Below are 56321 nucleotides of genomic sequence, written 5' to 3' on the forward strand. Positions count from 1 at the left end.
CCTCAGAAACGCTGACTCTCCCGTTCCGCTGCTTCCCGGCATTTGCCATCGAGCTTTCATATTCCGTTCCACACTCACGCTCTACCGCCAAACTTGACAGTCATTACTGATGGAGTCTAATTGGGCATTCTGAGAATCTAAGAAGCATTATGACCAAGCAGGAGTTCACCTCCAGGAATCAGGCCAGAGCCCGTGCGGTAACAAGGGACATGGTACTAAGCCTTTCCCTGTTCATCATTCCATTTTTTGCCTGCTTAGCTGCGTTCAATTTTGTCGAACGCCACGAAGAATACGCCTGGATGAATCTGGTGCTCGCGGCTATCATGCTGGCTCTATTCCCGGCGCTTCTTTGGCTGGCAACAATGCTTGGAAAACGCCGAAACAAGAGATTTGGACTACATTGTTGTCCCGAATGCAAAAAGCCGCTGACTGGCATCAACGTTCAACTAGCAATTGCTTCAGGCAACTGTGGACATTGCGATAAAAGCATATTCAATAAGTAAAAGCTTTTCTCAAGAGCATATGAACAAAAAGGAATTCATCTCCCAACAACAAGCCATGATTCGCGAAGGGAAGAAACCCGTGATGATATTGCTCATAGGGTCACTTTCCGTTTTTTTTGGCTTATTGTTTGCAGGAACCCTTGTTGATGACCACAAGGAATACGCCTGGCTGGGCGGTATGGTTATTTTCGGTCTCATTATTTTCGTTATTGGAGCGGGCGTGCTGACGATTCGATTTACCAAAGCCCAGCAGAAAAAGTTTGGCATGAACTGCCCAGCATGTAACAAGCCGGTTTCAGGGGTCGGCGTTCAAATAGCCATCGCCACCGGAAGCTGTGGCCATTGCGGTGAAAGCATTTTTGAGGAGTAAGAAGCCTTCGAACCCTGAACACCTTCGCTGCCTTTTAATTTTCACGACCTTCTGTTTCGTCCTTCCACTTTTCTACGTCATTCTGCATGTTCTGCGGGCAAAAATCTTTTTCCTGGTCTTTTCTTCCTCTCATTTTCCGCTTGGCGTTTTGTCGTCCTTAGCCGTTAATCTCCTCCGCATGAAAATTGTTTTAGCTTATTCGGGCGGCCTGGATACCTCCGTGCTGCTCTCGTGGATTAAGGAAAAGTATAACGCCGAAATGATCGCCTTCTGCGCCGACATCGGCCAGGAAGAGGAACTGAAGGGCCTCGATAAAAAGGCCATGAAGACCGGCGCTTCCAAGCTTTACATCGACAATCTCCAGGAAGAATTCGCGCGCGACTTCATCTTCCCCATGATGCAGGCAGGCGCCATTTACGAAAATCAATACTTCCTCGGCACCAGCATCGCCCGCCCGCTCATCGCCAAGCGCATGGTGGAAATTGCCCGCAAGGAAAAGGCGCAGTTCATCGCCCACGGTGCCACCGGCAAAGGCAACGACCAGGTCCGTTTCGAACTGACCGCCGCCGCCCTCGCACCCGACCTCGAAGTCATCGCTCCCTGGCGCGATGCTTCGTTCCGCAGCCAATTCCCCGGCCGTGCGGAAATGATTCAATATTGCGCCGACAAGAAAATCCCCGTCGAAGCCAGCGCCAAGAAGCCCTACTCGATGGACCGCAATCTCCTCCACATCTCCTTCGAAGCCGGCATTCTCGAAGATCCCTGGCTGGATGCCTTCGCCCCGGAAAACAAGGCGATGTTCAAGCTCAGCGTTTCGCCTGAAGATGCTCCGAACAAGCCGGAATACGTCACGCTTGATTTCGTGAAAGGTGACTGCGTCGCCGTGAATGGCCAGAAGCTCAACCCGCTTGGCGTCATGAAGGCGCTGAACAAGCTTGGCGGCAAACACGGCGTCGGACGCGTTGACCTCGTCGAAAACCGTTTCGTCGGCATGAAGTCCCGCGGTGTCTATGAAACTCCCGGCGGCGCGATTCTTCACTTCGCTCATCGCCAGATGGAAAGCATCACCATGGATCGCGAAGTCATGCACATCCGCGATTCCCTGATTCCGAAGTACGCCGAACTCGTTTACTACGGTTTCTGGTTCGCCCCGGAACGCCTCGCCTTGCAAGCCCTCGTCACGGAGAGCCAGAAGGACGTCACCGGCACGATTCGCGTGAAGCTCTACAAAGGCAACATCATGACCGCCGGCCGCAAATCTCCAGTCAGCCTCTACAACCCGCACATCGCGACCATGGAAGCCGACCCGACCAAGGCCTACAACCAGGACGACGCCACCGGCTTCATCCGCCTGAACGGCCTCCGCCTCCGCGTCGCCTCCCAGGTCCACAACGCCGCGAAGAAGAAAAAGAAATAATCGCTGCATGGGTTTCTTCGATAGATTCCGTAAGACACCTCAATCTCGAGAGGTTGGCAAACCATCTTCAGAGGCTGGCGAACAAATCGCCAGCCTCTCTTTTGTTAGTGCGGGAGATTTCGAAATAGCACCCTGCCCCGGAAAGCACGCGCTTCAGCTATGGGAGAAAACTCGCGATGAGGGGCGTAGCGAAGGTTTCAACGCAATTATCCTCGGTGACTCCAAAGACGTTGAGTCGCTGGCGGAGAATCGAGAATTTTCCACCTTGTCTGTGACAGAAATTTTGTCGGTCGCCGCTGATATCGACACCGAAGAGTGGCTAAAGGAGCGTTTGGAGTCGGATCCCGAATGCTATGGCGCCGAAGTTGGGGATTGGCCGTACCAGGTTCCCGATGCGGGCAGCATCAGCGCTCATTTGGAAGTCCTTTCAAAAAAGCCAAAGAGCACTGTTTACATTGCAAAAGTTCCCGCATCTCGGAATTGGGAAGTTCCCGCCTACATCGGTATGGGTAACTGGAACGCATGTCCAGAGCCGGCCGAGCACGTCGCCATGGCGAAACGCTGGCACGAGCGCTACGGAGCAGAAATTGTATCAATCACCCGCGATGTCATTGAGTTCGTGGTTGCAAAGCCTCCCAACACCAAAGAATCCGCAATAGATTTGGCAAAAGAGCAACACCTATATTGTTCCGATATTGTCGATCAGGGCTGCGGTTCTATTTCCAATCTCGCAGCAACTCTGCTCAATTCAAAGTATTGGTATTTTTGGTGGGATTGATTCTTATTGGCTCAGGCATTTCGGCAGTAAGTAATTGAAAGAATTGTCGCGTGCCCGTCATCCAAACATCCCTCCAAATCCACGCTCCCATCGAAAGAATCTTCGATTTGTCCCGCAGCATTGATCTCCACATCGCCTCAACCGCCCACACCGGGGAACGCGCCGTCGCCGGAGTGACCTCAGGTCTGATTTCTTTGGGAGAAGAAGTGACCTGGCGCGCTAGACATTTTGGCATCTGGCAGGAACTGACAAGTCGCATCTCTCAATACAACCGTCCACATCACTTTCGCGATTCCCTCGTCCGCGGCGCCTTCCGACATTTCGACCACGATCACTACTTCGAAACCGATGGCGCCATAACCACCATGAAGGATGTCTTCGATTTCGAAAGCCCTTTCGGAATCTTGGGCCTCGTGGTCAACCACCTCGTGTTGGAAAGATACATGCGTCGCCTTCTTGAGAAGCGAAACGAAGTCATTAAAGAAGTTGCCGAATCGGAGAAGTGGAGAACCTACCTGCTTTAAATCTACGCCCATGAAAGTTTCAACCTTTGTCCAGGAACAAGCTCGCCGAGACCGCCCCCAAGCATGCCTCCCGTAAAAGCGAACGCCCCTCTTCCGAGGGGCGTCGTTGACAATCTTGTTGCAGGCTGGGCAGCTTAAGCTTGCTTCCGAAAAAACTGGCTCGGATCAGCGATGTTGAGCACCGAGAGATCCAGTCCGCCTCCAGGGGTCCGTTCCTGGGCGCGCACCAATTGTTGCGCAATGCGCATGCTGGAGCTCATCGCGTAATACTTCACCGCGCCGACACCAACCGCCGCCCGGAAAATGGTGGTCAGGAGGACATGTTCATCCACGTTCATTACCAGCATGCTAAACTTTTCACCCTGCTGGTACACACTGTCAAAGTTATTTTCATGCACCAGGTTGGCGATGGTTTGATTCGCCAGGTAGGCACCTGAAGCCAGGGCCGCTATCGTGGTCAGGTCGAACTGTTCGCCTTCACCGCGATAGGTGATGAGGAAGCCGCCCTTATCAATGATGAGGGCCGAAGTGGCTTCACTACTAACCAGCAACTCCTGTAAAATCCGATCCAGTTGCTGGACATCTTCTTCGATGAGTTGGGGCAGCGTTGGCATTCCTTAAGCGGGTTGATGTACTCCGACATTCTGCTGCTGACTGATAAACTTGTTAAGCAGCATCCGGGTGATCATATTCAGGGATTCAAATACTCCCTCGCACTTGTGAGCCACTGAAGTAAAGGACGGGACCTGAACTTCGCGATTGTTCAGCAAATATTCCATGTATTCCACTGGCGCCACGTTTGGCAAATCCTGCTTGTTATATTGCAGCACATATGGAATGTCCGTGAGATTCAACTTCAATGACTTGAGATTCTCTTCCAGGTTCTGAAAACTCTCCACGTTCTCCGCCATTTTCTCGTATTGCGAATCCGCGACGAACACAATGCCGTCGACTCCGCGCAACACCAATTGCCTGGTGGTATTATAAATCACCTGCCCCGGGACGGTGTAGAGTTGAAACTTGGTTTTAAAACCTTTGATCGACATCGCCTCGATGGGCAGGAAGTCGAAGAACAGGGTTCGATCCGAACTGGTTGCGAGTGAAACAAGCTTGCCCTTGTTTCCAGCCGCAGTTTGCACATGGTCGTGCACCTGGACCAGATTGGTTGTTTTACCGCCCATGGCCGGACCGTAATATACGATCTTGACCTGCAGTTCTTTTGTTGCCTGGTTTATTATGGCCATAAGTTTTATTGCTTGGGTTTACGATCCAGTTCTGCTGCGAGCCCTGCCAGTTGTGCCGTGGGCATCGGTTGTCCGGCTACGCCGAACGCCGCGAAATAAATGGCGCCGACCCGGAAAATCTTCCACGGAATATTTCCAACTGTGAAATTCAAGTTATTCAGATCGCCCATGCGAAGTTCCTTCGTAGTCTGGCTTACCTTGGTGAAAATTGCCGGGAGGAATCCAGCCATTGTATCTGCGTTGACATCGGCGGAAACTTTGCTGGCGACCAGTAATCCGTCTGGAAGCGCGATCAGCGCGCCACCAATTCCCGGCAGGGAGGCAGCCTTGCCCACGATATCGTTTGGCGTGGCATAGCGTTGCAGGAAACTGGTGCCGATCTTGGCGCCTTTCTTGATCTGCAGTGCGGGATCGTTCGGGTTGTCTGAACCTTCTTTCTGGAAGTAATTCGTTTCCATCGACTTTGATTCCTGCGTGACATCCACCATTGCCGGAACTGTGCTCTGAGCGGGTGGAGTGCTGGTCGGCGTGAGGGCCTGAGGCTTTGATCCATTGGCAAACAGATCCGGAATTTCTTCCGAAATTGAGATCTTTTTGGCCGCCCTTGGTGTTCTGAGTTCCGCGAGGAACAGCGGAGTCACAATTTTCAAAGGCAATTCGAGGAGAACCGCGTCATGCTCTGAAACTCCATTTGCCACCGGTGGCCGAATCCAGGATCGAACGACTGCCCAGGAGAAAGCCAGTTTGCCTGCTTTCATGGCTGCTTCCACGGTTACATATGGCAGGCCGACCAGCGCTCCCGGCTTGTTCATCAAATCTATCTCACGTTTCACCGGATCAGGCCACCCTTGTGACAAGTCCTTCAATGGTGCAGCAATACATTTGGTTTCTTCGGTTATCGCAGGAACCACGGGCGCAGCGAGCGTTGGAGCCGGGGCTGTTGACGTAAAGGTTATGGGTGTGCTTGGCGCAAGTTGCGGTGCAGCCGGGGTCGCCACTCCGATCGGATTAAACCGAATGGGCGCCGGTTGCTCAATTGGTGTAACCGGAGCGGGTTGAGGCTGCGCCACAGCGGGCCGGGAAGGTGCCAGATCCCGTAAAGCGGCAGAAATCGGTATGGCGTCCGGGTCCCCGGAAGGAACGGCGCCTGCCGCGGGCGGTGCCGTTGGCACAATGGGTGAAAATATCGGGCGCGCAGGTTGAACCGGTTGGGCGGGCTGCACGGACTGGGTCGGTGCTGGAGTGGTGCGGCGGAAAATCGGCTGTTCGCCAGCGGGCTCAGTAGCGAGCGGCGGAGCACCGATAGGACGAACGGGCACCGCAGGGGTTACCCGGACCGCTGGAGGTGTGGGCGCGAGCGGAGAGATTGGTGTCACCGGCGCTGCACGCATTGCGGGGATAGGAACAGCTGGAGCGATCGGAGCAGCAGGCGCTGCCGGCCGGGGAGCCTGAGTGGATTCAGGCGAAGTGGAAAAGCCATTCCGTTTGTGCGAAGCATCCTGCGGCACAGCTGCCGGCTTCGCAGACTCGTTCTGTTTGAGCGAAGGAGTTTTGGAAATTGTGACACGGGTTTGACCGCTGAAAGGCCCGGTGACTTCAGGGGGAACTTCGATAACCTTCTGCGAGGGACGCCGTGCGATCAACCCGGGATTGACCCGCGACAGGATTTCGGCAAGCGGAAGGTCCACCATCGTGCGGTCCCGGTCATTTTCAGGAGAAAACGTTCCAGGAGGTGAAGTCTGGCGTAATTCGCCAAACGAAATTCTTACGGCTCCGGTGGCCAATTGAGTATGTACCTTTTGCACCGGCACGAAAAGCTCGGCTTCGCCGACGTCATTTTGTCGCACACGGCCTGCAAGCTCCGGAGGCAATTTGGCAATTACCGCCCGAAGTGAAACAGCGAAGCGTGAACCGGCGACCGGGGGTGGCGTCGGCCGGGAGGCATCCACTGTTGGCGTCGGCCGGGCATGAGCCTCGGGACGCGCACTGGCCGCTCTGGCACCTGGAGCACGGGAGGCAGGCTTGGGTGCAGACGAAGCCGGGCGATAATCCGCAGTCGCCACACTGGCTTCTTCAACACGCTTGCCGAAAAGTTTCTTAAGGGTATTGAACATTTGACCTGGTTATATTTTTGACACTGCTGTCACATTTCATCGACATCGGTAACCCGGCATTACGACGACTGGGATCCACGCTATTCATTATCATCCGCCAGTTTCTGTTTCGTTCGCGACTTGCGCGCAAGGGCTCAAACCCTTCGTTCCGGTCGCTGCTGCCATGGTTACTGTGCGACATTTGTTTACTTGATCCTCTGCCCATTCGTTCGTGATAATTGAACAGGCAAGAAGCGTGCCACCAATACACTCCCCATCGTTATCCCTTATCTGGAAGGCAGGCTTTGAAGAAGTTGGGCTGGCACCCCCCCAACTTTAACCATGCCTCGCCAACGAAGGTGTCCCATGGCTGGACTGGGTGTCTATAATGGATGGAAATGAGAGCAGCATCCAACCCACCTCACTTCTGGACAAAACCAGCAGATAATGCTTTCAAAATGAAAAATGAAAAAGATTCACTTTTTTCGGAACGCGGAATGCTACTTGCTTAAGTGTCATGACAGATGCGGACAACCAGTTAACAAAACCGGCATCATCGGTCCCTAAAGATCTGAACAACATTATGTCTACGCAACCAAAAATCCTGCTCGTGGATGATGACCAGGATTTGCTGGATTTGTATAAGGAGATGCTCTCCGAATTACCAAGCCAGCCGGAAATCTTCACCTCGTCCACAGGTGCGCGCGCGATGACCATGATGGATGCCGAGCCCTTCACACTATTAATCTGCGATTTAAACATGCCGAAGATGGATGGCTTGCAAGTGCTCTCCATTGTGCGTCGCAAATATCCGGACCTCCGAACGGTCGTCCTCACCTCGGTGATGGATGAACAATTTCGCTCCCGCGTTTACAGCCTGGGCGTTGATTTGTTTTGGCAGAAGCCTGGTTCGAGCGAGGAGATCAAACAATTTCTGGAATGTCTGGAATCTCTCCTCGGTCGGGATACGCAAACCGGCTTCCGCGGTGTTCAGAGCAAGAGCCTGGTCGATATCATCCAGTTGGAATGCATATCTCAAAGTTCGACCGTGCTCAAAATCAAGAACGGCTCTCTCTGTGGCAAAATTTGGATCAATAATGGCGAAATTTTTGATGCGACCGTGGACGGCTTGGAAGGGGAAGCGGCGTTCCACAAAGTTCTTTCCTGGAAATCGGGAAACTTCGAGGTCCTGTCGGCCGAACCCAACCACCCGAGAGTAATCACCAACTCCTACCATGCCTTGTTGCTTGAAACAGTTCAGGCTCAAGATGAAGCCCAGGATTCTTCCAAACCTAATGTCAAAAGTGTTTCCATTCTTTCCACGCTCGCAAAAATTCCAGGAGTGGAATTCATTTTGTCATTGAACACGAAGAACGAAAAAGGCATTGAGTCGCGGGGACTGGAAAATCCGGATCAAGTTGCCAAATGGTCAAAGCAGGCGATCAAACAGTCTCGCGGACTTGGTGAATTGCTTGGCGCGGGCCAGTTACAACAGGTTGAAGGACTCGGGCCGCAACGGCACGTCACACTCGCATCCAACGACGATGCAGACATCTGCGTTGGCTGGCAACAGAACCAATCACTGCCACAAATCCGTGAATCGATGAAAACCCTGCTTGCCTTATGGGTCTCTTAAACCTTTTCGCCAAACCGGCTGCCAAGCTCACCCCCCTGCCCTCGGGCAGCTTCACGGTGGATCGGGAAGGGCGTCTTCTCATCTCAACCCTCGGCCAGGCCTTTCCAGAGGAATTGGTGAGTGAAATTGCAAGTGTTGTCCTATCCACCTTTCAAAACGCACAGGCGGCGAGACTGCCCCTCTCCCAGATTATCCTGCGTTACAATAGCTTAAAAATTACCGCTCGTGAGTTGCGTGGCGGCGCCATAGTGTTTTTAGCCCCACAAGTTTTATCCAGCAAGCGAAATTAACCTTAACCTCCAACCGCAACGCTTATGCAAGAAAAGAAAATGGACCAACTCATTCAGCAGTTGGAGACCTATACCGAGTGCTGGAAACAGTTTAATTATTTCGTAAATCTTGCCCGGACCAAAAAGTTCGGCAGCGAGGACGAAGGCCAGTTTCTGGAAACCAAGACCGTGATCGTACAGCAATTGGAATCGATCCTGGCCTCCATCGAAGCCGGCACTCCCGCGAAGGACGAGGTCCTGGGCCTCATCGGCAATGCCCCTTCCCTGCGCTTCCTTGGTGAAATGAATGATTCCGCCTTGCGCAATCTCGAAAGCCAGTGGCACAAGCTGTACATCGGCTGGCACTCTGTGCTTGGCCAGTTAAAGGTTCAGCGACAACATTTGGAATCCAAAACGATCTTTGGTTCCATGTTCGAGAAAAAGAAGTAGATATAATCCTCCGAGTTCAGTCTCAGATACAGGGTTGGGAGACAACCCTGCTCTCCACAGTATCTCAGGAATGCGGAAAACCCGCATTTCCTGCTTGTCAGGCGCGGCATTTTCCCTTCTAACCAACGCATGCCTGATTGGATTAGCATACTCATTCTTGGGATCATCGAAGGAATCACGGAATTCCTACCGGTATCCTCCACCGGCCATCTCCTCATCGCCGAACATTGGCTGCCCAAACAATCCGACCTTTTCAATATCGTCATCCAGTCTGGCGCAGTAATCGCCGTCATTCCCATTTTCTGGGGCCGAATCACCCAGTTTTTCACGCGCTGGACGGAGCCAAAGACACGAGATTACCTCCTAAAGATCATTGTCGCCTTTGTTATCACCGGTGCCGGAGGGTTCATCCTTGAAAAAAAAGGATTCAAACTACCCGAGAAAGCATTCCCCATTGGCCTGGCCCTGCTCATCGGCGGCGTGCTCTTTCTTTTGGTTGAATTTCTGATTCGTGGTAAAAAATTAAGCAACGAAGTCACCTGGTCGGTGGCCTTTGCAGTAGGCATTGGCCAATTGATCGCCGCCGTATTCCCCGGTTCTTCCCGCTCCGGAACCACGATCATTCTCGCATTGCTTTTAGGTCTCAGCCGCCCTGCGGCAACCGAGTTTACCTTCCTCGTGGGTATTCCGACCATGCTCGCGGCTGGTGGACTGAAGATTTTTAAGGCCTGCTTCCATCACGGCGTCAATGCCCCACACGAAAATTGGAGCATGGTCGCCTTGGGAACCATTGTCTCGGCAATTGTCTCATTTATTGCCGTCAAATGGCTCCTGCGCTACGTGCAAACGCACACTTTCAACGCTTTCGGCTGGTACCGAATCGCAGTGGGAATTCTAGTCCTGCTTTTTCTGCGCTAAGGGCTCCTTCGGTTCGCCTGTGTATTCGATCCGGACGATCTGGGAGTCCAGATTGTTTTCCCAGGCAGTCCCATATTCTATCAGATAGAGGCAGCCATCAGGCCCCAATTCCATGTCCATGGGACGTTTGAATGTCATGTGCGGACAGAATTGTTCCATTTTGGCTATGTTATCCTTTTCATCGAGGTGAACCGCCAAGATCCAGTTGCGCGACCACTCGTACAGGAAGAGCGTATGATCAAATTCGCGCGGCAATTTATGTTCCGACTTTAACTTCGGGTCATAATAATAAACCGGCCCGGCCATCGCCGTCCGTCCGCCACTGCCTAAAGCAGGAAATTTGGCTGAAGGCCCGTAGGTATAGGAGATGAAAGCCGGTTGAGCCGGGGGTAATTCCTTGATCCCGGTATTATTGGGTGAGTTGTTAACCGGTTTGGCAACATCGAACCGTTCTCCCGAAGTCTGCTTTTCAAAATCATGCTTCCAGTAGGCTTTATTTTCGCCGAGGAAGTAAGGCCAGCCAAAGAATCCGGCAGAACGGGCCTGGTTAAATTCATCCATTCCAGCCGGTCCACGACCTTCCTTGAAGGTTTGAGCATCCGGACCCACATCACCCCAATAGAGAAAGCCGGTCTTTTGATCAATGGAGATGCGGAAAGGATTGCGGCAGCCCATCGCGAAAATTTCCGGACGAGTGCCCATGGTGCCGGGCTTGAAAAGATTACCTTTGGGAATCTTCACTGAGCCATCTGGCTGAGGGGTTATACGCAGCACCTTGCCTCGCAAATCATTGGCATTGGCCGCTGATTTTTGCGCATCCCAAGGGCTGCGTCCTGGACGCTCGTCGCTCGGAGAGAAGCCATCGGAAGCAAAGGGATTAGTATTGTCGCCGGTGGAGAGATAGAGATTTCCCTTGGAATCGAATGCCAGCGAACCACCCGAATGACAGCATTGCTCACGCTGGGTGGCGACCCGCAGCATCACCTTCTCCGACGCCATATCCAGCTTGTTATCCTTTAAAGTAAACCGCGACAGGATATTTTCGCCTGCCTTCTCTCCATTCTTGTCGGTCTTGGTTTCGGGTGGAGAGTAGTAGAGATAAATCCAGTTATTCTTCAAAAAATTGGGATCCAAAGTCACACCAAGCAATCCGTCTTCCAAGTGGAGTTTGATATAATCCTCCACTTCGAGTTTTCCGATAACAATGGTTGCCTTAGTTTCGGGTTGGTACATTTTAACTGTCCCATCGCGTTGGGCATAGAACACCCGGCCATCACCCGCGACCGCCAGTTCCATCGGATCTTTCACTGAGTCGATGATTTTGCCGTTGCCTTCGACATCCTTATCCGCATCGAGAATCACCTTTTTAAATGCCCCGTCCGATTGTGGACCGGAAGGAAGTGGTGCATCACCGGCCTGCGAACTGGCCAGGAATGCGCTGGTGCAGAAAGTGAGGCTTAATAGCTTAAGAACGGGGTTTTTCATCTGTTTATCAGACTGATTGGTTGCAATTAAAATTCATCCTGGTGATTGATCGCCAGGAGTATAGAACCGAATGCAAAACGGTTCAATGAGGATGTCCCAGCCAGAGCAGGAGCACCGGCACCAGCAGGCCCAAAACGAGTGCCGCACAAACCGGCCAGGGATTGCGGATGGAACGGAAGGCAAGCACAATGCCCAAAAGCACTGTGACGACTAAAGCAATAGCCATGGTGACTACCAAAACCTGAAAGGACGTTCGCGAGGAAGGACGTTTAACCTCGTGTTCGCTGGGATAAATCTGGTCCACGTGAACGGTCCGAAGTTTCTGCAGAAGCGTTTCTGCTTCAGCTGGCGATTTAAGCCGGTCGTGATTTACAGTCTGATACCAACCGGTGAGGACGAAAAATAGCAGCAGCGGCGCAAAAAAGACACCCAGATAGGTATGGACGCGACGCAATGTTCTCATATCATTCCCATCAGCTCACCTGGACAAGCGAGGCTTACTTGCTGGCTTTTGGTTCAGGAATCCAGAGCTTCTGACCGACCCGCAGCTTGCCGGGATTTACTTTGGGATTCGCCTTGGCGATCTGGTCGGGGCTCACTTTCACCCCCTTCTCACGGTAGGCTTGAGCAATGAGGGAAAATGTATCCCCGGACTTAACAACATATTCGTAACCCGTTTCATCACCATGGCCGCCACTGGAGGTGGCCGTATCAGTGGATTCCGGCGGTGGCGTTTTCTGAGGCTTCTCCTTAATATGAGTCGGCGGGAGCGGGGTAGCGGTCAAGGTTTTGCCAAGGTCGGAAATCTTTTTGAGAATGAGCTCCTTATCCGCCTCACGCTTTTTATTGATTTCCTCCACGGCATCGGCAAGGCGCTTTAAATCTTCCTGCGAGGCATAGTTGCCTGTGGGCTTGGAAACCTGTTCGCGGAGGTCTGAGAGTTCCTTCCGCAGGGCGGAGATGGTTTTGGTTTGTGCGTCCTGCGCATCGTGAAGGTCGTCAACCACCGCCTTCAACCGTTTCAAATCCTCTTCAACTTCCGGCGAGGTCGCAGGAGTCTGAGCGCGCATCGTCGCAGTTGCGCACAGCATGCAAATGATGGCCAACCAGGAAATTCTTTTCATGATGCGAAAATAGAAGCCTGCGCCCCAGAGTTCAAGATTCAAAAGTGAATCTCTCTTTAAAATAAGCAACTTTCGACTTTGAACTTTGCGCTTTGCACCTATTTTATGCCGATGACCGTTTTAGAAGTCATTCAGCGCAGCACGGAATTCCTGACCAAAAAGGAGGTGGATTCGCCGCGCCTGCAGGTCGAATTGATGTTGGCCCACGTGCTCAAAATGAAACGCATGGCGCTGTATCTCAACTTTGAAAAACCGCTTGGCTCCAAGGAACTGGATGAAGTGCGGGAAATGGTCCGCCGTCGTGGCGGACGCGAACCATTGCAGCATATTTTGGGCTCCACCTGCTTCTGCGGCCTGGAGTTTGAAGTAAACCCGAAGGTCCTGATCCCTCGTCCGGAAACGGAGCTATTGGCGGAACTGGGCTGGCAATTCCTTAACTCGCTCCCGTCCTCCCCCACCCCGCCGGTTGCCTTGGATTATGGGACGGGCAGTGGTTGCCTGGCGGTCACCGTGGCCGCCAAATCTCCGACCGCCCAGCTCCATGCCCTGGACATCTCGCCGGATGCCCTGGCTACGGCTCAGAAGAACGCCGCCACCCACCAGATGGGTTCCAGAATTCAATTTCATCTGGGCGATGGTTTTGCCGCGGTTCCCCCAGGCTTGCAGTTTAACCTGATTATTAGCAACCCGCCTTATATCGCCAGTGATGAAATTGCCACGCTCCAACCAGAGGTGCGCGACCATGATCCGCGCCTGGCTTTGGACGGCGGAAGGGATGGCCTGGATTTTTATCGGCGACTGGCGAAGGAGGCCGCCCCTCGACTACTTCCAAATGGGAAGATCATGCTCGAATTCGGAGAAGGTCAGGCGGAGGCGATTCAAAAGTTGTTTGAGGATGAAAAGTGGGTTGTAGAAGGCGTAAAAGCTGATTACAGTGGGCGCTTGAGAATCTTGATTGCGCGCCAGACTGGTTAGCCTGGCTCAAGATTCGGAATAATTACAAAAAAACTTCATGGATAGCTTGTTGATCAAAGGTGGAGTGCCATTGCACGGTGATGTCACCGTCAGCGGAGCCAAAAACGCCGTGCTGCCCATCATGGCAGCCACCCTGCTCACTGCGGAACCTTGCGTCATTCGCCGCGTTCCCGACCTGAGTGACGTCAAGTTCATGTGCCAGATCCTGACCTCGCTTGGCGCTGAAGTCAGCCTCAAGGGCGATACGCTCACCGTCCGCGCGGCAAAAATCAAGGGTGTCGGTGATTACGACCTGATTCGCAAGATGCGCGGTTCGATCTGCATCATGGGGCCATTGCTGGGCCGGCTCAGGAAAGCCACGGTTTCGTTGCCCGGCGGTTGCATCATTGGTGCGCGTCCGATCAATCTTCACTTGAAAGGATTTCAAGCGCTCGGAGCCAAAATCACCGTCGAAGGCGGTTACATCCACGCTCAGGCAAAAAAATTAGTCGGCACGGAAATGTTTCTCGGGGGACGCTCCGGGTCCACGGTTTTGGGCACGGCCAATGTCATGATGGCAGCCGCCCTGGCGGACGGCGTTACCATCATTGAAAGCGCGGCTTGCGAGCCTGAAGTGGTGGACCTCGCCAACTTCTTAAACGCCATGGGCGCCAAAATCATTGGCGCCGGCAGCCCCTCAATTACCATTACTGGTGTCAAAGCCTTGCACGGCGCGGAACATGATGTCATCCCGGACCGCATCGAAGCGGCCACATTTGCCCTCGCCGCAGCGGCCACCGATGGCGAAGTCACCATTCACGGCGCCCGCGCTGACCACATGACCGCCATCCTTGATAAGATGCGTGATGCTGGCGTAAAGGTGGAGCGTCGCGGTGCTGCCATTACCGTTAAACGTGGCAATCGATTGAAGCCGGTGGATATCACCACCCTGCCCTATTCTGGTTTTCCCACGGATGCCCAGGCTCAAATGATGGTCCTGATGGCCCTCACTCCGGGAATCAGCATTATTACCGAACGCATTTTTGAATCGCGCTTCATGCATGTCAGCGAACTGGCGCGCCTGGGGGCCGATATTGAAATTGAAGGACCGAGCGCCATCGTCAAAGGCGGCAAGCCATTGAGCGGCGCTCCGGTCATGGCCAGCGATTTGCGCGCCTCGGCGGCACTGGTTATCGCCGGCTTGGCGGCACGCGGAAGCACACAAGTGAACCGTGTGTACCATCTGGATCGTGGTTATGAAAACATTGACGTCAAGCTGCGCAAGCTTGGCGCCCGGATTGAACGTGTGGAGGAAACATGAAATTAGCAATCGCAGCACTTATTGTCATCGCCGTCCTGTTCGGCGGCTACCAAGTCTGGGAATACTGGGACAAGGTCAGTCATGACCGCGACGTCGCAGAAAAGGACGCGGCAGCGCACAAGATAGTTCCGGAACAGTTGGCAGGCATGCCAACCGGCCTTCAGCCAACTTATCAGGCCGCACAAAAAGGCGGTGCTGCGGGCATTCGCAGCTGGTTAAGGATTTATGGCGCCAAGGTGCAGGACCCGCGCAAGGCCTGGATTGAGCTCGACTATGCCGTGGCCATTTCCCGGGAAGATCCCGTGGAAGCCAAAAAGGTCTATGCCGAAGTCAAAAATCGAATTCCCGAGAACTCTGAAGTCTCTGGCCGGGTGAAGGAACTGGAAAAAGCGTTCCAATAAGCTGGCTGCCGCAAAATGTTTTTGCTGGCTTCAGTCCGCAGACCAATTTAAATTCATTTTCACAAACCAGTCACCATACACCATATGGACCTTATTTTTAATTGTCCCAAGTGCGCGCAGGAGTTGGCCGTCGATAGTTCGGGAGCTGGTGAAGAGATTGAATGTCCCAATTGCAATGAGACCATCCGGATTCCGATGCCAGATTCACCGGAGGTCAAGACGAGCACCGGCCCCGTCCCTGCCATTTCGGCTGAAGCTCTGTCGGCCAGTCAGGAGCAGATGTCCAGTACCGTGGCTGCCTCTGCAGCCGCTAAAATTAAAAAGAACCTGCGCGTGCCGGTAACCGCCAAACCGGGCGAGAAGCTCATTGCCAAATCCGCCGTTCCGCTGGAAGTCGCCGCCAAGGCGAGCGACCGCAAACTGCGCATTAAATGCATCCGCCACATTGATTGCGTGGAAGTCGGCCATGATCGTTTTGATGAAGTGGTGACAGACTTTCTGGGAAAGATTGGCGAAGTGAATATCGTGAGCATCCACCCGATCAACTACAGTTATTTGGAACTGGGCAGCCAAAAAGAGCTGACAGATTTTGGGGTCATGATTGTTTTTAAAGCCTGACGTCTGGTAGGGCTCGAAACGGCCTCGCAGTTAAAGTCTTTCCCAGGCTTTTCCCCGATGGCCAAAATTAAACCGGTCGGGATGCAATATTTCGGCCATTATTTCAAGGGACTCCACAATCCTGGGTCCAGGACGGTTGAAGTATTGATTCCCATCCGTCAGAAACACCTGATTTTTGCGAACTGCCGGGAGCTTTGACCATTCTGGCTTTTGCGTGAGAACTGCCATTTCTGCGCGTGTCCGCTGAAGATTGAAACCACAGGGCAGCACCACGATTACGTCCGGGTTTGCATCCGCCAACTCCTGCAGTTGCAGCCAGGGAGAATGTTTCCCGGCCTCGCCGAAAAGATTTTTGCCGCCGGCCAACTCCACCAATTCAGGAACCCAGTTGCCCGCAGCCATGAGCGGTTCAATCCATTCAATGCAGGCGACGCCCGGCGGTTGCTTCATCACACAGGATTTTTCAATGACGCTTACCACCCGGTTTTTTAATCCCCGCAAGATTTCCTTCGCATCCTGAATCTGCAACACATCGGCAACCTCCCGGATGTTCTCCCATACATCCGCGACGCGTTTGGGTGAGAGTGAGACAATCTCTGGACGCGCTCCCGTCCATTCCGCGACCGCTTTTTGGACGTCCGGCAGGCTGATTGCACAAACTTCACACTGGGCCTGCGTCAGAATCACGTCCGGCCTGAGCTGTATCAACCGGTCTCTATCAACGCTATAAATGGAAAGGGCCTGCTGCAACAGATCCTTCACTTGTGTATCAATCTCCTTGCTGGAGGCGTTCGCATCCAACCTTGCCGTTGTGCAAACAGGCAGTGCGCGCACAGACTCCGGATAATCACATTCATGGGAACGTCCCACCAGTTGATCCCCGGCGCCAAGTGCACAGACAATTTCAGTGGCGCCCGGCAGAAGTGAGATGACTCGTTTCTTCATCAGCAACATTATAGGGGAGATTGGAAAAATAAAAAGGCGGAGCAGATTTAAATTTGTCTGCTCCGCCTTTGATTAAAATAAATCTATCTATGCGGAGGGTGAGGCAATATCAGGTGATCTTCCGATCCGGTATTCTCATCCGGAATTCTCATGGAATAGAAGGAACGATAGACGAAGATCAATGCCACCAGGAAGAAGAAGCAGCCGATGCCCAACTTCACATTGTTATTGGTCATGGTCACTGCAATTTCCACCGCCAGAAGACCGAACAAGGTGGTGAATTTAATCACCGGGTTCAACGCGACGGACGAGGTATCCTTGAATGGATCACCGACGGTATCACCCACGACAGTGGCGGCGTGCAATTCAGTCCCCTTCTGCCGCAGGTCCACTTCAACAATCTTTTTGGCATTGTCCCAGGCACCACCAGCGTTCGCCATAAAGATGGCTTGGAACAAACCAAAGAACGCGATGCCGATCAGATATCCAATGAAGAAATAGGCGTTGAAGAATGGCAAGGCCAGAGCAAAGCAAAATACCACAATGAAGATGTTCCACATGCCTTTCTGCGCATACTCGGTGCATATGCGAACGACCTCCTTGCTGTCCTTGTCTGAAGCCGTGGCGGCGTCCAACTTCATATTATCTTTGATATAGACCACGGCACGATACGCACCGGTCACAACCGCCTGCGTGGAAGCACCCGTGAACCAATAAACCACCGAACCGCCCATGATCAGGCCTAGAATTACTTTGGGTTCGACGATGCTCAGCTTGGCAACCGCGCCTCCAAACAGATTCTCCAGCAGGATGATGATGCCGAAAACCATCGTGGTGGCGCCAACAACTGCTGTGCCAATGAGCACTGGTTTGGCGGTGGCTTTAAAGGTGTTGCCCGCACCATCGCCCTTCTCGAGCAGATACTTGGCATTCTCAAAATCCGGGTCGAAACCGAAGTTTACTTGAATGTCCTCCTTGATGCCTTTGCGAGCCTCGATCTGACTCAGCTCATAAACAGACTGTGCATTGTCGGTTACCGGCCCATAGCTATCCACGGCGATAGTCACCGGACCCATGCCGAGAAAGCCGAAAGCCACCAACCCGAACGCAAAGATTGGCGCGGCAAAAAGGAATTTCTGAGGCATTAGTGAAAGCAGCGCTGAGTTTTGAGAGAAATAATAGGAGGTCGCCATCAGAACCATGATGACCAGGCCCATCCAGAAGGCGGAAAAATTGCCGGCCACAAAGCCGGATAGAATATTCAGCGACGCCCCGCCATGCTTGGAGCAGTTGGTCACTTCACGCACATGTCGCGAGTTGGTGCTGACGAATACCTTTGTGAATTCCGGGATCAGTGCGCCGGCAACCGTGCCGCAACTGATGATAACCGACAATACCCACCAGAGCGCGGGCTGGGCGGCACCGGCCGCATCCGTGAAATCACCCAGCAGCAGCTTGCTCGCGAGGAAGGTGACACCAATCGACACCGCCGAAGTGAGCCAGACGAGATGAGTCAGAGGCGCCTCGAAGTCGAAATCTTTCTTGCCCGCAAACATCGCCTTGCTGATGCCTTCATTCACGAAATACGAGACAAGTGAGGTGACAATCATCAACGCGCGCATGGCGAACAGCCAGATAATCAGCGTGGCGCAAATTTTTGGATTGGCGGCCAGGGCAAGCGCAAGAAACGCGATCAAGGCCACGCCGGTTACCCCGTAGGTTTCAAAACCATCAGCGGTCGGCCCGACAGAGTCACCCGCATTGTCACCTGTGCAATCAGCAATGACACCGGGATTTTTCGGATCATCTTCAGGAAGTTTGAAGACAATTTTCATCAGGTCAGAACCGATGTCCGCGATCTTGGTAAAGATACCGCCACAGATACGAAGCACGCTGGCCCCGAGGGATTCCCCCACGGCAAACCCAATGAAGCACGGGCCAACAAGTTCCCTGGGCAGAAACATCAAAATGCAAATCATGAAGAAGAGTTCCACCGCCACGAGCAACAAACCGACACTCATCCCGGATCGGAGCGGGATACCGAGCGTTGCCAGTGGATTGCCTTTCAACGCGGAAAATGCGGTGCGGGAGTTGGACACAGTATTGATGCGGATGCCGAACCATGCCACGCCATAGGAACCAAGCACACCCAGGATGGAAGCCAGCAAAATGACAATACCATTGCGGATCAGTTCACCATGCGAAAGATGGTTATTAGGATCATTCCAAGGTAATCCTATAAAATAATAGACCATACAGACCGCAATCAATACCCAGAGAATGGCCAGAAATCTGCCTTGAGTGAAAAGGTAAGTCTTACAAGTTTCCCAAATGGTGTTCGAGACATTGCCCATGCTCTCATGAACCGGCAGCGCCTTGGTTTGCACATATTGGACGAGGCCGAAAATTGCGCCGATAGCGCAGACAAGAATACCCAAATACATCAACGTTGAACCACTGACCCCACCCAGGCCCGCAAAGCTTACCTGTGTCAAATCAGGCACATGAATGTCCGCCTCGCTGGCATGGGCACCAGTCGCATTACCAAGCAGGGTTAACAGCAGTACGACCTGGAACCAGAGTTTTTTATTTAGCATAAGAGTTGATCCGGAGTGACCATTGTATTCTTCTGTTTGTCCGCCAATTTTCACCGTTTTCACATCGTAAGTTGATTTCATTATTAACCTTTATTCGGAGAATCAGAAACTTCGTTGCCGCTTCTTCAGCCGGCAATTTTACAGCTGCGCGATTCTCCATACGATTTCGTCGGGACGGCTAATTCCTGGACTGCCTTTCAGGTATAAGGGATGGGCGGGTCTCTCGCTGTCGGTTCAAGGCTTTGGTGAAACAGCCTGACTCCAAGAACTTACAGAGTCCGCTTCGTCCGACAGAAACGCTTGCCTGTGTCCTTCCCATAGAGCATTTCAGCAACGCTGGCGGAGAGACAGCCAGTCGTAAATTTTCTTGTGGAACGCGTGCACTTTATCCAAATCTCGTTTATAATGCAACCGTGCATTTATTTGCGGCATAGGGAAATACGGCTAAGAATTTGCCTTGTTCCTCACGCCCGCTTTTCGCATTGTTTGTTCCATGGCTGAGAGAATAATTTCGGATGTTTTGACCAAGCCGGACGCCGCGTTGGAAATGACGCTGCGCCCCTCGCTTTTTTCCGATTTTACCGGCCAGCCGAAGGTCAAGGAACGTCTCGAAATCACGGTGGCCGCAGCGAAGCAGCGGAATGAAGCCTTGGATCACATCCTTTTGAGCGGTCCGCCGGGATTGGGAAAAACCACCCTCGCCAGCATCCTCGCCAAAGCCATGGGTGCCAGTTTCAAAAGCACCAGCGGTCCGACCATCGAAAAGGCGGCCGATCTCGCCGGGCTCCTCACCAATCTGGAGGCAGGAGATGTGCTGTTCATTGACGAAATCCACCGGATGCAACCAGCCATTGAGGAATATCTCTATCCGGCCATGGAGGATTTCAAGCTGGACATCATCATTGACCAGGGACCCAATGCCCGTAGCGTTCGACTGAATCTCCCCCGTTTTACGTTGGTTGGTGCGACGACTCGCAGTGGATTGCTGAGTGCCCCCTTGCTTACCCGTTTTCCAGTGCGCGAACGGTTGGATTATTACCAGGCCGAGCAACTTGAGAAAATTGTCCTGCGGTCTGCCCGGCTCCTGAATGTGGAGATTGAACCCTCCGGAGCACACGAAATTGCGCGACGCAGCCGCGGCACCCCGCGCATCACCAACAACCTGCTCCGCCGCGTGCGCGATTTTGCCCAGGTCCGCAGCGACGGCAATATCACCAAGGACATCGCGGACAAGGCTCTGGCCATGCTGGAAATTGACGAGAACGGCCTTGATGAAATGGACAAGCGAATTCTCGAGGCAGTCATTGTTAAATTTAGCGGTGGCCCGGTGGGAGTCAGTTCGCTCGCGGTTACTGTGGGCGAAGAACCAGATACGCTCGAGGAAGTTTATGAGCCCTACCTGATCATGGAAGGTTACCTCAAGCGCACCCCCCAAGGCCGTGTGGCAACTGAGCTGAGCTATAAAAAGCTTGGTTTGAGGCCTAATCCAGGCAATCAGCCGGGTCTCCTTTGATTTTAATATTTCTCGATTTCGCCCCATTTTCCCCTAAATCGTATTTAGTTCAAAATTTCCCCCACCGGTTGTCGCAGGCCAAAGGCAACCGGAATTGAGCTCAGCAGCGCCCCCACATTTATCCAGAGGAATATGGACACCACAGAGCTGCCCAGGTAGGGATTGCCACCATTAAAGTCCAGAACCTCGCTGGAAAACCCAAGGGTTGAAAAGAGGGATCGGTGTACCAGCGCCAAAACCAGGACAGCCACTCCTGCCGCCAGATTAGCGAGGAGCAGGTTTTCCAGCCAGTGGCGAAAGTAAAGAAAGTTGGAAGGCGCACCAAAACTTCGCAGCAGAGCACAAACGAACAGGTTTTGCCTGAATTCAAGCACGGCAATCGCGCCATACACCAACGAAACTGCAATCCCTAAAATTGCCGCCAGACCAGTGCGCCATTGAGCCTGACGACTTCTCAATTCGTCCAGTTCATGCACGATCGGCATGGCACTTTGGATCTGTGGTTGAGGATGCTGGTTCAGGGAGGAAAGTATGTTCACGGCGGAAATGATCTGATCCATCGGCGGCGCAGTCTCGGAACGCTGATAGATAGTTGTATCCAGCCAGCCCATTTGTTCCTGATCGGGCAGCCAGCCCTGGGGCACAAGCACGGTATCTTCCGTCGAGAGTGCCTGCAGCCAGCCTTGGGGCCGAACCACCTTGGCCAGGACGGAATGCCGACCGACGCGAACCCGTGTCATGGTTTTGTCAGGAAGATGTTCACTCAGACAAATGGTGGGGGTATCCGCGCCCAGCATTCTGGCCAGCATGGGAATGGCATCCGGTGAATAGGTGAAAACCGTCAGATTATTTTCATGTAATTCCGTCTGGCCCCGGCCGAAAAGTTGACGCAGTCGCAGTTTCTCACCACTCGTTGTCAACACGGCGAGTTGATCCTGACCGCCGCCATGTAAAATGAATTCCGCCGACCCTGGCGCCACCGGTTGACGCACCAAAAGGGTGTTCAGCCCAAAACGCTCCAGGCGATCGCGCAAACTGCGTTCCAATAACTGAAAAGCCACCAGGATTACGGCTGCCACCATGACCAGCAGCAGTGTGACAAACCAGCGCGCCAGCGGGCTGCCGGGCTGCTCACACCAACGCTTCCAGGTGTCTTTCCAAAGGTAGGAAACGATTAAAGTCGAGGATCTCATCAGCAAGGGATTCCAGGCGTGAATCATGCGAACTCACGATACAAATGCGGTCGTCCGCCACAAACTGCCTCAACGCGCTGGTAATGACGCGCGTGTTCAAATCGTCCAGCCCCGAAGTTGGCTCATCCAAAAGCAGAACCGAAGGTTCCTTTACCAGCGCCCGGGCGATGGCAGCCCGCTGTTGCTGGCCGCCAGAAAGAGATTGAGGCAACCGGTCGGAAAACTGCTCCAAGCCCAGCAAACCCAGCCAGCGCCTGGAATTCTTTTGAATTTCCCCGGACCTGATCCCGGCGAGACTGGCTGCCAGCGCGAGATTGCGTTCAACGCTGGCCAGCGGCAGCAGGTTGAGCTGTTGAAAAACAAAGCCCAAATCCCGGCATTGATATTTTTTGTCCGTCGGTTGGGTTCCCCGGGGGGTAATAATTTCACCAGCCTTGGGTTCGAGAAATCCGGCGAGCAACCGAAGCAGTGTGGATTTGCCGCAACCCGAGGCACCTTTAATCATGGTCACTCCTGGTTTGAACGTGTAATCGAAGTGGTCAATAACATATGGCAGCCCCGGTCGATAGCGGAACGAAATATTCGAGCAGAGCAAGTGGATGGTTGGGTTCATTGCTTGGGCGTGGCCAGGGAGAGGTTTTTATTTTGGGTCTTTATTTGTGGAACGGCTGGAAGAATGGCGAGGTCGGTTTGGCCTTCCACCAACAACTGAGAGCCAGGCAGAATTTGGGCGATGCCCTCGTTCCAATGCCGGTTTTGAAACGCACTGGGTTCCTGCATGACGAGGGCAAGCTTCGGAACGATTCGAGCGGGTTGAGTCAATCCAAGCCAGAGATCGCACGAAAGATCCGCCCCTACCAACTGGGCTGCCGCCGCGGATTCTTCAAATGGAAATTGAAAATAATAAAACACTTCTTCACGCGTTTGCGAGCGCTCCAACTTTTTGTAGATAAAGGGAGCTTCCAATTGAGTCCCATCCGGCAGGTGCAGGACCGCTATCAACCGGGGAGCCGGCAATGCTGTCCAGGCGACGTCTTCCAGTGGAACCCGCAAAAGCACGGATTTCAGGTCGCGCACCACGGCAAGTTCCTGTCCGGCGCTCACCGGGTATTCCGTCACTCCTTCGGCCATTTGCAGGCTCGTGATCAATTGGCCGGTGAAGGGCATTTTGAAGCGAGACTGGGCCTGACGACGGTCGAATTCCAATTGCCTCCGCTGCAGCTCCAACCGGGCGCCTTCGATATCGATGCCCAACACGGCCGGGTTGGTGGTCGAAAGGTATTTCAGATTCTCCTCCATCAATGCCAGCTCCTTTCTGGCTTCCTCGAGACTTCCAGATTTTAGAATGCCTCCATCTTTTACACCAGAGGCGCCAATGGCCAGATTCGCGAGCGCAGGATTGGTGGCCACCAGACTCAGCAACATCATTTGCTTTCTGGCTTCGGCAACTTCCTTGGTTAATTTGATTTTCTCCTTCGGCAATTCAAATTCCCGGAACAAACGTTCGCGTTCTTCAATTTTTCTTCTGACCTCCGCAAGTTCAGCCGCCTCCATGTTGAGGACCTTAGGCTCAAACTCAGCCCAGACAAAATCGCTGGGAAGATTGGTTTGCGGACGGTCGATGTAAACCCGCAGTTGCCCTGAAATGGGCGCGGCGATGGTCAGACTGGTCTTGGGTATTATCTGGCAGGGCAACGTGGCCAGACGCATCTTTTCCGCCGGGGGATATTTGGCCCATGACCATTGATTGGTCGGAGCGCTTGTGGTTTGGGTGGATTTTTGGGAGCACCCGGTTACGATCACCGCCAGCAGCCCTCCAAGACAGAGAACGCTGGCGAGTCGAGCCCGCAGGCAATGATTCCCTTTGAGTATGGCAGTGATTATTTTCATTTAATTGGCGGCCCATTTTTGTTCATCAACAAACCAAAAAAGTGTATTCACCTCCGCCAGGTCACGACGCAGCTCAAACCGCTGACGCCGAAGTGAGCGCGCCGTATCAGCGGTCTGCAAAACAGTATTGAAATCGAAGGAGGGTGGCACTCGATCAAGCACCGCGATCAGTTGATCCAGTTGATCCGCCTGGGCCTGCAGGGAGCCGGCCAGTCTCTGCGCCGCCAACAAGCGGTCAATCAAAGCTTCTGAATCCAGGCGCAGTTGTTCAATCTGAAGGGCCTGATCGCGTTTGGTCTGGCGGAGTTGCTGCGAAATGTAACCACGAGTATCAAGATTCCAGAAGAAATCGGCGGTAGCCTGAACGTCCTTGGCTGACCAAAAACTACTGGCGCCAGCTGAACGTTGATACACGGAAGGTCCGCTGACAAAGATCGACAACTCCGGCCAGTATTGAAGTTTGATGCCATGAATCAGGCCCCAGGCCCTGACCAGCTCCAAGGCGGCCAATCGAGTCTGAAGCTTCGCCACGCGATTGGTATCGGCGAGGGGAAGCGGTTGCTTTTCGTAGGCGAGGTCAGGCAAATTATTCGTGCTCAGAACCCATTGATAAGTACGGTCGGAAAATAAATCACCCAATCGGGTCTGCAGGCCTTCCCGGGTCTTGCCCAGGTTGATTTCCTGGGAATTGACCTCTTTAAATAGAACCTGGGCAGCCAATGAATCGACCTTTTGCACAGTTTCAGCAAGAGCACGCTGAGTTTTGATTTCTCCAACGAGCTGATCCTGTTCCTGCGAAATGAGAAAAGTTTTATATAACTCGATGGTTTGTTCGCGAAGCGCCAGCTCATAAGCCGCCTTGGCCCGGAGCACCTCGAGTCTCCCGGCAAAAAGACGCGTGCTAAAATTCACCACGCCGGGAACATTGAAAAAGCTGTCGATATTGAAAGTGACATCGTCGAAGGAGGCGGCGGTAAAATTGGCAACGCTGCGTGTGAAACCGGAGCGCAAATTGACAGTAGGAATCAGATCACGATAAGGCTGGGTGGCGCGCTCGAGTGTGTTCGTAATTTCGGTTTTGGCGGCACGGAGTTTGAGATTGTTCGTTACCAACAGTGAAATGGCCTGGGGCCAATCCAGGGTGCGGACAGGGAGCGAGGACTGCCTGGCGACAAAAGTCACCCATTGGGAGCGTACTTCAGGTAGCTTCTGTTCTACCTGTTTTGACGCGGAAAGACAACCAGTCAGGGGAAGCAAGGCGAGGCAGGCAAGGGCCGACCAGCAAGATTGTAACAGTGAGACTCCAGACACATTATACTCCTATTGCCGGCCAGCCAAATACTACTTGCTTAACCGCGCTGCCGACCAATGAAGGTTGTTTGAATTCATCAGTTTAACGTGAATGATCCATCCTGCGATCCGCCAACATTGCTACTGCTGCTATGGATGATCCCGGATGTGGGGGAGTTGAATGTCAACGTGTTTTGCACCATGGTGCCGGATTGCTCGGTTTCCACAAGAACGCCGGTGTTATCGCCGGTCTTGTTCCAGGTGTAGGTGCCGATATTGCTCTGCACGCTACCCTGTCCCTGAAGCTGATAGTTTCCTGAATGGCCATCGCCGGAAGTGGGTGTGAACACGTAGGAACCATTGGAAGCGAAGGGACTGGTCCCGCCACTCACTTGGACGTTGATACTGTGTCCGGCGAGATTATCCGGAGCGTTTGCCGTGACGACGACGACAGCTTTCTTGCTGCCACTTCCGCCGCAACCCGTCATGACCGCCATGGAAACCAAACACGTGCTTAACGCGATTGATTTTTGGTATTTCATAAGTTGTATATTGTGTGACTATTTACAGGGACGGAGTATGCACTTGGAATCTGGGTTTTAAATAGGGTGAAGCACCCATTTCATGAGGCGGATTGTTCTACAGCTTTGCAGCACAGAAACCTATGGAATTACGATACCCGGCAAGCTCGTGGCATTGAAAATGTAAAGAATGCAAGAACGATCCTCCCGACGGCCGAAATTAACTGATATATTCTGACAAAATTTAAACTGACATTTGACGGTGAATGTCTTTAATTCATCCGGTTTATGCCGAAGCGCACCGACATCCATTCCGTTTTGATCATTGGCGCCGGTCCAATCATCATTGGCCAGGCCTGCGAATTTGATTATTCAGGCACACAAGCCTGCAAAGCCCTGAGAGAAGAGGGCTATCGTGTCATTTTGGTGAATTCCAACCCGGCCACCATCATGACCGACCCGGAATTCGCAGATCGCACCTACATTGAACCGATTACGCCGGAGTGCGTTGAGAAAATTATTGCCCGTGAAGTGGAGGAAATGAAGCGCCTGGGAGCCAAAGGCAAGTTGGTGTTGCTGCCAACGCTCGGCGGTCAAACTGCCTTGAACACGGCCATGGCCTTGAATCGCCGTGGCACGCTGGAAAAGTATGGCGTGGAAATGATCGGCGCCAACGCCCAGGCCATTGAACGCGGTGAAGACCGGCAGATTTTCAAGGATTTAATGATTAAGATCGGCCTGGATGTGCCAATCAGTGGCACCGCACATAATTTGGAGGAAGCGCGTGCCGTGGCGGAAAAAATCGGCCGTTTTCCCCTGATCATTCGTCCGGCCTACACACTCGGAGGCACCGGTGGCGGCATCGGCTATAATCGCGAAGAGTTCGAAGAGATCGCCAAGCGCGGCATTGAGCTTTCCCCGGTTTCTGAAATCCTGGTGGAAGAATCCCTGCTCGGTTGGAAGGAATACGAGATGGAAGTCATGCGCGATCGTGCCGATAATTGCGTGATTATCTGCTCCATCGAAAATTTTGATCCGATGGGTGTGCACACCGGCGATTCCATCACGGTGGCCCCGATTCAGACGCTGACCGACAAGGAATATCAAATCATGCGCGATGCATCATTCGCGGTCATTCGTGAGATTGGTGTCGAAACCGGTGGCTCCAACATCCAATTTGGCGTTAATCCTGACAATGGTCGCATGGTGATCATTGAAATGAACCCGCGCGTTTCCCGCTCCTCTGCGCTCGCCTCCAAGGCGACCGGCTTTCCGATAGCGAAGATCGCGGCGAAACTGGCCGTGGGTTATCTGCTGGATGAGATCAAGAACGACATCACGCGCGAGACACCGGCAAGCTTTGAGCCGACGATTGATTATGTGGTGACAAAGATCCCGCGGTTTGCGTTTGAAAAGTTTCCGCAGGCAGACCCCACATTGAACACGCAAATGAAATCAGTCGGCGAAGCCATGGCTATTGGCCGCACGTTCAAGGAGTCACTCCAAAAATGCCTGCGCTCATTGGAAATCGGCCGCAGCGGTTTGGGCGGCGATGGCAAGGCTTGGCGCATCGGCACGGAAGTCTATGGCGACCGGGATGTGTTGCCGCGCGATGTGATTACCCGCAAATTGAGCGTGCCAAATGCGGAACGCATTTTCTTCATCCGCCATGCATTGCGAGCCGGCTTCAGCATCGATGAAATTTTCAATCTGACGAAGATCGACCGTTGGTTCCTGATCCAGATCAAGGAGATTGTGGATTTCGAGGAGGAGCTGGCGAAAGCCCGGAATTAATTGTGAAATCAAACCGTTCCTCATGGGCATCCAAAATCGCATCATAAGAGGCGTTGGGATGTTGATGCTGGCAGCGGGGCTTCCACTGACCAGCCTGGCGCAAACCAATGCCCCGGTTGATCCCGGCAATGCGGCGGTCAAAAAGATGTGGGAAAGCTGGAATGCGCCTTTCAAGCCATTCCGTATCATCAACAACGTTTATTATGTCGGTGCAACTGGCGTCAGTTCCTTCCTGATTACGACGCCCGAAGGCCATATCCTGATTGATACCGGTTTTGAAAGCACTGTTCCAAGAATTCGCGCAAGCGTCGCGCAATTGGGTTTTCGCCCGGAAGACATCAAGATCATTCTCAGCAGTCACGCTCATCTGGATCATACGGGTGGCCATGCGCTCATGAAGCAGTTGACCGGTGCGAAGGTCATGATTAGCAAGGCTGACGCTGATTTGCTGGCAAGCGGCGGCACAAAGGACTACACACCTTATGCTCCCAAGATGATGGCTTACTCTCCGGTCAAAGCCGACAGGATTCTTGTGGATGAAGAAAAGGTCTCGCTGGGCAAGACCACCTTGACCTGCCATCTCACGCCGGGACATACCAAAGGTTGCACCACCTGGACGATGGATACGACGGAAGCCGGCAAAGTATATCATGTCCTCTTCTTCGGCAGCACGAGTGTGCTTTCAGATGTGAAATTGGTGAATAATCCAAAGTATCCCAACATTGCTGAGGATTACCTTCACAGCTATCAAAAATTAAAGACATTGCAGTGCGATGTCTTTTTGGCGCCTCATGGCAGCTTTTTCGGCCTGTCAGAAAAAGCAGAGAAACTGGCGCAGGGCGGCAAAACGAATCCTTTTATTGATTCCGAAAGCTATCGCAATTTCATCCAGAAGGCTGAGAACACTTTTCTGGAACAGTTGGCGCAGGAGCGGGCAAAAGCATCACGCGCATTGGGTAACTAATGCCTTGGATGACGGCATCGGGATCAGGGACGCGGTCCGCAGCCGTATTGGAATTTCTTGAAGCGGTTAAAACTACCAGCATGCAACCATGAAAATTACCTACTACCTTGAAGTCACCTCCTCCTGGTGTTACTGGGCCGAGCCGGCCTGGGCGGAATTGAAGCAACGTTATGCCGGCAGGGTTGAATTTCATTGGAAGATCGCATCAATGCCGCCGGAAGCTTATCCAGCTTCCAAAGCGCAATGTGAATGGTTTTATCGCCGTAGCGGCACCATCATGCGCTCCCCTTTCATGCTGGATTCATGTTGGTTTGAAGCTGACATGAAACAATACGTTGCACCCAATTGCGTGGCCGAGGCGGCGAAGGAATTGGGAGTAACGGATGATCGTGTAAGATTGGCGCTCGCGCAGGCCGCGTTGCGCGAAGGAAAGAAGATTGGGCGCTGGGAAGTGTCGGCGGAAGTCGCAGCAAAGGTTGCCGGGTTAAATCGAGAATTCCTATTGCAGCGCGCGCAATCACCTGAGATCAAGGCGCGCGTGGACGCGACGACCGCGGAATTTCATGCGTTGCAGGTGAATCAACGTCCCACATTCCTGCTGGAGAATAATATCGGTGATCGTGCTGTTTTCTCAGGCTTGGCGAAAGTAGAACCGCTCGCGGCAGCCATCGATGCCATGCTGTCAGACGCCGCTGCTTATCAATCCTACGCCGCGCATTTCGGCGCCCTGCCCAAGGCTTAGACTGGATGTATCCAGCCTAAACAGATGGCGCGGGCAAGGGTTGCATTGGAAACAGAAAACGGGCTGACCGAAGCTTATTTGATGGGAGCCTGCCGTTTGAGGATTGGTTCAAGGACTTTCGCGAATACCTCCGCCTGCCGCATGAAACCGAGGTCATTGGGATGAGAACCATCGACTGCACCTTCACCATCCCCGCCTAAAAGATTGTCGGCGGGAATATAGTAGAGGTTCTTTGTGCCCTCCTTTTTAAGGCGCTGGTAAGCGGCTTTCAAGGCAGCGTGATTCTCCTTGTTCGTCTTGCGCCTCGACTCGACCAAAAAGGCATCCTGATACTCACGGTCTTCGACGAGCACAATCGGCGTCAGAGGATGGACTTTGCGCAACGTGTGCACGAATGGCTCGACGCGCTCAGTCACCATGGGCTCTTTCATGTTGGGGAGGCAATCGAGAACATAGACGGAAGGATCGAGCTCGGCTAGGAGATCAGCCATGACCGATTCCATGCGACCATTGCCGCTAAAACCGAGGTTGATGGTGGGAAACTGAAAGCGTCTTCCAAGAATCGAACTGTGCACCATGGCCGGGCGGGAGGCACAAGCGCCTTGGAGAATCGAGGTGCCATAGAATAGAATGGGTTTGCGTTCACCTTTGCCCCAAGGACCAGCTTCGGTAAGCGTGGCCGTCTCGGGAATGCCGATTTCGAGAGACTTGGTGCCATTGTAGAGCGGGAGATAAAGGAGATATTCGCGTTTGCCCGGCGGCAGATTTTTCGCCAGCGCAAGGGAGTTGGTCTGTTCCTTCGGTGAACCCACTGCGAGCCAATGCCATTTTTCCGAATCGAGTTTAACGTAAAGATCAACACCGCTGACGCCGGTCGCTGACATATGCGGCATGGCCAGTGAAGGTGAGGTGACGGCCCAGCGCACGGTGATATTGGTGGCATCAGTGATGAATCGAAGATGCATGCCAGAGGAGTTGCGACTTAAATTCCAAACCGGTCCTGGCACTTTGCCTTCCGCTTTGGCAGGCAAACGATCATAAAAAGCTTTGGTATCCGTCCACCCCTTCCCCTCCACTTTCAAATCGCGGGCATCAATCCAGTGGATGGACGGTGCCTGATTGGTGGCAGCAGTCTTTACGAGCTGCCCAAACGCAACGTTCGAGGCAGGGAAAATCAAGCAGAGGAATGCAAACCGAATAAAATGCTGTCTCAAAATCATGACGCGAGGCTAGCGGTGGGGGAATATTTTGTGAATGAGAAATTCAGTTTCCTGCGAGTGCCGGACCGGCGCGCATCGGTTTGGCCCTGCGAACGCGTGTTTGCTTTTCGCATTTACTGTTCTAATTTTGAATATGAAAGGGAGAACTATCAACAAACGACGCGCCATCGTGCGTCCGGCCAATGTGAAAAACCCGCGTGGTGGTTTGACTCCAGCCGGGCGTCAATACTATGCAAAAACCACGGGAGCTCACTTGCGTCCGGGTGTGAAGAAGCCGGAAAAGCAAATGACCGCCGAGGAGCTGAAACGAAAAGGCTCGTTCCTGCGGCGGCACTACGCGACGCCACGCGGGAAGAGATTAGTGGATGCCAAAGGCCAGCCGACGCGCTATGCCTTGCAGGCGCAGGCCTGGGGGGAACCGATTCCGCGTTCGATGAAACAGGTGCGTGAACTATCCCGCAAGGGGAAGCGCTTGTTGACAAAATCCAAGGCAACCGGCGCGATTAAAAAACCAAGGCGCTCACGCCAGCGGGCGAAGCAGGCCTGAAACGAAGTTACCTTCAAAAGGAGATGCGTGAAAGGGAGGAAAGCCAGACGACCAATGACAGCAAAATCGCAGGGCAAAAATGGTTTCAGCCTTGCGGCTTCGGACGTTTAAGTTCAGCGAAGGTAAGCCCCTCCCTTTTGCGGAGAGTGGCTTCGATTTTGGGAACGTACATTTGTGTCTCCGCCGGGAGTCGGCGCGCGATGGCGTCGAATGACTTTACCTTGCTTTGTTTAAGAAGTTTATCCACCCGTGCTTCACCGGCATTGTAGGCTGCCAAAGCGAGTTGCCAATCGCCGTAATGAGCATGCAAATGCCGCAGGTATCTGGCGGAGGCACGGGCACTCTTCTCCGGTTGATAACGTTCATCGAACGGCCAGAGCGAGAGGTTCTGGCCTTTGGCGGTGATGGGCATGAGTTGGAACATGCCGGCCGCACCCGCAGGACTCCGCGCCTGCGGATTGAAGGAAGATTCAACTTCCGCAAGCCATACAAGTTCCGGCGGCATCCGCTCGGCAACGAAAATCTCCTTCAACTTCGGCACGTAGTTTTGAGCCAAAGGCGGCCAGGGCCGTTGCTTTAGCTCGTCAACCCAGACCTGGCGCTCGAGCTTGAGTGTCGGGGCCAGCGGCAGAGCGGTCGGACCCTCTTTCGGGGGAATTAATTTCATCTGACGCTGTATTCGCCCAGCGGCGTCGAAATAATCCAGACGGCTTTCAAGCCAGACGCCGAAGGGATAGGTCTCTTCGTATTGTTTGAGCAAGGGGGTGACTTCCGAAGCGGCGTCCTTGATGGCCGCAAGGTCAACGACATTGGTGCCATCGAAGCCCTTTTGCAGGCTGGTGAGCACCTTGCGCACTTTTTCCTGATCGATGTCGTTGAGCGCATTCAGGAGGTCCTGATCGAGATTGTCCTGCATCCAGTCGTTCAGCGACTGCATGGGGCTGTCTGTAGCGGCATCCTGGGACGAGGCGGCAGGCCGTTCCTGGGCCGCCGCCACAAAGGCCACGAAAAGCAGCGTTAGGATGGTCAGAAACCTGTTCACAAAAGGGAGTCTAACATGAGCGAAAAGGTTTCTGAAAGATTTGTTGTAACCTTAAAAAAGTCGCTGATGTGTGTGATTTCCTTTGCTCCACTTCTTAATTTTTCTAAGATTCAGGCCATGGAGTCACCTTATAGCAAGCAGAAAGGCAAACGGGCAGCCTTGATTATTGCCCATCCGGGACATGAGTTGCGAGTGCATCACTGGTTGGAAGAAGCCAAACCGGTGGTGTTGGTTTTGACCGATGGGTCGGGACGCACCTCAAAATCACGACTTGAATCGACGACCAGGATTCTGCAGCGGGCCGGGGCCAGGCCCGGGTCGATTTACGGGCGTTTTACGGATGCGGGCATCTACGAAATAATGTTGCAAGGGAAGAGCGACCTCGTTCTCCCGCTCTTAAATGAAACAGCTGAGTTCCTGATTGCGGAGCAAATTGATTACGTGGCGGGGGACGCGTTGGAAGGGTATAACACTTCCCATGAACTCTGCCGCTATTTGATTGGCGCGGCCATAGAATTGGCGCGACGTAAGACGGGGCGGGAAATTGCGAACTACGATTTTCTGCTGACCGGACGGCCGGACGAATGTCCTGAGAGATTGCGGGCCAATGCCATTCACCTGCCATTGGATGACGCGGCGATTGCAAGGAAACTGGCGGCCGCCGAAGGTTATCCCGAGTTGAAGCACGAGGTGGAGGGGGCATTGAAGCAATTTGGCAAGATCCTCTTCGCGCAGGAGTGGCTGCGTCCAGTGCCGAACCATACCGGCATAAACCTGGACCATGCTGAAGTGCCTTACTACGAAAGTTACGGCGAAAAGCAAAAAGCAGCCGGTCATTACCAGCATGTGATTCGCTTCCGCGAGCATATGCTGCCGCTGGCTCAGGCAATGTGGGCCGAGGTGGAAAAGGTGAACTCCGGAAGTCCATGCGCATTCTAATCACGAACAATACTCTCGCCGGACGGGCGGGCACGGAACTTTACGTGCGGGATCTGGCAATCAGTTTGCAAAATCGAGGCCACACACCGATCGCCTACAGTTCGAAACTGGGTGATGTGGCCGGGGAACTTCGCAAGGCGACGATTCCAGTGGTTGATGATCTTCGTGCCCTGCCCTTCCGCCCGGATATCATTCATGGCCAGCATCACCTCGATACCATGACGGCCATGCTCTCCCTGCCGGGAGTGCCGGCCATTTCCTTCTGTCATGGCTGGATACCCTGGGAGGAGATGCCGCCGGTTTTTCCAAGGATTTTGCGCTACGTGGCGGTGGATGCCACCTGCCTGGACCGCGTGTTATACGAGGCTCGAATACCCGAAGAAAAAGTAAAGGTCATGCTGAATTTCGTGGACTTGAAGCGCTTTCAACGGCGCGCACCCTTGCCTGCCAAGCCGGGGCGGGCAGTCATTTTCAGCAATTATGCACGGGGAGACAATTACGTCCAAAGCGTGCGCGAAGCTTGCGCGCGGTCTCAGATTGAATTGGATGTCATCGGAAGCGGGATCGAAACCGCAACGAACGAGCCGGAAGTGATTTTGCCCGGATACGATCTGGTCTTTGCCAAAGGCCGCTCAGCCCTGGAAGCGATGGCGGTTGGCAATGCTCTGATTGTATGTGACGCCAGTGGGTGCGGACCTCTGGTTTCCACACAGAATTTTGATAAGCTGCGCCAACTCAATTTTGGCATCCGGACTCTACGCGATGCTTTTACGGTGGAGCGGCTGATGGAACAGATCGCGCAATACAATGCGGAAGAATCCGGCAAAGTTTGCGAACTGGTGCGCCACCAGGCCGATTTGGAACAGACCACGGATGCCCTCGTGCAAATGTATGAGGAAGTCATCGCGGAGTTTAAGCAGAGCTCTCAGGCTGACCTGGCAACTGAACTGGCCGCAGCCGGTGCTTATATGCAATCGCTGAGTCCGCTCGTTAAAAAAGTTATCAATACCGCGCCCTTGCCACCACTACCACCCGCTCCAATTCCCATCCCCGTTCCCGCTCCCACTCCACCGAAGAAAAAACGATCGCTGCCAAGCAGGGTTTTACGAGCGATTCGAAATCGTGACTGAGCGCGCCCTAATTCCAACGCGGGCTTTTTTCAACGCAGCGTAGACGCGGTGGACGTCGTCGTGATCGTCCAAGGCATTCAGAAAGTCGGTGACTTCCTTGCGAGCGTTGCCTTCGACATCGGTGAAACTTTTGGCGATGTAACGGATCTCCGAGGCAATGACATTCCAACCGGCGGCTTTCAGAGCTTTTGAAACGTGGTCAAGGTCCTTGATTTCGGTCAGGAACCGTGCGCCCTTCTGACCTTCAGGAACTTCTTCGGCCTCGAGCGCTTCGATTTCCTGGGCACCGGCTTCAATGGCGTCGCTTTCAGCATCGCGATTGGCATCTGTGTGCGTGGCTTCGACGACGCCGAGATGGTTAAAAAAGAAACCAACGCTGCCGGGTTGACCGAGTGAACCGACCTTGAAAATGTTGCGAATCTCGGGTGCGGTACGGTTGCGATTCTCGGTCAGGCATTCGACGATAACGGGGACCTTGTGCGGACCGAATCCCTCGTAGGTGCAAAGTTCAAAAACAATTTTCTCCTCGGTGAGGCCGGCACCTTTTTTGATGGCTCGCTCAATGGTATCGCGCGTGACGGAGCCTTTGCGGGCCTTCTCAACGGCAGCAGCGAGGCGCGCGTTCGAATCGGGGTCAGCGCCGCCGAGCTTGGCGGCGACCATGATTTCGCGAACGAGTTTCACGACCATCTGGCCGCGCTTTTGTGCGTTGGCTTCGCGACCGGCTTGTTTCCATTGTGCGCCCATAAAAAATCAAAATTTCAACGTTCAGTTGTCAGTTATCAGCGAAACCGGAGTTTGGCTGAGATGCGTCTAATTTCAACGAAATGTCATCCGATGGCAAGGTTGGAGAAATGCAGAACCTCAAAAATGGTTTAGCGCCTGCGCCGTTGCTCCATGAGCAGGCTGAAGGAAACGCGTTTTGCCTGAAGATTTTCCCGCAGTTTGGTGGCAACTGTGGTATCAAGGCAGGTCTTCAGAGAGTTTTCCAATTGCTCAATTTCCTTCAATAACTCCACTTCCGGCGGCACCATATTCGCATTTTTCAGGAGAGAATTGGCGGCGCGATCGGCTTCCGGAGAGTCAAAATAACTGTCGAGATTGAGTGGCTCGCCTTTGCCGGGGAGGTCATTGAATTCACCCTTCTCGATGGCTTCGTTGATTCTATTCTGTGCAATGATTTGGACCCAGTGCATGAATTTATTTAACTGAAGATGCCCTGAAGAGCAACTGGTGGCAGGGAAAAATCAGCCTGGTCGGATTTCCGAGAAGGGCACGTTTATTCCGCCTTCCTGATTTCAAAGTGATATGGAAAGGGATGAGCGGTCTGTCGTTGCAGACAGACCAGGTTGGTTTCAGTGATTTGTGCCTGTGAGATCAAAGAAGTCATCTGCGGATGATTGGTGAGGAAGTGGACTCTCAGGTTGCTGGCAATTTCCATTTTGGAGCGGGCCTCAGTGAGCTCCTTGATAACGGCGGCTTGAGCATCCCATGGTCCACCGGGTTCCCAGCCATTGGTGGTCATTGAGGAGATATTTAGACTGGTGGCAAGTTGAGTGTCTGTGGCGATGCCTATCGTGCGGCCATCGACGGAGATGTTGTACTTGCCGGAAGGCAGATTCTGGATGGTGAGCAGATAGCGGTTCAGCTCATTTGGAATCGGAATGAAGCGAAAGTTTAGGGCGCCCAGCATGCCGAGATTAAGTGGCAGACCTTCGTCCACGCGAGTGAAGGTGACGCCGTTGGTGGAGGTATGCACATCGTCCACTCGGCAGCCCCTGGCACTAATAAGTTTGCCGGTCTTTCCATCGAGTGCAACAGAGGAAACATCCGATGGCGCGCCAAGACCTTTCAAAATGGCATAGCCCATGGCGAGTTGGCCAAGGTCGGTGAGATGCACACCATCTTCGACGTGGAGATGGGTTTTCTTTTTGGGATCGGTTTCGGCTTTATCGGCCTTCGTGATTTCGCGCTGGATGCTTCGCATCGTGCGCTGGATATCGATGGTTTGCGCGCCCATAGATTTGGCAATGGCGAGACCTTCATCGGTCATTTTTTGCAGAAAGCCATTTTCCGCGGTATCGGGATTTTCGGCAGTAATGGCTGGAGAACAAATGAACACGCGCACGTGATGTTTTTGGCAGGCTTCGATAATGCCACGGATGCCGCCGAAATATTTCTGCTTATGTTCCTCGTCTGCTTTCATGCCCCAACCGATGTCATTCACACCAAAGGCCACCGTCAGCACGGTCGCGCCATGGCTGAAGACATCGCGGTCGAGACGCTGCAGCCCGCCAGCGGCGGTGTCTCCACCCTGCCCTGCGTTGAAGAACCGAACGTGTCGGTCCGGGAATCGCAGCAGCGTGTATTCCTCCACCAGCTTGGTGTATCCGTGACCGGCGGTGATGCTGTCGCCGAGGAACACCAGTGTGTCGCCATCCTGCAGGGCGAAGTCTGCGCCGGCAGAGATGTGCGCAGTGCTTAACGTGGTGAGAAGAAGGAAAAGAGATTTTAGTCTCATGGATAAATGCACAGCATGTTCATGGTTCCTGCGCTGGCTTGAGGCGTGGATCATCCAAATCCAGGCGGTATAATATCTGGTTGTAGTCGTAGCGCGGAGTGGGATTGGAGTTGCCCGAAAACTCCATCGTGTAGGTACCTTCGAAAATCAGGATGGGGGAATTGTCCGAGGTGAATTCGGGATGAAGCCGGGGATTGTAAAAGGTGTACCGATTGTGACTTAATATTTTCACGGCGCGCCCCCATGGCCCCATTGGCGAATCAGCTTCGGCATACCAAAGTTCGCCAAGGTAGGAGGGTTTGCCTTCAGCTTGCATGAAGACCGTAACCCAACGTTTGCGCCAGGGATTCCATGCGATGGAGCCGCTGTGCAGCTTGACGGTTTCGCCCGTGGTGGCAGCGAGAAGTTTATCCGGATGCTTGAGGGGCTCCCATGTGTTCGTGTTACCCCAGGCCTCGAATGTGGCTGGGCAGCGCACGGTGGGAAATGGGTTGCCAAAAAGAACCCATTTTTTGCCTGCGGGATCGGTCCATTGTGCAGGATGGCCGTCGAGAAACAGGCCTGGTTTTGGATTCGCCTCGGATTGATTCCAGAGCACACGAAAAGTCTCAAAAGTTTCTCGCTGGTCGTCCCATGCCACAAGTCCAACCTGATACACATCAAGATGATTACGAATTTTTAGATAGGTACCGACGAGGTGTTCCTTTCCGCTGGCATCTGGAAGACTGAGGTAACCGGTAATCCACGTGGGGCCTTTACCAGGCACGGGAGCAACGCCGCGTGGACGTCCTTTGTCATCGTTGAAGTAGTTGAACAGCACCTGAAGGGGTGGTTCAAATTTGGACAAAGGTTTGACGGGTGTCGTAGCGCTGCTGCTGTCAAAGATGCCCAAAGGGTAACTGGGAATGACGGTGTCGCCCCAGAGCCAAAAGAGCTTGCTGTGATAAATGGCAGTCTGGACAGTATCAGATCCGAGAATGCCGGACTCGTGCCAATCATTGAATTGGCCGAGCTTCTGTCCTTCAGCAAAGAGACCGCCACCGGTCAATCGACCAAGGCGCCGGGCTATGATGGTTCTTTGGACCTCGATACGATTTGTCTTCCCGGACTCGGGCACGAAGTGGACGCCTCTATTTCCAAAGTCATCCTGAGGGACTTCATAACCCTGCCCGTTAATGGTGAACCAAGTTTCCCTCCCCATCAACTCTGGAAGGTCGAAGGCTATTAACCCGGCGTTGTCGGTGACGAAGCGGACGTGGTGCGTGGTGGTGAGTTCAACCAAAGGAACCGGCCAACCGGTGTCCTTCTCAACCACTTCAATCCGGCATGGTGCACTTGCAGCGGAGCACGGCAGTGAAAGAAACGCGAACAAAACAATGGCTGCCAGGCGAAGAACAAAATCAAGTCGGGTAGGCTGACACATTCGAGTGTTCAAGGTGCAAACGTTATAGAAGCAGGAAGCATAAGCGGCAAGATTTGTATCAAGACAATCTTTGCCCTTGACATACATAGCGTCACAATGCATATAGAAAGAAAGGTAATTAATTTATGATTCCGAAAGAACTTGTTGCCGCTTCCACCGAACCGCTGATTCTGTCCCTGCTTTCCAAAGGGGAGAGCTACGGTTACGCGTTGATTCAGGAGGTCAAGCAGCTTTCCGGTGAAAAAATTGAGTGGACCGACGGCATGCTTTACCCGGTGCTGCACCGCATGGAGGACAACGGCTGGATCAAGTCGCGCTGGGTGGAGGTCGAGAACGGGCGCAAGCGCAAGTACTACTCAATCAAGAAGGATGGCCAGCAGATGCTTAAGGAAAAACGTGAGCAATGGACCCTCATCAATTCCGTGCTTAGCGGCCTCTGGAAGGAGCAACATGTTTAATCTCGATCAGGCAATCACAGAATGGCGCCGGCAAATGGTGGCTGGTGGAATCAAGTCTCCTGAAGCTTTGGAGGAACTCGAGAGTCATTTACGTGACGAAGTGGAGCAGCAGATGCGGTTGGGTGCAAGTGGACAGCAAGCATTCGAGGTCGCTGTCCAACGGATTGGCCAAGCCAATGCGCTGAAGGAGGAATTTCAGAAAGTTGGAGTCAGTAAAACAGTGTTGCCGCGAGGAGTGAAAACAGTTCTGGCTGTTATTTTCGCGGGATCCATCCTGGCGTTGAATCTCTCCATAAAGGACGAGTTGCAGGCACTTTTTCTCATCGACGGTCTCTTGCTATCGCTTGTTCTGCCTCTTATGGCGGCCATGCAACCAGCAAGAGGAACGGGAAGTCTCAAACGCGGGATGCGCACGGTGTGGGCGGGGCAGATATGCATAGGCTTGGGCGGTTTGGTGGTTTTGTTGTTACCTCTGCATCCGGTTTTCGGTTTGGTGTTCAGCCTTATCAGTTGCATTGGATTCGCACATGTCCTGCGAGGGCAGTTACGGGTGGTAGTTCATACCGATACACGACCCATGACCTCATAGAAATAAAAGGAGCAACATGTTTAACCTGGATCAAGCAATCTCAGCATGGCGGCGGCAACTTGCTGCCGGAGGAATCAAGACTCCTGAAGTATTGGATGAACTTGAGAGTCATTTACGTGATGATGTGGAGCAGCAGGTGCGGTCGGGAACAAGTGAAGAACAAGCGTTCAATTCGGCCACCCAGCAGATAGGCCAAACCAACGTCCTTAAAGTGGAGTTTAACAAGGTTGGGTTAGCGAAGTGGTGGCAACTGCCAATAAAGCTTAAGGGCATGTTGATCAGAATTCTCGGTCGGGAACAGCCTTTTCCTTTCCCGGATTTAAATACGTTTACACCTCGCGGGCTTCAGACTCTGGAACTCGCGCGAGAAGAAGCCCCACGCCTCGGCCACGATTTTATCGGCACGGAACATGTGCTGCTCGGTTTGATGAAATCGGAGGATGGAATTGTTCTGAAAGTTTTGCGCAAGGCTGGAGTGGATAACTCAGCCATCAAGGCGGAAATCGAGAGATTCGTTGGTGTTGGGCCGGTTCACGAGGCGAACATGGCGATTCCATATACACCTCGCGCACGGAAGGCGCTTCATCTCGCCGCGCGGGAAGCCAATGCCCTCAATCACGTTCATATCAGCACTGGACATATCTTTCTGGGCTTGCTCCTGGAAAACGAGGGTGTTGCCGGGCATGTCTTAAGAAATCTTGGCGTCCAGACTGAGACGACGCGAGAGGCAATTTTAAAGGATTTGGCTGGTTCGTAAAATAAAAGGAACAACATGTTTAACCTCGAACAAGAAATCAAGAAATGGCGGCGGCAACTGGCTGCGGGTGGAATAAAAAGTTCCGCTGCATTGGAAGAATTAGAATGCCACCTGCGCGAAGACATTCAACGGCAGATGCAGTCGGGTGTGGGCGCACAGCCAGCCTTTGAGGATGCTGTCCGCAGAATCGGTAAAGTTGAAACATTAAAGGAGGAGTTTATGAAAATTAAAAGAACAGAGGCCCAGCAACGTAGATTGGCCCGCATTTCTCTTATAATCGGAGGCATGGTGTATCTGCTGGGAGGCATATTTGGCCTGTTGAAAAGCGACTTGGGTTCGACTGAGCGATTGCTCGGTTTTGCCGCGGTGATTTTCTCGCTTTTATCGCTTGGCAGTGGTCGATATCTTTCAAGGTTTCTACCAGTTCTCACCAGCGATCGAGCCAGGATCAAAGTTCAATTTGCGTGCGCTCTACCAGCAGTCGCATGGGTTTTCGTTTATTTCTATGTGATTCTGCCGCATTGCAACCTCACCCTTGGCGAAGTGGTCGTGGCCACTCTTTGGGGAATAGCACCACTGGCAATCGTTGGAGGTATTACAAATGGGATGGACGAAGCTGCCTATATATCCACCCATTCAGCCAGTTAATGGATAAAAGGAATATTCATGTTTAACCTCGAACAAGCAATTATCGAGTCGCGGCAGCAACTAGCCAGGGGCGGCTTCAACAGTAGAGAAGCTTTGGACGAACTGGAGAGTCATTTGCGCGATGACGTGGGGCAGCAGATTCAGGCCGGAATGAGCGCGCAGCAGGCGTTCGATTCCGCAACCCAACGGATTGGACAAGCAGACGCGCTTCGCTCGGAGTATGGCAAGGTCAAGATCGTGCAGCGTTTAAACCGTCGGAGATTCTGGTCTGCTGCGCTCGCCATGGGAAGGTTCCGACCAGCCATATTGGTGGTCAATTTTCTAGCCGCCTTGTTGACCTCACCTGAGGTGGTGAGTCAGATCATCGTGTTTGCCATGCTCCAGTCGCTCTACGAAGGCGGCCTTTTAATTGCGCGGTGGAAGGAACGGAAGTCAGAACAGTTCGCCTGAATCTCCTTGCAGCGATTTGATTGCTCAGAACTATTTGTGATGCTGTTTTGCTGGCTTATGAGTGAGTCTCCTACCAGCGGTCCTGCTTCATGAAGCACCTCGCTTCATCCGCAACTACTCCATAAATTCAATAATTGAATGGCTTGACCTTGCCAGCAATAAAAATGAGCATACGGCCATGTCTGCCAAGGCCGTTCATTACAGTGAAACCCGGGAGATTGCGCTCGAGAGCATCCTGACGCTTTACCGCGCCAACGAGTGGTCATCCGCAGAAAAGCCAGAGTCGTTGCGTAAGGCGCTGTTGGCATCTCACTCGCTCGTCTCGGCCTGGGATGGCAGCAGACTTGTCGGTCTTGGCAATGCCATTTCAGACGGCCACCTGGTCGTTTATTATCCCCACTTGCTCGTGCTTCCAGAGTATCAAGGCCGCGGCGTCGGCAAGCAGCTCATGGCGATGTTAATGGGGAAGTACAACGGCTTTCATCAACACATGCTCGTGGCGGACGGGCGGGCGCTCGACTTCTATCGCAAGTGCGGTTTTGAGCGCGCCGGCAACACCGAACCCATGTGGATTTATGCGGGTCACGATCATTAACCGCCCAATACGCTGATGATCATCCAACCTTACAAAACGAGGCCCATTCGGTTTCTTGAACTTTGGCAGGAAGGAGAATGGCGCATCAAGGTTTACAGTATTGCCTACGAGCGTCTGACTGCAAGAGCGGAGCTGGTTGAAGCCGCCAAAACAGTTGCGCGCGAAAAATTGGCCACGGTTCCTTCCACACTGCAGCATTACTCAGTTGGATTCCTTGGTGTTCACGATGGGCGGACATCCAATTTTATTTTTGTCGATTGGTGGGCGGAGGAGAACGAACTGCACCATCATGTTTATGTGTCGCCCAGCAATGATCCCGCTCGCCTCACGTATATGACGCCGACTGGTTTGGCAGCCTGCGTGTGGGATTTACGCGTCATGGCGTTCGAGCGGAAAGCATGGGTGGATTGTGTGTTGCGGAATTACAAGAGTCCTGATCTCGAAGCGTATTTACAACAGAGGCTTAACGAGGATGTGTAAAATGTCACATCCAAGCCGCTAAAAGCAAAAATGAAACTCTTAATCCTCGGAGGAACTAAATTCCTAGGTCGGCACCTAACGCAGATTGCACTGGCACGCGGACACGCAGTTACGTTGTTCAACCGAGGGCAATCGAATCCGGGATTATTTTCCGGAGTTGAGGAACTTCGTGGTGATCGTGAGGGAAATTTGGAGTCGCTAAAAGGTCGACGATGGGACGCGGTAATCGATACATCCGGATATGTTTCCGCCAAAGTGCGTGCGACAGCCGAATTGCTCGCGTCGGCAGTCGAACATTACACCTTTATCTCAAGCGTGTCCGTGTATGCTGATTTCAGCGTGTCCGGGCTCGATGAGACAGCTTCAGTGGCAACGTTGCCACCGGGAGCGGTTGAGGAGGAAAGCAACATGGAAACCTACGGTGCCCGCAAGGCATTGTGTGAACATGCTGCTGAAGAGAGTATGCCGGGACGAGTCTTGAAGATAAGGCCGGGAGTGATTGTTGGACCTTACGATCCGACGGACCGTTTTACCTACTGGGTGCGCCGCATCGCGAATAGTGGCGAAACGCTGGCCCCAGAGAATCCTGAAAAACCAATGCAGTTGATTGACGCGCGAGACCTGGCTGACTGGACAATCCGGATGGTGGAAAAAAGAGAGGTCGGTCTGTTTAATGCTACAGGACCTCAACAGCCTCTGACTTTCGGAAGCATGCTTGAAGCGTGTAAGACCGCCAGTGACAACACCTCCCAACTTTGCTGGATAGCCCCTCAATTCCTGTTGGACAAAGGTGTTGCACCCTGGAGTGATCTGCCGCTTTGGATTCCAGAGGCAGACAAGGAATATGCAGGCTTTTTCCAAGTCAATTCCAACCGGGCGTTTAACTCCGACCTTGTTTGCCGTCCATTGGTTGACACGGCGCGTGACATCCTAGTTTGGGACCGTGATCGCGATGTGGCAAGCGAATCAATTAAGAGTGTGACGACAAGGAAAGTTGGTCTGACACCTGAGCGCGAGCAGGAGTTGCTATGCACATGGAAAACCAAGAAATAATCTCGATACAAACAGCAGAGCATTACACCTGGGGAGATCGGTGCGACGGCTGGCATCTACTGAGAAGCGCTGAGCTGAGCGTCATTCAGGAGCAGATGCCGCCTCAGACTTCCGAGGTGGCGCATTTTCATGGCAGATCGCGTCAACTTTTCTATGTCCTCTCCGGCACGCTCTCGATTTCCGTTGAGGGAAAAGTGCACAGTCTGAATCCTGAACAAGGACTCGAGATTGCCCCTCAAGTCACGCATCGGGTTTACAACGACACGGACTCGAATGTTCGCTTTATGGTTATTTCCAGCCCTCCTTCTCACGGAGACAGGGTTGTGGCCGGCAATTAGAAAATTGACAGTGAAGCTGCGAAGAGGAATCTGAACTGATTTGCGCAGTGGCACTTGTTCATATTAAATCGTTACTTTCCATTCTATGACGATCCGTGAAATGATCATAACCGACTACGATTCAGTAATGGCATTGCTTTCCAGTTCAACCGGAGTTCGGCTGCGAGAAGCAGATTCCCGCGAGGCCACGGCACGTTACCTGGAGCGTAATCCCAGTCTGAGTTTCGTGGCACTTGTCGATGGACAACTGGTTGGATGCGTGATGTGCGGGCACGATGGGCGACGTGGTTATTTGCAGCACCTGACTGTTTCACGATCTTACCATCAGCGTGGCATCGGGACGGCTTTGGTTGAACGATGCCTGACAGAGCTGGCCCGTCTTGGGATTGTGAAGACGCATATCGATGTGCTGGTTGAGAATGACTCTGCCATTGCCTATTGGAGTCGCCGAGGCTGGCAGAAAAGGGATGACATCTTCAGGTTTTCGTATTTGAAATCCGGGAACGCGAACGCCTGATGGTTCGTTTTCAAAGGAGAGCTTGTTGGGCTTACAGCCGGGATCGGCACACTCAAAATTATGGCATGGGCAAAATTAAAAACCGCCGTCATTGTGGGCACGGCGATACTGCTGGCTGCCGGAACAACAACTCTGGTCGTGGATTGGATCAAGCACCCTGAGCTGACATATCAGGGAAAAAGCATTGGTTACTGGCTGGACCAGTTACATTCTGGGAATGCTCAGGCACAATTTCAGGCACACCTTTCCCTTCTGGAAATCGGGGAACCGGCCGTTCCTTATCTGTTGAGGGATTTCACCACCAAAGATACGAGTTCGAGGCAGCTTTATAGGAAATGGTATCCCAAGATGCCGTCGTCCCTGATGAAGCGTCTGCCACCACCAGTGAATATTCGGCGATTCCGTATCGATGCATCCGGGGTGTTGAGAGAAATGGGCCCAGCGGCAGATCCGGCAGTGCCTGAATACATCAAAGCGCTCAAAGACCCCGATCGGGCAATCCGAGAGACGGCAGGTTTTGCGTTGGAATTTATCATGCCGGATGATGAAGAGACCATTGTTGCTTTGGTTGAAGCGCTCAAAAAAGAGCCCGACCTCGAAATGGTGAGAATGGGACTTCATAGCATTATCTTTGAGCGCGACAAGCGCACAGCATCGGCAGTACCGGGACTGACGGAGATTTTAGAAAACGAACTTCAGAAAGGATTGCTGGATTATGAGACCGTGCGAAAGATTATAACCTGGCTCCAACATCTGGAAGCAAAAGCACAGCCAGCAGTTCCAGTTCTGAAGGAAGTGGTTCATGCGCAAAACAGCACTTTCCGGTTTGCCGCGCTGGAAGCCTTGGTAAAAATTGACAAACAATCAGTAAGCGCTGACGAGATTGTCCAGATTCTCTCCAGAGGGCTGAAGGATTCCAATCCCAGCATGCGTAACCAGTCCCTCAGAGAATGCACATGGGCCCAGAAGGAATTTCCAAAAGGAGCAGAAACGCTGAAACCGCTCATCGAGGAATTGACTCATGATCAAAACAAAGGTGTCGATGAAACGGCTGCGATGGTTTTGTGCAATTTCCCCCCGGTGAGCGATGATGTGGTGGCATCACTAAAGGAGTTGCTTCAATCCCGCGATACCAACACCCGCATCAGCGTGGCAACGGCACTCGGCAAACTGAATCGTCATACTGAAGAAGCCATTTCAACACTTACCGCCATGGCACGCGAGACAGCAAATACCAACATGAGAACCCGAATTTCGGCTGCAATGGCGCTATGGAAGCTGAACGGTAATGCGGATGAGGCCCTTGCACTGGCCCTGCCGGGGTTGCACGACAAGGATATCTATGGCACTCGCCAAACTGCCTTCGTCACGCTCGGCGAACTGGGACCTGCCGCCACACCTGCAATTCCCGAACTCACCAATCTCCTGAACACAGGAGAAGGTAATGACCCACTCCACGCAGCGGATGCCTTGTGGAAAATCAATCATGAGGTGAAGGCTACTTTGCCTGTTGTTATAAAATCATTGGGTGACCGGTTCAGCTGGAGTAAGTCAACCGCGGTTCGGCTTATCTCAGAAATGGGGATGGAAGCCAAATCGGCGGTGCCTGCGTTGCAACGAATGATAGAAGATTCGCGAACGAGCATCACTGTGCATGATCAGGCGATTGCTGCGCTGGAGAAACTGGATCCCGAAGCTTTGGCTCGCACCATGGAGAAATTGGAGAAGAAAAAACAGAAAGAAGGAAGGCTACGTTAATGACATACCAGCTCAGACACGTATGGCAGAGGCGATGAAGTCAGCATTCGCTGATGAGAAAGTTAAAGGAGTTGGTTTGCAGATGAATTTTTTTTGAGCGGCGCGCGTCAAGTCATCGGAAAATGTCGCAGAAGGCATTCTCCATTGATTTGAATTTATGATGTATTTTCGTCGTTGTGCGGTCTTCGTGGCTACTTTTACGTTTACAGTCGCCGCACTGGCCAAGCCGCTGGCGGAGCATGTTTTTATCATCAGCATCGATGGAGGAAAACCCGCCGCGATTGAAGAAAGCCAGATGCCGGTTTTGCAAAAGGCGGTTGCGGAAGGAGCGCATACGTGGGTGGCCAACACAATTTTTCCCAGCAAAACGCTGCCTTCACACACCTCAATGCTCACGGGTGTGGGGCCGGACAAGCATCATATCCTCTGGAATGATTGGGAGCCGAAACAAGGATTGGTGCACGTCACAACGATATTTTCTGAGGCGAAGAAGGCAGGACTTTCAACAGCGATGTTCGTGGGCAAGGAGAAGTTCCGCCATCTGCTTTTGCCCGAAACGGTGGATGAATTTGATTACAACAAGGCGGAATCAGGCGTGGTTATGAAGAGCACCACGGGTGAGTCCAAACTGGAGAAGGAAGGGACAGTCTTCGCGGAAACCGTGGCCAGGGATGCTGCGGCCTATATTGTGAAAAAGAAGCCGAGCCTTTGCTTCATCCACTTTTCAGATCCCGACGTGGTTGGCCATCAATATGGTTGGGAATCGCCCGAACAAATCAAATCATTAGCCACTGTCGATGCCGCGCTGGGCGAAATCTTCAAGGCAATTCGCAAGGCGGGAATCGCGGACCAGAGCGTGGTTATTGTCAGCGCAGATCATGGCGGCCACAAGCGGGCTCACGGGACCAACATGCCTGATGACATGCACATTCCGTGGATTGTCTGGGGTAAAGGGGTGAAGAAGGGAATGACGATCGAGACGCCAGTATCCACCTGCGACACGGCGGCCACGGCGCTTTGGTTGTTGGATGTGCCGCGTCCGGAATCGCTGGATGGGAAACCGGTGACGAGTGCGTTTCAGTTTTAACGAATTGTCTGTTGCAGAGAAGCAGCCAGGGGGTTTGGTTGCAGAAGTGAAAAAATGGACGCTCTTGCTTGTACCTCATCGCAAGCCGGTTTGGAAACCGGCGCTCCGCAGATTATAATTCCACTGCTTTTGCGAAAGATATTCAGCTCAGCCACGCCCACGCCCTTCCCGATTGGTCCGACCGCCTTCGTGCTCATTTGAAGACCAAAACAGCGTCCGCGATTTGACTTTCTCCATACTCGTGGGCTAGCTTAACGGCGATTTCGTCGCTTGTCAGTTGATGAGCCGTGAGTGCGAGAATTCGGATTGGACCGGATAAGCAGCCGCCCCAATCTTGATTCAATCATGCCGCCTTGCCTGCATTCATTGAGGTAAACGGAGCAAAGTTTCAGGAGGTTCAGCAGTTTTGGGAAAGTGAATGCAGTGAGGCACTCAACTCACTGACGCTGAAAGGAGACCGACTTAAAACCAGGAGCCGTCAACCCGGCACCCTGCCCCGGTTGGTCCTATTCTTCTGACCGCCTGCACTCGCGCAGGCTTCCATGACCGAAAGATTCGACGGAATCAAAGGAGCATCACTAATGGACCCAATGGCTTTATCGTCGCACGAGTTCAAGGAGAGTTTTCCCTACAAATGAGCGCAAGCCCTTCGCTACGCGCCGTCCGCGTGCGCGCGAAGGCATTCCAGTGCGGACAAAACTGAAAATGAAAGGAACAAGGAGGACATGAAAACAATACAACATCACTGGACGCGCGGCCTTGGGATCGCCGCTCTGGCGCTTGCGTTTGTGGGGCTTGGAGTCTGCAATGCGCCAGCACAGGCAAAGAAACCCAACATTCTGTTTATCATGGGGGACGACGTCGGCTGGTTTAACATTGGTGCCTATCACCAGGGAATCATGTCTGGCAAAACCCCGAACCTCGACAAGTTAGCCTCCCAGGGAATGCGGTTCACCGACTACTACGCTGAAGCGAGTTGCACGGCGGGACGAGCCAACTTCATCACGGGCGAGATTCCGTTGCGCACGGGACTAACCACGGTGGGGCAGGCCGGTGCCGACGTTGGCATTCCGGATAAAGCCTGCACGCTGGCCACGGCGCTCAAGGCGCAGGGCTATGCCACCGGTCAGTTCGGCAAGAACCATCTCGGAGATCTGAACAAATATCTCCCGACACTGCACGGCTTCGATGAGTTCTTTGGTTACCTGTATCACCTTGATGCATTGTCGGATCCGTACTGGTACTCGTTCCCTGTTGACGAGGCCTACTACAACAAGTTTGGCCCGCGCAGTGTGGTGCATTGTTGGGCGACGGATCAGGATGACACCACTGAGATGCCGCGCTGGGGCAAAGTCGGCAAGCAGAAGGTCGTGGATGAAGGCCCTCTGCCTCCCTTCCCGGACATGTCCAACGTGCCCAATATGCACGACCTGCCGTTCCTGAAGGCGAAATACGATATGACGACCTTCGACGAAGTCCTGGTCAAGTCTTCCATCGACTTCATGGACAAGGCCAAGAAAGACGGCAAGCCATTCTTCGTATGGCACAACTCCACGCGCATGCACGTCTGGACGTTCCTCGCCAAAAAATACAGCGCGATGCAGAACAGCAAGTCGAACTTTGGTCTTGAGGAAGCTGGCATGGCTCAGTTGGACGATAACGTCGGAGCGCTGCTCAAACACCTGGACGACATGGGTGAGGCCGACAACACCATCGTGGTATTCACCACCGACAACGGGGCGGAAGTGTTCACCTGGCCTGATGGCGGCATGACACCGTTCAAGGCCACCAAAGGCACCGTCGGCGAAGGCGGTTTCCGTGTGCCATGCATCGCACGCTGGCCGGGCCACATCAAGCCGGGCACGGTCGAGAACGGAATCTTTTCCGGTCTCGATTGGTTCCCGACCTTGTGCGCCGCGGCGGGCAATACCGACATCACTGACCAGTTGTTGAAAGGTGTGAAGTTCGGCGACCGCGAGTACAAGAACCACCTTGATGGTTACAACCAAATGGCTTTGCTTGAAGACAAAGGGCCGTCCGCGCGCCACGAACTCTTCTACTTTGGTGGGCCTCATCTGGGTGCCGTTCGCCTGGATGACTTCAAGTTCCAGTTTTATCAGCAGCCTTGGGGCTGGCCGGGCGAAAAAGTCACGACCGACATGCCGACATTGGTCAACATCCGCCAGGATCCATTTGAGCGAACGCCGTCAACTCGCGGCCAGTCCCTTAACGACCTTGGCGGCGGCTATATGAATGACTTCTTTGCCCGAGAGTTCTGGCGCTTCGTCCTAGTCCAGCAGGAAGTCGCAAAACTGGCGAAAACAGCCATCGATTACCCGCCGATGCAGGACCCGGCATCATTCAACCTCGACGCTGTGAAGAAGAAGATTGATGCGGCAATGAAAGAGCATGAAGGACAGTGAGCACCGATCACGGTAATTGGGCGTGCGGCTTGGAAGGGCCGTACGCATTCCTCACTAATTTAAATAACCTACAAATCCAATCATTGAAATAGAACCGGAGGCGAGCGTAAGGCTTTGGTTGTGCGTGAAGGCAGCCAGAGTCGAGATAAGTTGAAAATAAATAGGAATGAACAATGAAAACTAAACGAACTCACTGGATGTGCAGCTTTTGGGCTGCTCTCATGGCATTGACATTTGTGCTGCCCGGAGTTTCCGAGGCGCTGGCGCAGACCAAGAAACCCAACATTCTGTTCATCGTTTCCGATGACACGGGCTACGGCGACCTCGGCGCGTACGGGGGTGGCGAGGGGCGCGGTATGCCGACGCCTAACTTTGACCGGTTGGCGAAAGAGGGCATGCAGTTCTATTCATTCTACGCACAACCGAGTTGCACGCCGGGACGCGCCGCGATGATCACCGGTCGCATTCCCAACCGCAGTGGCATGACAACGGTAGCGTTTCAGGGCCAGGGCGGTGGCTTGCCAAAGGCGGAATGGACACTCGGGTCCGTGTTGAAGACTGCGGGTTACAAGACGTATTTCACCGGCAAATGGCACCTGGGTGAAGCGGACTATGCACTCCCGAATGCGCACGGTTACGACATGATGGAGCACTGTTTCCTCTATCACTGCAACGCCTACACCTATGGCGATCCGACGTGGTTCCCCGACATGGACCCGAAGCTGCGGGAAATGTTCGACAAAGTGACCAAGGGTTCGATGTCAGGCAACACAGGAGAAAAGGCCCATGAGGATTGGAAGGTCAATGGCCAGTACGTGGATACGCCGGAAAAGGGAGTCGTCGGCATTCCGTTTATGGACAAATACATTGAGCAGTCCGGATTGAAGTTCCTGGAGGACGCCGCGAAAAACACAAACCAGCCGTTTTTCATCAGCATCAACTTCATGAAGGTCCACCAGCCGAATCTGCCAGCCCCGGAGTTTGTTCATAAATCCATGTCGAAGAGCAAATATGCGGACTCAGTGGTGGAGTTGGATGCACGCATTGGGCACATAATGGACAAGCTGCGCGAGCTGGGTTTGGACAAGGATACACTGGTTTTCTACACAACTGACAATGGCGCGTGGCAGGATGTGTATCCAGATGCAGGTTACACTCCATTCCGTGGGACAAAGGGAACTGTGCGCGAGGGCGGGAACCGCGTTCCAGCCATTGCGGTGTGGCCGGGCAAGATCGCACCCGATTCAAAGAACCACGACATCGTGGGCGGTCTCGACTTGATGGCCACCTTCGCTGCTGTGGCTGGCGCCAAACTTCCCGAGAAGGATCTCGAAGGAAAACCCATGGTGTTTGACAGCTACGACATGACACCGTTGCTGTTGGGCAAGGGAAAGTGCGACCGCACGTCGTGGTTTTACTTTACCGAGGATGAACTCTCCCCCGGTGCCGCGCGTGTTAACAATTACAAAGCGGTGTTCAACCTGCGCGGGGATGACGGACAGCCGACGGGAGGACTCGCAGTAGATAGCAATCTCGGATGGAAAGGCCAGCAAAAATATGTCGCCACAGTGCCACAGGTTTTCGATCTCTGGGCAGACCCACAGGAACGTTATGACATCTTCATGAACAACTTCACGGAACGCACCTGGGTCATGATCACCATCAGTGATGAGATCAAAAAGCTGATGAAAACGTACGTTCAGTATCCTCCGCGCAAGGTGCAGAGCGAGAGCTACACGGGTCCGATCACGCTATCGGCATACCAGCGGTTCGAGTGGATCAGGGAGCAGGTCAAAAAGGAAGGCATCAACATTCCGCTGCCAACGGGCAACTAGTTCTCTCATCGAGACTTCGCAGCGTTCCGTCCGCGTGCGTGCGAAGACGCCTCGGTGCGGACAGAGATGAAATAAACAAGGAAGGAACAATGAAAACGAAACGACCTCACTGGAAGCGCAGCTTGGGGATTGCCATCATGGGATTGGCATTTGCGCTAACGAGTGACTGGCTGATTCCTACAGTTCATGCTCAGGAAAAGACTTCTGACTACACCTTCAAGGGAGGTTATCCAACTTCTGAAGCCGCGCAAAAGGCGCATGAGAATGCGGATTTTCAGCGGGCAGTGACGGCTTATCGGTTTTGGTATCCGACCGTTTCGTGCGAAAGTATTTTTAACGGAAATCGGGCCAACGGCTTCAAGGATAATGAAAGTTTCATCATCCTGTCGGCCGGGCCGCGTCAGGTGGGATTCACATTGAATTCGGATACGCCGTACGGGTCGGCTGCGATCGATTTGAAGGATGGTCCGATGGTTATCGAATTGCCTCCGGGCTCTTACATCGGACTGGTGAATGATCATAATCAAGGCTGGGTGATGGACATGGGGATACCGGGGCCGGACGCAGGCAAAGGAGGCAAGCATATCGTGCTGCCGCCCGGTTACGACGGAATAATACCGGATGAATATCATATTGGTCGCTCCAAGTCGCTTAAGAATCTGGTCGCCATTCGAGCATTGCCGGAAAAAGGGGACGTGCAAGGGGCGATGAATGCCTTGCGTGCCGTCAAAATCCATCCCTTCTCAGACGCTAATCCGCGTCCCATGGCAGCGGTCGATGTCACTGGAAAGTCCCTGGACGTTTCCTGTCTTAAATGGGAGGACAACATGCAGTTCTGGGAGGTTTTGCATAAAGTGATTAATTCAGAACCGCTGACCGAAGAGTTCCGACCGATGTATGGATTACTTTCGGCAATCGGCATCGAAAAGGGCAAGCCGTTTGCGCCGGATGCCAGGATGAAGGGCATTCTCGAACGCGCAGCCAAAGCCGGGCGGGATCAAATGCTCGTTGCTGCTTTCGCTTCTGCCCGACCGGATCGCATGACATGGCCAGACCGCAAGTGGGAATGGATTGGGCTTGTTCCCGGCAGCGCGCAATTCGAGACGCCCAGTGGCATGGATCTCGAAGCCCGCGACCGCTGGTTCGCCCAGGCGATTGTCACCTCGCCCGCAATGTTCCGCCGCAGCCCGGGAGCTGGTTCGCTCTACTGGCTGGGCCTGCGCGATAGCAGCGGGGCTTATCTTGATGGCGGTAAAAGTTATAAACTTACCGTTCCTCAACCGGTGCCCGCCAAACTCTTCTGGTCGGTAACAGTCTATGACGCACAGACGCGTTCCGAAGTTCAGACAGACCAGGACAAGGCTGCACTTCGTTCGATGTTTGAATTAAAGGATGTGGCAGGAACTGCGCCGGTGGACTTGTATTTTGGTCCTACGCCTCTCGCGGGTCAGAAAGGTAGATGGATCAAGACTGTTCCTGGAAGAGGCTGGTTCGCGTACTTCCGTATTTACGGACCGGAATCGCCCGCATTCGATGGTTCATGGAAGCCAGGTGATTTTGAAGTTCAGCTGAGCCAGCAATTGCAGCCTACCGGCGCGCCGACGGGAAGGCGCAAGGTTCCGCAATAGCCGTGGCAATCGTGATTTTCCATTTAACCGACATCAAGAGGAGAAACCTATGGACATTATTGAAAGGAAACGGAGTAGCTTTTTAAACCTGCTCCACTGGTGTATTGTAGTTGCAATCGTTGTCTTACCGGCCTGCATGGTAAATGATGCAGTCTCGCAGTCAATAAATCCACCGATGCCCACCACCGTTTTGTTCCAGAATGTGCGCATCTTTGATGGGAAGAGCGACACGTTGTCGGCGCCTTCCAATGTGCTGGTGCGCAGCAACAAGATTGCGAAGATTTCGACAGAGCCAATTCCGGTCGATCGGCGCGCGGATACGAAGATCATTGAAGGAGGCGGACGCACATTGATGCCGGGGCTGATCGACGCGCATTGGCATACGATGTTGGCGGCGACCCCGCTGCAAACGGTGACGACCGGAGATGTTGGCTATCTCAATCTGCTCGCCGGGAAGGAAGCCGGAGATACGTTGATGCGCGGATTCACCACTGTGCGGGATCTGGGTGGACCGTCCTTTGGGCTCAAACAGGCTATTGATGAAGGCGTTGTCGCGGGTCCGCGCATTTATCCGGCAGGTGCGATGATTACGGTCACCAGCGGGCACGGCGATTTTCGGCATTCCTTCGAAGTGCCGAGAACAATCGGCGCCCCACTCACACGGCAGGAGCAGCTTGGTGGCAGCATGGTTGCGGATAGTCCGGATGAGGTGAGGGTGCGGGTGCGCGAGCAGCTTCTGCTAGGGGCATCGGAGATCAAATTGACGGCGGGTGGTGGTGTGGCATCGCCGCATAGCCCGTTGGATGTGTCCACCTTTACCGAGCCGGAGTTGCGTGCGGCCGTGGAAGCTGCGGGAAACTGGGGCACATATGTGACGGTGCATGCATACACGTCCAATGCAATTCAAGGAGCGATCGCGGCGGGCGTAAAGTGCGTCGAGCATGGGCATCTCATGGATGAAGCGACCGCGAAGTTGATGGCGGATAAGGGCATCTGGCTGAGCACGCAACCATTCTCATTCGAAGAGGATTCGAACCCGTTTCCAGTCGGTTCAACACAATGGGCCAAAAAGATGGAAGTGGCCGCCGGCACGGACAAGGTATACGCGCTGGCGAAGAAGTACAAACTCAAGACGGCTTTTGGCACCGACATATTGTTCAATGCGAAGGCAGCGGCTGAACAAGGGGCGTTCCTGGCGAAAATGGTTCGTTGGTACTCGCCTGCTGAAGCGCTGAGGATGGCAACGTCCGTAAATGGTGAGTTGCTGCGCTTATCAGGGCCGCGCAATCCGTATCCTGGAACGCTGGGTGTGGTTGAGGAAGGGGCACTTGCCGATTTGTTATTGGTGGATGGTGATCCGGTTGCAGATATCAAGTTGATTGAAGATCCGGGGAAGAATTTTGTGGTGATTATGAAAGATGGGAAGGTTTATAAGAATACTCTGACGAAGTAATTGAAGTGTTGTGGATTCATGCCTTGGGTCTTATCGCGCGGAATGGGTGGATTGGTTGGCGTCGCGGTCCTCCCTCACCCACCCCTCTCAACAAAACCGAAGAAACCTCGTTTCGGATGCCTAATTGAGCCACCACTTTATTGTTATTATTTCATCGTAAGCGGGTTTGGAAACCGGCGCTCCGGGGGTGGCGGGTTTGCCAACAGGCGTACGCGGGGAATTGACGTGCTCGAAGTTTGATCCGGCTTACCCAGAATGCTACGTGAGAATTGATGCCCGGCGGCGGGATGGATCGCGGGGCGCGTTCGCGAGTGAAAGCCGTTCCGAATGGAGGCATAGAGTGATCACGAGAAGGCTATTTGACAACCCTGTGGCGGTGAGCGACATGGATAAAGCATCCCAATTCTCACTTGGGCGTGAAGCGGTATGAAAACCAACCTCATGAAGCTCGCGCTGACCGGGACGCTGGCACTGAGTGCGGTCGGAGTAGTTCAAGCACAATCAGATTCCAAATCATCGGGCAGCAATACTGATCAGCAAAATGGGTCGGCTGCAGCGCCTGCGGGGCTTCTGCCGGTTCCGGATTACTCGACTGATATCTGGACACGACAGTACCTGACTGGCGATTGGGGCGGTGCGCGCACGAACCTGGCCAACAAAGGCGTCCAGCTCGGGGTGGAATGGAATCAGTATGTCCAAAGCGTGGTTGATGGCGGGCGCGAACGCGCAACAGAATATGGCGGTAGCTTTGATTACAGGCTCAATCTAGACCTGATGCGCATGGGGGTATTGCCGGGAGCGTTGATTAAATTCCGAGCTGAATCGCGCTATGGTCGCTCGGTCAATGGTATTGCAGGGCCCATCCTGCCGGTCAACAGCGACGCTTTTTTTCCGAACACTGGCAAACTCGATCAGGATATAGCCCTCGCAATTACCGACCTCAACTACACCCAGTTCTTTTCTGAGCATCTGGGTTTGTTCGCAGGCAAGCTCGACATCCTTGATGCCGATCCTAATGAGTTCGCTTCGGGCCGCGGAACGAGCCAGTTCATGAACGCGAACTTTCTCTTCAACCCGGCGGTGACATTGCGGCTTCCTTACAGCTCGCTCGGTGCTGGCGTAGTGTGGATGCCAATTGTCCCCGGAACGAACGGCGGCGTCACCATCATTAGCATGGTCATAAACACAGCAGACTCGTCGACAACCACGGGCTTCAACGACTTTGGCAAGGGACAGACATGGATCACGGAGGCAGATTTTCAATATCCACTGGGACATCTTCCCGGCGGAATGAATGTCGGAGCCCTCTACTCCTTCAACCAGGATTTTCCCAAAATCAGAAGCCGACTGGTATTCCTGCCGGGGCAGGGGCTCGTTGTCCCCACACAGAACTACACATGGGCGGTCTTCTGTAGCGGATGGCAGTATCTTTATACAAAAGAATCGAGCTATAGGCCAGTTGACCTGCTCAATGGCGAGCCGGATCGCCAAGGCATTGGGCTTTTTTCACGTTTTGGCTTCGCTGACAAACAGACCAATCCTACTGAATGGGCCGTCAGTGTGGGCGTCGGCGGGCGCGGTATGATTCCAACACGCGATGATGATGCATTCGGCATCGGTTACTACTACAACAATATTCAGAAGCTTAGGCTTTCCGGCTTCCTGGGATTGAGAAACTCGGCTCAGGGATTTGAGTGCTTTTATAATGTCGCTGTCACACCGTCCTGCCACGCGACGTTAGACCTGCAGTTGGTGGAATCGGGGCAATCACGTGTGAACACGGCGACGATTCTTGGGTTGCGGGCGAGTGTTGATTTTTGAGTGGTGGTGGGAGGTGGGGATGGGGTGGAGAGAATGGTCGAAGAGTTTCGCGTGC

General features: G+C 53.3%; 56 protein-coding genes and 1 pseudogene (1 of these 57 only partly in view). 38 read left to right on the forward strand and 19 right to left on the reverse strand.

Annotated elements, in window-relative coordinates; genetic code table 11:
- The 6 genes from CFLAV_RS04820 to CFLAV_RS04845 all read left to right on the forward strand — a co-directional run.
- A protein-coding gene (locus CFLAV_RS04820; protein WP_040546934.1) for a cation diffusion facilitator family transporter crosses the window boundary here: on the forward strand, positions 1–15 show its 3' portion. It extends 873 nt beyond the left edge of the window; only the last 15 of its 888 coding nucleotides appear in the window; its start codon lies off the left edge, out of view; it ends in the stop codon at positions 13–15.
- A 134-nt stretch (positions 16–149) separates the two neighbouring features.
- Positions 150–503 carry a hypothetical protein gene (locus CFLAV_RS04825; RefSeq protein WP_007413518.1) on the forward strand — a complete coding sequence of 118 codons (354 nt, stop codon included), beginning with the start codon at positions 150–152 and terminating at the stop codon, positions 501–503.
- Positions 504–522: 19 nt separating this feature from the next.
- A complete protein-coding gene (locus tag CFLAV_RS04830; protein ID WP_007413519.1) occupies positions 523–873 on the forward strand; it encodes a hypothetical protein in 351 nt (116 codons plus the stop codon).
- A 178-nt stretch (positions 874–1051) separates the two neighbouring features.
- The gene (locus CFLAV_RS04835) at positions 1052–2290 is read left to right on the forward strand and encodes an argininosuccinate synthase (protein ID WP_040547043.1); all 1239 of its coding nucleotides are present in this window, start codon (positions 1052–1054) and stop codon (positions 2288–2290) included.
- A 7-nt stretch (positions 2291–2297) separates the two neighbouring features.
- Positions 2298–3068, forward strand: coding sequence for a DUF4253 domain-containing protein (locus CFLAV_RS31845; RefSeq protein WP_007413521.1), 771 nt, complete (start codon positions 2298–2300; stop codon positions 3066–3068).
- A 50-nt stretch (positions 3069–3118) separates the two neighbouring features.
- Positions 3119–3592: an SRPBCC family protein gene (locus CFLAV_RS04845; protein ID WP_040546936.1), complete on the forward strand. Its 474-nt coding sequence runs from the start codon at positions 3119–3121 to the stop codon at positions 3590–3592.
- Positions 3593–3726: 134 nt separating this feature from the next.
- On the opposite strand, the gene CFLAV_RS04850 is transcribed toward CFLAV_RS04845, so the two are convergent.
- The 3 genes from CFLAV_RS04850 to CFLAV_RS04860 are packed head-to-tail and all read right to left on the reverse strand — an operon-like array spanning position 3727 to position 6950.
- Complete coding sequence (locus CFLAV_RS04850; protein WP_007413524.1) at positions 3727–4206, reverse strand: roadblock/LC7 domain-containing protein; 480 nt, start codon at positions 4204–4206, stop codon at positions 3727–3729.
- Between the two features lie 3 nt (positions 4207–4209).
- On the reverse strand, positions 4210–4836 hold the full coding sequence (locus CFLAV_RS04855; RefSeq protein WP_007413525.1) for a GTP-binding protein: 627 nt from the start codon (positions 4834–4836) through the stop codon (positions 4210–4212).
- 5 nt (positions 4837–4841) lie between these two features.
- Entirely contained in the window at positions 4842–6950 is a 2109-nt protein-coding gene (locus CFLAV_RS04860; protein ID WP_007413526.1) for a roadblock/LC7 domain-containing protein, read from the reverse strand.
- A gap of 562 nt (positions 6951–7512) precedes the next feature.
- Between CFLAV_RS04860 and CFLAV_RS04865 the strand changes: the two genes are divergently transcribed.
- From CFLAV_RS04865 to CFLAV_RS04880, 4 genes are all read left to right on the forward strand, one after another.
- Positions 7513–8565, forward strand: coding sequence for a response regulator (locus CFLAV_RS04865; RefSeq protein ID WP_160164485.1), 1053 nt, complete (start codon positions 7513–7515; stop codon positions 8563–8565).
- On the forward strand, positions 8553–8855 hold the full coding sequence (locus CFLAV_RS04870) for a hypothetical protein (RefSeq protein WP_007413528.1): 303 nt from the start codon (positions 8553–8555) through the stop codon (positions 8853–8855). Before CFLAV_RS04865 ends, CFLAV_RS04870 begins: the two co-directional genes overlap by 13 nt.
- Positions 8856–8879: 24 nt before the next feature.
- Positions 8880–9284, forward strand: coding sequence for a hypothetical protein (locus CFLAV_RS04875; RefSeq protein WP_007413529.1), 405 nt, complete (start codon positions 8880–8882; stop codon positions 9282–9284).
- Positions 9285–9413: 129 nt separating this feature from the next.
- The gene (locus CFLAV_RS04880) at positions 9414–10202 is read left to right on the forward strand and encodes an undecaprenyl-diphosphate phosphatase (protein ID WP_007413530.1); all 789 of its coding nucleotides are present in this window, start codon (positions 9414–9416) and stop codon (positions 10200–10202) included.
- On the opposite strand, the gene CFLAV_RS04885 is transcribed toward CFLAV_RS04880, so the two are convergent.
- From CFLAV_RS04885 to CFLAV_RS04895, 3 genes are all read right to left on the reverse strand, one after another.
- Positions 10179–11687, reverse strand: coding sequence for a PQQ-dependent sugar dehydrogenase (locus CFLAV_RS04885; RefSeq protein WP_007413531.1), 1509 nt, complete (start codon positions 11685–11687; stop codon positions 10179–10181). The two genes, CFLAV_RS04880 and CFLAV_RS04885, sit on opposite strands and share 24 nt — an antisense overlap.
- 82 nt (positions 11688–11769) lie before the next feature.
- Positions 11770–12150: a hypothetical protein gene (locus tag CFLAV_RS04890; RefSeq protein ID WP_007413532.1), complete on the reverse strand. Its 381-nt coding sequence runs from the start codon at positions 12148–12150 to the stop codon at positions 11770–11772.
- Positions 12151–12184: 34 nt separating this feature from the next.
- The gene (locus tag CFLAV_RS04895; RefSeq protein WP_007413533.1) at positions 12185–12811 is read right to left on the reverse strand and encodes a LysM peptidoglycan-binding domain-containing protein; all 627 of its coding nucleotides are present in this window, start codon (positions 12809–12811) and stop codon (positions 12185–12187) included.
- Between the two features lie 111 nt (positions 12812–12922).
- Between CFLAV_RS04895 and prmC the strand changes: the two genes are divergently transcribed.
- The 4 genes from prmC to CFLAV_RS04915 all read left to right on the forward strand — a co-directional run bounded on the left by prmC (position 12923) and on the right by CFLAV_RS04915 (position 16105).
- Positions 12923–13786, forward strand: coding sequence for a peptide chain release factor N(5)-glutamine methyltransferase (gene prmC, locus CFLAV_RS04900; protein ID WP_063816407.1), 864 nt, complete (start codon positions 12923–12925; stop codon positions 13784–13786).
- A gap of 37 nt (positions 13787–13823) precedes the next feature.
- Positions 13824–15086 (forward strand): UDP-N-acetylglucosamine 1-carboxyvinyltransferase, encoded by a 1263-nt coding sequence (murA, locus tag CFLAV_RS04905; protein ID WP_007413535.1) that lies wholly within the window; start codon positions 13824–13826, stop codon positions 15084–15086.
- A complete protein-coding gene (locus CFLAV_RS04910; protein WP_007413536.1) occupies positions 15083–15487 on the forward strand; it encodes a hypothetical protein in 405 nt (134 codons plus the stop codon). The genes murA and CFLAV_RS04910 overlap by 4 nt, the downstream gene beginning before the upstream one ends.
- Positions 15488–15571: 84 nt before the next feature.
- Entirely contained in the window at positions 15572–16105 is a 534-nt protein-coding gene (locus tag CFLAV_RS04915; protein WP_007413537.1) for a hypothetical protein, read from the forward strand.
- A 30-nt stretch (positions 16106–16135) separates the two neighbouring features.
- Here the strand turns inward: CFLAV_RS04915 and CFLAV_RS04920 are convergent, their stop codons facing one another.
- Together CFLAV_RS04920 and CFLAV_RS04925 are read right to left on the reverse strand one after the other, a co-directional pair.
- The gene (locus CFLAV_RS04920) at positions 16136–17050 is read right to left on the reverse strand and encodes a cobalamin-binding protein (RefSeq protein ID WP_150107273.1); all 915 of its coding nucleotides are present in this window, start codon (positions 17048–17050) and stop codon (positions 16136–16138) included.
- Positions 17051–17133: 83 nt separating this feature from the next.
- A complete protein-coding gene (locus CFLAV_RS04925) occupies positions 17134–19647 on the reverse strand; it encodes a sodium-translocating pyrophosphatase (RefSeq protein WP_083808753.1) in 2514 nt (837 codons plus the stop codon).
- 493 nt (positions 19648–20140) lie between these two features.
- Between CFLAV_RS04925 and ruvB the strand changes: the two genes are divergently transcribed.
- Positions 20141–21160: a Holliday junction branch migration DNA helicase RuvB gene (gene ruvB, locus CFLAV_RS04930; RefSeq protein WP_007413540.1), complete on the forward strand. Its 1020-nt coding sequence runs from the start codon at positions 20141–20143 to the stop codon at positions 21158–21160.
- 44 nt (positions 21161–21204) lie between these two features.
- Here the strand turns inward: ruvB and CFLAV_RS04935 are convergent, their stop codons facing one another.
- The 5 genes from CFLAV_RS04935 to CFLAV_RS04955 all read right to left on the reverse strand — a co-directional run bounded on the left by CFLAV_RS04935 (position 21205) and on the right by CFLAV_RS04955 (position 26075).
- Positions 21205–22353 (reverse strand): hypothetical protein, encoded by a 1149-nt coding sequence (locus CFLAV_RS04935; protein WP_007413541.1) that lies wholly within the window; start codon positions 22351–22353, stop codon positions 21205–21207.
- Entirely contained in the window at positions 22292–22966 is a 675-nt protein-coding gene (locus CFLAV_RS04940; RefSeq protein ID WP_007413542.1) for an ATP-binding cassette domain-containing protein, read from the reverse strand. The genes CFLAV_RS04935 and CFLAV_RS04940 overlap by 62 nt, the downstream gene beginning before the upstream one ends.
- A complete protein-coding gene (locus CFLAV_RS04945; protein ID WP_007413543.1) occupies positions 22963–24243 on the reverse strand; it encodes a hypothetical protein in 1281 nt (426 codons plus the stop codon). Before CFLAV_RS04945 ends, CFLAV_RS04940 begins: the two co-directional genes overlap by 4 nt.
- A complete protein-coding gene (locus CFLAV_RS04950) occupies positions 24244–25554 on the reverse strand; it encodes a TolC family protein (RefSeq protein ID WP_007413544.1) in 1311 nt (436 codons plus the stop codon).
- Between the two features lie 77 nt (positions 25555–25631).
- Positions 25632–26075: a hypothetical protein gene (locus CFLAV_RS04955; protein WP_007413545.1), complete on the reverse strand. Its 444-nt coding sequence runs from the start codon at positions 26073–26075 to the stop codon at positions 25632–25634.
- Between the two features lie 267 nt (positions 26076–26342).
- Between CFLAV_RS04955 and carB the strand changes: the two are divergent.
- The 3 genes and pseudogenes from carB to CFLAV_RS04970 all read left to right on the forward strand — a co-directional run.
- A pseudogene (gene carB / locus CFLAV_RS04960) lies at positions 26343–27836 on the forward strand (carbamoyl-phosphate synthase large subunit); the annotation flags it as partial.
- A gap of 70 nt (positions 27837–27906) precedes the next feature.
- Positions 27907–28812 (forward strand): subclass B3 metallo-beta-lactamase, encoded by a 906-nt coding sequence (bla, locus tag CFLAV_RS04965; RefSeq protein WP_040547052.1) that lies wholly within the window; start codon positions 27907–27909, stop codon positions 28810–28812.
- Between the two features lie 88 nt (positions 28813–28900).
- A complete protein-coding gene (locus tag CFLAV_RS04970) occupies positions 28901–29554 on the forward strand; it encodes a DsbA family oxidoreductase (protein WP_007413548.1) in 654 nt (217 codons plus the stop codon).
- Positions 29555–29628: 74 nt separating this feature from the next.
- Here the strand turns inward: CFLAV_RS04970 and CFLAV_RS04975 are convergent, their stop codons facing one another.
- Positions 29629–30774, reverse strand: coding sequence for an SGNH/GDSL hydrolase family protein (locus CFLAV_RS04975; RefSeq protein ID WP_007413549.1), 1146 nt, complete (start codon positions 30772–30774; stop codon positions 29629–29631).
- A gap of 133 nt (positions 30775–30907) precedes the next feature.
- Here CFLAV_RS04975 and CFLAV_RS04980 point away from each other — a divergent pair, with 133 nt between their 5' ends.
- Positions 30908–31321, forward strand: a complete 414-nt coding sequence (locus CFLAV_RS04980; protein WP_050785628.1) for a DUF6321 domain-containing protein — start codon at positions 30908–30910, stop codon at positions 31319–31321.
- Between the two features lie 85 nt (positions 31322–31406).
- Here CFLAV_RS04980 and CFLAV_RS31850 read toward each other — a convergent pair whose 3' ends face one another.
- Positions 31407–32363, reverse strand: a complete 957-nt coding sequence (locus tag CFLAV_RS31850) for a lytic transglycosylase domain-containing protein (RefSeq protein WP_007413551.1) — start codon at positions 32361–32363, stop codon at positions 31407–31409.
- A gap of 15 nt (positions 32364–32378) precedes the next feature.
- Here CFLAV_RS31850 and CFLAV_RS04990 point away from each other — a divergent pair, with 15 nt between their 5' ends.
- Positions 32379–33302 carry a hypothetical protein gene (locus CFLAV_RS04990; protein ID WP_007413552.1) on the forward strand — a complete coding sequence of 308 codons (924 nt, stop codon included), beginning with the start codon at positions 32379–32381 and terminating at the stop codon, positions 33300–33302.
- Positions 33290–34432: a glycosyltransferase gene (locus CFLAV_RS04995; protein WP_007413553.1), complete on the forward strand. Its 1143-nt coding sequence runs from the start codon at positions 33290–33292 to the stop codon at positions 34430–34432. Before CFLAV_RS04990 ends, CFLAV_RS04995 begins: the two co-directional genes overlap by 13 nt.
- On the opposite strand, the gene CFLAV_RS05000 is transcribed toward CFLAV_RS04995, so the two are convergent.
- The 4 genes from CFLAV_RS05000 to CFLAV_RS05015 form a co-directional block, all read right to left on the reverse strand.
- A complete protein-coding gene (locus tag CFLAV_RS05000) occupies positions 34406–35179 on the reverse strand; it encodes a YebC/PmpR family DNA-binding transcriptional regulator (protein ID WP_007413554.1) in 774 nt (257 codons plus the stop codon). The two genes, CFLAV_RS04995 and CFLAV_RS05000, sit on opposite strands and share 27 nt — an antisense overlap.
- Before the next feature lie 128 nt (positions 35180–35307).
- On the reverse strand, positions 35308–35628 hold the full coding sequence (locus CFLAV_RS05005; protein WP_007413555.1) for a DnaJ family domain-containing protein: 321 nt from the start codon (positions 35626–35628) through the stop codon (positions 35308–35310).
- A gap of 83 nt (positions 35629–35711) precedes the next feature.
- A complete protein-coding gene (locus tag CFLAV_RS05010; protein WP_007413556.1) occupies positions 35712–36953 on the reverse strand; it encodes an SGNH/GDSL hydrolase family protein in 1242 nt (413 codons plus the stop codon).
- A gap of 19 nt (positions 36954–36972) precedes the next feature.
- Positions 36973–38478: a DUF4185 domain-containing protein gene (locus tag CFLAV_RS05015; RefSeq protein WP_237712363.1), complete on the reverse strand. Its 1506-nt coding sequence runs from the start codon at positions 38476–38478 to the stop codon at positions 36973–36975.
- 23 nt (positions 38479–38501) lie between these two features.
- On the opposite strand from CFLAV_RS05015, the gene CFLAV_RS05020 reads away from it, so the two are divergent.
- The 17 genes from CFLAV_RS05020 to CFLAV_RS05105 all read left to right on the forward strand — a co-directional run bounded on the left by CFLAV_RS05020 (position 38502) and on the right by CFLAV_RS05105 (position 56266).
- Entirely contained in the window at positions 38502–38834 is a 333-nt protein-coding gene (locus CFLAV_RS05020; RefSeq protein WP_007413558.1) for a PadR family transcriptional regulator, read from the forward strand.
- On the forward strand, positions 38827–39423 hold the full coding sequence (locus CFLAV_RS05025; RefSeq protein WP_007413559.1) for a permease prefix domain 1-containing protein: 597 nt from the start codon (positions 38827–38829) through the stop codon (positions 39421–39423). Before CFLAV_RS05020 ends, CFLAV_RS05025 begins: the two co-directional genes overlap by 8 nt.
- A 16-nt stretch (positions 39424–39439) precedes the next feature.
- A complete protein-coding gene (locus CFLAV_RS05030; RefSeq protein ID WP_007413560.1) occupies positions 39440–40180 on the forward strand; it encodes a Clp protease N-terminal domain-containing protein in 741 nt (246 codons plus the stop codon).
- A 15-nt stretch (positions 40181–40195) separates the two neighbouring features.
- The gene (locus tag CFLAV_RS05035; RefSeq protein WP_007413561.1) at positions 40196–40828 is read left to right on the forward strand and encodes an AAA family ATPase; all 633 of its coding nucleotides are present in this window, start codon (positions 40196–40198) and stop codon (positions 40826–40828) included.
- An 18-nt stretch (positions 40829–40846) separates the two neighbouring features.
- Positions 40847–41278, forward strand: a complete 432-nt coding sequence (locus CFLAV_RS05040) for a permease prefix domain 1-containing protein (protein WP_007413562.1) — start codon at positions 40847–40849, stop codon at positions 41276–41278.
- A gap of 178 nt (positions 41279–41456) precedes the next feature.
- Positions 41457–41873 carry a GNAT family N-acetyltransferase gene (locus CFLAV_RS05045; protein WP_007413563.1) on the forward strand — a complete coding sequence of 139 codons (417 nt, stop codon included), beginning with the start codon at positions 41457–41459 and terminating at the stop codon, positions 41871–41873.
- Between the two features lie 15 nt (positions 41874–41888).
- Positions 41889–42353, forward strand: coding sequence for a hypothetical protein (locus tag CFLAV_RS33640; protein ID WP_007413564.1), 465 nt, complete (start codon positions 41889–41891; stop codon positions 42351–42353).
- 30 nt (positions 42354–42383) lie between these two features.
- The gene (locus CFLAV_RS05055; protein ID WP_007413565.1) at positions 42384–43406 is read left to right on the forward strand and encodes an NAD-dependent epimerase/dehydratase family protein; all 1023 of its coding nucleotides are present in this window, start codon (positions 42384–42386) and stop codon (positions 43404–43406) included.
- Positions 43388–43744, forward strand: coding sequence for a cupin domain-containing protein (locus CFLAV_RS05060; protein WP_040546942.1), 357 nt, complete (start codon positions 43388–43390; stop codon positions 43742–43744). The genes CFLAV_RS05055 and CFLAV_RS05060 overlap by 19 nt, the downstream gene beginning before the upstream one ends.
- Before the next feature lie 85 nt (positions 43745–43829).
- Positions 43830–44261 (forward strand): GNAT family N-acetyltransferase, encoded by a 432-nt coding sequence (locus CFLAV_RS05065; protein ID WP_007413567.1) that lies wholly within the window; start codon positions 43830–43832, stop codon positions 44259–44261.
- 60 nt (positions 44262–44321) lie between these two features.
- Complete coding sequence (locus tag CFLAV_RS05070; protein WP_007413568.1) at positions 44322–46019, forward strand: HEAT repeat domain-containing protein; 1698 nt, start codon at positions 44322–44324, stop codon at positions 46017–46019.
- A 157-nt stretch (positions 46020–46176) separates the two neighbouring features.
- A complete protein-coding gene (locus tag CFLAV_RS05075) occupies positions 46177–47106 on the forward strand; it encodes an alkaline phosphatase family protein (protein WP_007413569.1) in 930 nt (309 codons plus the stop codon).
- Between the two features lie 725 nt (positions 47107–47831).
- Positions 47832–49529 (forward strand): arylsulfatase, encoded by a 1698-nt coding sequence (locus CFLAV_RS05085; protein ID WP_007413571.1) that lies wholly within the window; start codon positions 47832–47834, stop codon positions 49527–49529.
- Between the two features lie 221 nt (positions 49530–49750).
- On the forward strand, positions 49751–51364 hold the full coding sequence (locus CFLAV_RS05090) for an arylsulfatase (RefSeq protein ID WP_283950762.1): 1614 nt from the start codon (positions 49751–49753) through the stop codon (positions 51362–51364).
- Positions 51365–51453: 89 nt separating this feature from the next.
- On the forward strand, positions 51454–52992 hold the full coding sequence (locus CFLAV_RS05095; protein WP_007413573.1) for a DUF1254 domain-containing protein: 1539 nt from the start codon (positions 51454–51456) through the stop codon (positions 52990–52992).
- A 136-nt stretch (positions 52993–53128) separates the two neighbouring features.
- Entirely contained in the window at positions 53129–54445 is a 1317-nt protein-coding gene (locus CFLAV_RS05100) for a metal-dependent hydrolase family protein (RefSeq protein WP_050785630.1), read from the forward strand.
- Positions 54446–54871: 426 nt separating this feature from the next.
- Positions 54872–56266 carry a carbohydrate porin gene (locus CFLAV_RS05105; RefSeq protein ID WP_007413575.1) on the forward strand — a complete coding sequence of 465 codons (1395 nt, stop codon included), beginning with the start codon at positions 54872–54874 and terminating at the stop codon, positions 56264–56266.
- Positions 56267–56321 lie beyond the last annotated feature (55 nt).

Origin of the sequence: Pedosphaera parvula Ellin514 (genome assembly GCF_000172555.1) — a bacterium.
Lineage (GTDB): Bacteria > Verrucomicrobiota > Verrucomicrobiia > Limisphaerales > Pedosphaeraceae > Pedosphaera.

What these genes read in the sequence shown, in the direction of transcription:
- ruvB (WP_007413540.1), top strand. Translation starts at nt 20,141, where the DNA reads ATGGCTGAGAGAATAATTTCGGATGTTTTGACCAAGCCGGACGCCGCG.
- CFLAV_RS05090 (WP_283950762.1), top strand. Translation starts at nt 49,751, where the DNA reads ATGGCATTGACATTTGTGCTGCCCGGAGTTTCCGAGGCGCTGGCGCAG.
- CFLAV_RS04890 (WP_007413532.1), bottom strand. Translation starts at nt 12,150, where the DNA reads ATGAGAACATTGCGTCGCGTCCATACCTATCTGGGTGTCTTTTTTGCG.
- CFLAV_RS05030 (WP_007413560.1), top strand. Translation starts at nt 39,440, where the DNA reads ATGTTTAACCTGGATCAAGCAATCTCAGCATGGCGGCGGCAACTTGCT.
- CFLAV_RS05055 (WP_007413565.1), top strand. Translation starts at nt 42,384, where the DNA reads ATGAAACTCTTAATCCTCGGAGGAACTAAATTCCTAGGTCGGCACCTA.
- CFLAV_RS04940 (WP_007413542.1), bottom strand. Translation starts at nt 22,966, where the DNA reads ATGAACCCAACCATCCACTTGCTCTGCTCGAATATTTCGTTCCGCTAT.
- CFLAV_RS04955 (WP_007413545.1), bottom strand. Translation starts at nt 26,075, where the DNA reads ATGAAATACCAAAAATCAATCGCGTTAAGCACGTGTTTGGTTTCCATG.
- CFLAV_RS05020 (WP_007413558.1), top strand. Translation starts at nt 38,502, where the DNA reads ATGATTCCGAAAGAACTTGTTGCCGCTTCCACCGAACCGCTGATTCTG.
- CFLAV_RS04945 (WP_007413543.1), bottom strand. Translation starts at nt 24,243, where the DNA reads ATGAAAATAATCACTGCCATACTCAAAGGGAATCATTGCCTGCGGGCT.
- CFLAV_RS05095 (WP_007413573.1), top strand. Translation starts at nt 51,454, where the DNA reads ATGAAAACGAAACGACCTCACTGGAAGCGCAGCTTGGGGATTGCCATC.
- prmC (WP_063816407.1), top strand. Translation starts at nt 12,923, where the DNA reads ATGACCGTTTTAGAAGTCATTCAGCGCAGCACGGAATTCCTGACCAAA.
- CFLAV_RS04915 (WP_007413537.1), top strand. Translation starts at nt 15,572, where the DNA reads ATGGACCTTATTTTTAATTGTCCCAAGTGCGCGCAGGAGTTGGCCGTC.
- CFLAV_RS04865 (WP_160164485.1), top strand. Translation starts at nt 7,513, where the DNA reads ATGTCTACGCAACCAAAAATCCTGCTCGTGGATGATGACCAGGATTTG.
- CFLAV_RS04910 (WP_007413536.1), top strand. Translation starts at nt 15,083, where the DNA reads ATGAAATTAGCAATCGCAGCACTTATTGTCATCGCCGTCCTGTTCGGC.
- CFLAV_RS05025 (WP_007413559.1), top strand. Translation starts at nt 38,827, where the DNA reads ATGTTTAATCTCGATCAGGCAATCACAGAATGGCGCCGGCAAATGGTG.
- CFLAV_RS05065 (WP_007413567.1), top strand. Translation starts at nt 43,830, where the DNA reads ATGACGATCCGTGAAATGATCATAACCGACTACGATTCAGTAATGGCA.
- CFLAV_RS05000 (WP_007413554.1), bottom strand. Translation starts at nt 35,179, where the DNA reads ATGGGCGCACAATGGAAACAAGCCGGTCGCGAAGCCAACGCACAAAAG.
- bla (WP_040547052.1), top strand. Translation starts at nt 27,907, where the DNA reads ATGTTGATGCTGGCAGCGGGGCTTCCACTGACCAGCCTGGCGCAAACC.
- CFLAV_RS04850 (WP_007413524.1), bottom strand. Translation starts at nt 4,206, where the DNA reads ATGCCAACGCTGCCCCAACTCATCGAAGAAGATGTCCAGCAACTGGAT.
- CFLAV_RS05075 (WP_007413569.1), top strand. Translation starts at nt 46,177, where the DNA reads ATGATGTATTTTCGTCGTTGTGCGGTCTTCGTGGCTACTTTTACGTTT.
- CFLAV_RS05100 (WP_050785630.1), top strand. Translation starts at nt 53,129, where the DNA reads ATGGTAAATGATGCAGTCTCGCAGTCAATAAATCCACCGATGCCCACC.
- CFLAV_RS33640 (WP_007413564.1), top strand. Translation starts at nt 41,889, where the DNA reads ATGATCATCCAACCTTACAAAACGAGGCCCATTCGGTTTCTTGAACTT.
- CFLAV_RS04980 (WP_050785628.1), top strand. Translation starts at nt 30,908, where the DNA reads ATGAAAGGGAGAACTATCAACAAACGACGCGCCATCGTGCGTCCGGCC.
- CFLAV_RS05015 (WP_237712363.1), bottom strand. Translation starts at nt 38,478, where the DNA reads ATGCATTGTGACGCTATGTATGTCAAGGGCAAAGATTGTCTTGATACA.
- CFLAV_RS05085 (WP_007413571.1), top strand. Translation starts at nt 47,832, where the DNA reads ATGAAAACAATACAACATCACTGGACGCGCGGCCTTGGGATCGCCGCT.
- CFLAV_RS04860 (WP_007413526.1), bottom strand. Translation starts at nt 6,950, where the DNA reads ATGTTCAATACCCTTAAGAAACTTTTCGGCAAGCGTGTTGAAGAAGCC.
- CFLAV_RS04880 (WP_007413530.1), top strand. Translation starts at nt 9,414, where the DNA reads ATGCCTGATTGGATTAGCATACTCATTCTTGGGATCATCGAAGGAATC.
- CFLAV_RS05010 (WP_007413556.1), bottom strand. Translation starts at nt 36,953, where the DNA reads ATGAGACTAAAATCTCTTTTCCTTCTTCTCACCACGTTAAGCACTGCG.
- CFLAV_RS04920 (WP_150107273.1), bottom strand. Translation starts at nt 17,050, where the DNA reads ATGAAGAAACGAGTCATCTCACTTCTGCCGGGCGCCACTGAAATTGTC.
- murA (WP_007413535.1), top strand. Translation starts at nt 13,824, where the DNA reads ATGGATAGCTTGTTGATCAAAGGTGGAGTGCCATTGCACGGTGATGTC.
- CFLAV_RS04830 (WP_007413519.1), top strand. Translation starts at nt 523, where the DNA reads ATGAACAAAAAGGAATTCATCTCCCAACAACAAGCCATGATTCGCGAA.
- CFLAV_RS04990 (WP_007413552.1), top strand. Translation starts at nt 32,379, where the DNA reads ATGAGCGAAAAGGTTTCTGAAAGATTTGTTGTAACCTTAAAAAAGTCG.
- CFLAV_RS05045 (WP_007413563.1), top strand. Translation starts at nt 41,457, where the DNA reads ATGTCTGCCAAGGCCGTTCATTACAGTGAAACCCGGGAGATTGCGCTC.
- CFLAV_RS04995 (WP_007413553.1), top strand. Translation starts at nt 33,290, where the DNA reads ATGCGCATTCTAATCACGAACAATACTCTCGCCGGACGGGCGGGCACG.
- CFLAV_RS05060 (WP_040546942.1), top strand. Translation starts at nt 43,388, where the DNA reads ATGGAAAACCAAGAAATAATCTCGATACAAACAGCAGAGCATTACACC.
- CFLAV_RS04875 (WP_007413529.1), top strand. Translation starts at nt 8,880, where the DNA reads ATGCAAGAAAAGAAAATGGACCAACTCATTCAGCAGTTGGAGACCTAT.
- CFLAV_RS05105 (WP_007413575.1), top strand. Translation starts at nt 54,872, where the DNA reads ATGAAAACCAACCTCATGAAGCTCGCGCTGACCGGGACGCTGGCACTG.
- CFLAV_RS04870 (WP_007413528.1), top strand. Translation starts at nt 8,553, where the DNA reads ATGGGTCTCTTAAACCTTTTCGCCAAACCGGCTGCCAAGCTCACCCCC.
- CFLAV_RS04970 (WP_007413548.1), top strand. Translation starts at nt 28,901, where the DNA reads ATGAAAATTACCTACTACCTTGAAGTCACCTCCTCCTGGTGTTACTGG.
- CFLAV_RS05040 (WP_007413562.1), top strand. Translation starts at nt 40,847, where the DNA reads ATGTTTAACCTCGAACAAGCAATTATCGAGTCGCGGCAGCAACTAGCC.
- CFLAV_RS04835 (WP_040547043.1), top strand. Translation starts at nt 1,052, where the DNA reads ATGAAAATTGTTTTAGCTTATTCGGGCGGCCTGGATACCTCCGTGCTG.
- CFLAV_RS04825 (WP_007413518.1), top strand. Translation starts at nt 150, where the DNA reads ATGACCAAGCAGGAGTTCACCTCCAGGAATCAGGCCAGAGCCCGTGCG.
- CFLAV_RS04885 (WP_007413531.1), bottom strand. Translation starts at nt 11,687, where the DNA reads ATGAAAAACCCCGTTCTTAAGCTATTAAGCCTCACTTTCTGCACCAGC.
- CFLAV_RS31845 (WP_007413521.1), top strand. Translation starts at nt 2,298, where the DNA reads ATGGGTTTCTTCGATAGATTCCGTAAGACACCTCAATCTCGAGAGGTT.
- CFLAV_RS05070 (WP_007413568.1), top strand. Translation starts at nt 44,322, where the DNA reads ATGGCATGGGCAAAATTAAAAACCGCCGTCATTGTGGGCACGGCGATA.
- CFLAV_RS05005 (WP_007413555.1), bottom strand. Translation starts at nt 35,628, where the DNA reads ATGCACTGGGTCCAAATCATTGCACAGAATAGAATCAACGAAGCCATC.
- CFLAV_RS04855 (WP_007413525.1), bottom strand. Translation starts at nt 4,836, where the DNA reads ATGGCCATAATAAACCAGGCAACAAAAGAACTGCAGGTCAAGATCGTA.
- CFLAV_RS04925 (WP_083808753.1), bottom strand. Translation starts at nt 19,647, where the DNA reads ATGCTAAATAAAAAACTCTGGTTCCAGGTCGTACTGCTGTTAACCCTG.
- CFLAV_RS05035 (WP_007413561.1), top strand. Translation starts at nt 40,196, where the DNA reads ATGTTTAACCTCGAACAAGAAATCAAGAAATGGCGGCGGCAACTGGCT.
- CFLAV_RS04975 (WP_007413549.1), bottom strand. Translation starts at nt 30,774, where the DNA reads ATGATTTTGAGACAGCATTTTATTCGGTTTGCATTCCTCTGCTTGATT.
- CFLAV_RS04895 (WP_007413533.1), bottom strand. Translation starts at nt 12,811, where the DNA reads ATGAAAAGAATTTCCTGGTTGGCCATCATTTGCATGCTGTGCGCAACT.
- CFLAV_RS04935 (WP_007413541.1), bottom strand. Translation starts at nt 22,353, where the DNA reads ATGAGATCCTCGACTTTAATCGTTTCCTACCTTTGGAAAGACACCTGG.